Source organism: Pseudomonas sp. TE12234, assembly GCF_054061835.1.
Genome location: NZ_JBSSEP010000009.1, coordinates 56,121 through 113,791 on the forward strand (window position 1 = coordinate 56,121; position 57,671 = coordinate 113,791).

Sequence of the window (57,671 nt, forward strand, 5' to 3'; positions counted from 1 at the left end):
GACGTCACACCCTGTGGGAGCGGGCTCGCCCGCGATGGACGTTAACGATTACGCGGGCTGTCTGGATAAACGTGGCGCCCTTGCGTCCATCGCGAGCAGGCCCGCTCCTACAGGGGCCAGTGTTTCAGTCAGGTAGTTGTACGAAGGCTTATTTTTAAGGATTCACCATGATCCCCAATGACGACCAACAACAAATCCGCGACATGGCCCGGCAATTCGCTGACGAACGGCTGAAGCCATTCGCCGCCGAATGGGACCGCGAGCACCGTTTCCCCAAGGAAGCCATCGGTGAGATGGCCGAACTGGGCTTCTTCGGCATGCTGGTGCCGGAACAGTGGGGCGGTTGCGATACCGGTTATCTGGCCTATGCCATGGCCCTGGAAGAAATCGCCGCCGGCGACGGGGCGTGCTCGACCATCATGAGCGTGCACAACTCGGTGGGCTGCGTGCCGATCCTCAACTACGGCAACGACGAGCAGAAAGAACGTTTCCTCAAGCCCCTCGCCAGCGGTGCGATGCTGGGCGCGTTCGCGTTGACCGAACCCCAGGCCGGCTCCGACGCCAGCGGCTTGAAAACCCGTGCACGCCTTGAAGGCGATCACTATGTGCTCAACGGCTGCAAACAATTCATCACCTCCGGGCAGAACGCCGGGGTGGTGATTGTGTTTGCCGTGACTGATCCGAGTGCCGGCAAACGCGGGATCACCGCGCTGATCGTGCCGACCGATTCGCCGGGCTACAAAGTCGCGCGGGTCGAAGACAAACTTGGCCAGCACGCCTCCGACACCTGCCAGATCCTCTTCGAAGACGTGAAAGTCCCGGTGGCCAACCGCCTGGGCGAAGAGGGCGAAGGCTACAAAATCGCCCTGGCCAACCTTGAAGGTGGCCGCGTCGGCATCGCTTCGCAATCGGTGGGCATGGCCCGCGCGGCATTCGAAGCGGCCCGTGACTACGCCCGCGAACGCGAGAGCTTCGGCAAGCCGATCATCGAGCATCAGGCAGTAGCCTTCCGCCTGGCCGACATGGCGACCCAAATTGCCGTCGCCCGGCAAATGGTGCATTACGCGGCCGCCCTGCGTGACAGCGGCAAACCGGCACTGGTCGAAGCGTCGATGGCCAAGCTGTTCGCCTCGGAAATGGCCGAGAAGGTCTGCTCTTCGGCATTGCAAACGCTCGGCGGTTACGGTTACCTGAACGACTTTCCGCTGGAGCGGATCTACCGCGACGTGCGGGTCTGCCAGATCTACGAAGGCACCAGCGATATTCAGCGCATGGTTATTTCGCGCAATCTTTGAGAAGGAGTCCATCTGTGAGCTACGAAACGATTTTGCTGGAAACCCACGGCCGTGTGGCCCTGATTACCTTGAACCGCCCGCAAGCGCTGAACGCGTTGAATTCGCAAATCATCGGCGAACTGAACCACGCCCTCGATGGCCTGGAAGCCGATTCGAACATCGGCTGCATCGTGCTGACCGGCTCGAAAAAAGCCTTTGCCGCCGGTGCCGACATCAAGGAAATGGCCGAGCTGACCTACCCGCAGATCTACCTCGATGACCTGTTCAGCGACAGCGATCGGGTGGCCAACCGCCGCAAGCCGATCATCGCGGCAGTTAACGGTTTTGCCCTGGGTGGCGGGTGTGAACTGGCGCTGATGTGCGATTTCATCCTGGCCGGCGACAACGCAAAGTTCGGGCAGCCGGAAATCAACCTCGGCGTGCTGCCAGGCATGGGCGGCACCCAGCGCCTGACCCGCGCCGTGGGCAAGGCCAAGGCCATGGAAATGTGCCTGAGCGGGCGTTTGATCGACGCCGTGGAAGCGGAGCGTTGCGGGATCGTGGCGCGGATCGTGCCAAGCGATGAGCTGCTGGACGAAGCCTTGAAAGTCGCAGCGTTGATCGCCAAAAAGTCGCTGCCGATCGCCATGATGGTCAAGGAAAGCGTGAACCGTGCCTTTGAAGTAAGCCTGTCGGAAGGCGTGCGCTTTGAACGTCGGGTGTTCCATGCGGCCTTTGCGACCCAGGATCAGAAGGAAGGCATGGCGGCGTTCATTGCCAAGCGTGAGGCTGAGTTCCAGGGCAAGTAATGCGGCGTTTTTGCTGACGCCATCGCGGGCAAGCCCGCTCCCACAGTAGGTTTTGGGTGTGCCGCGGATTTTCTGCGCACCGAAACACCTGTGGGAGCGGGCTTGCCCGCGATGTTTCTAAGGCTTGCGCAGCCCAGCTATTCTTGTCGACCAACGTGAACAAAATCAGCGGAGGTTGTCATGCGTATCGGATTTATCGGGCTGGGCTCCATGGGCAAGGGCATGGCGGCCAATCTGCTCAAGGCCGGTCATCAACTGCTGGTGTGGAACCGCAGTCAGGAGGCGGTCGAGAGTCTGGTCAAGCAGGGCGCTATCGCAACCAGCCATCCGACCGAGGCATTTGCTGCCGACGTCGTGATCAGCATGCTCGCTGACGACACCGTAACCCGCACCGTCCTCATCGAAAGCGGCGCCCTGGCGTCGAGCAAGCCGGGTTTGATTCACTTGAGCATGGCCACATTGTCCGTGGCGTTCGTTCGGGAAATGGCCGAGTTACACGCCAGCGCAGGTGTCGAACTGATTGCCGCGCCGGTGTTTGGTCGTAACGATCTGGCCGAATCCGGCATGCTCAACATCGTCGTCGCCGGCCCGCCAGCGGCCATTGCCAAGGTCCAGCCATTGCTGGACGTGCTGGGGCAGAAAACCTGGCCGATGGGCGAAGATCCGGTCAGCGCCAGCGTGCTCAAAATCGCCACCAACATGATGTTGATCAGTGCCATTGAAGCCACGGGCGAAGCGATGGCGTTGAGTCAGAGCTATGGGGTGGCCAACAATGATTTTGTCGATTTCATTACCGGCACCTTGTTTTCAGCGCCGGCCTACAAGGTCTACGGGCCGAAGATCGTACGACGTGAAACCGAGGGCGCAGGGTTCACCTTGCGCCTGGGTTTGAAGGATGTGGGATTGGCGTTGAAGGCGGGCGAGCCGAATCACGTGCCGTTGCCGTTTGCCAGCGTGTTACGCGACAACCTGCTGGATGCGGTGGCGCTGGGGCAGGGCGAGAACGATCTGGCGGCGCTGGGGGTGAGGGCGATCAAGCGCTCGGGGCAGGAATAAACCCGATGCGCCATTCTCGCTGACGCCTTCGCTGGCAAGCCAGCTCCTACCGGGATTGGCGTCCCCCTGCAGGAGCTGGCTTGCCAGCGAAGCTTTTCAGAGCATCAGACCAAATAATTCTTCAGTTCACGGGCAATCACCATCCGCTGAATCTCGCTCGATCCTTCATAGATTTGCGTGATGCGCGCATCCCGGTAGTACTTCTCCACCGGATAGTCTTCCAGGTACCCGTAGCCGCCATGAATCTGAATCGCCGAGGAGCAGACCTTCTCGGCCATTTCCGAGGCGAACAGTTTGGCTTGCGAAGCCTCCGACAGACAGGGTTTGCCGGCTGTACGCAGGCGCGCCGCGTGCAGGATCAGCAATCGTGCGGCATTCAATTGCATGTGCATGTCGGCCAGCAGGTTGGCGATGCTCTGGTGCTCGATGATCGGCTTGTCGAACTGCACGCGTTCGCGGGCGTAGGCGAGCGCCGCTTCAAAGGCCGCACGGGCAATGCCCAGGGCCTGGGCGGCGATGCCGATGCGTCCGCCTTCAAGGTTGGACAGGGCGATGGCCAGGCCTTTGCCGCGTTCACCCAGCAGGTTGGCCTCGGGAATGCTGCAGTTGTTCAGGGTCACGGCGCAGGTGTCGGAAGCACGGATGCCCATCTTGTGTTCCGTGCGATCGACGATGAAGCCCGCGGTGTCGGTGGGCACCAGAAACGCCGAGATACCGCGTTTGCCCAGGTCCGGGTCGGTCACGGCAAACACGATCGCCAGCTTTGCCCGTTTGCCGTTGCTGACGAACTGCTTGGCACCGTTGATCACCCATTGGCCGTCGCGCAGTTCGGCGCGGGTGCGCAGATTGTGCGCTTCGGAGCCGGCCTGGGGTTCGGTCAGGCAGAAACAGCCGATGGTCTGGCCGCTGGCCAGATCCGCGAGCCAGGTCTGCTTTTGTTCTTCAGTGCCGTAGTTCAGCACCGGCCCGCAGCCCACCGAGTTGTGGATACTCATGAAGGCGCCGGTCGCGCCGTCGCCGGCCGAGATTTCTTCTACGGCCAGGGCGTAGGCCACGTAGTCGACATAGGTGCCGCCCCATTCCTCGGGCACCACCATGCCCAGCAAGCCCAGTTCCCCCATCTTCGCCACCAGGCCATCATCGATCCAGCCGGCTTTTTCCCAGGCCTGGGCGTGGGGGGCGATTTCGCCACGGGCGAAGTCCCGGGCCATGTCGCGGATCATCACTTGCTCTTCGCTCAATTCGATATCGTGCATGACTCAGCTCCCGCTCTCATCGAAACCCTGGAAGAAACTCGCGACATGCCCGGCGTCCAGCGCCTGCAAGGTGGGCGGGTTCCAGCGTGGTTGTTTGTCTTTGTCGATCAGCAAGGCGCGCACGCCTTCGATCAGGTCGCCGCGCTCGAACCACTGGCGGTCCAGGTGCAGCTCAAGGGCGAAGCAGTGTTCCAGGCTCAGGTGCCGACCGCGCCGCAGCATTTCCAGGGTCACGCCCATGGCCAGCGGAGAGCGGGTTTCCAGAAGGTCCGCGGTGGTCGTGGCCCACTCATGGCTGTCGGCGACCGTTACGGCGCGCAGTTGCTCCACAATACTCGGCACATCGGGCAGGGCGAAGAAGTGATCGATGGCCGGACGCAGCGCCGCCAGCGGCGCGTCCGGTAGTTGTTGCACCGCGAGTTTCGCCAACAGGCCCTGAAGGTCCTTGAGTGGGGTGTCGTGCCATTCCAGATGATCGAGTTTTTCGTCGAGCGTGCCGAGTTTGCTGCTGTCCAGATACCAGTCGGCGAGGCCGCAATAGAGTGCGTCGGCCGCACGGATCTGCACGCCGCTGACGCCCAGGTAAATCCCCAGTTCGCCGGGAATGCGCGGCAGGAAGTAACTGCCGCCGACGTCCGGGAAGTAGCCGATGCCGACTTCCGGCATGGCCAGACGGCTCTTCTCGGTGATCACGCGCAAATCGGCACCCTGGACCAGGCCCATGCCGCCGCCAAGGACGAAACCGTCCATCAGCGCCAGCACCGGTTTGCGGTAATGGTGGATCGCGAGGTCCAGGGCGTATTCCTCGACGAAGAAGTCCTGGTGCAGGGTGTCGCCGCTTTTGAAACTGTCGTACAGCGAACGAATGTCGCCACCGGCACAGAAGGCCTTTTCACCGGCACCGCGCAGGACGACGGCGTGCACCTGCGGATCCTCTGCCCAGGTGTCGAGCTGGCGTTGCAGGGTGCGGACCATGTCCAGGGTGAGGGCGTTGAGGCCGGCGGGGCGGTTGAGGGTCAGGTGACCGATGTGGTTGCGTACTTCGGCCAGCACTTCGTTTTGCCTGGCATCCATGGACGGAGTCCCCGGAGAAGAAACCTGAGCAGTCATCACTAACTCCCTGCTTTTATTGTTCTTTATTGAGAAGCTCGCGCGCGAGCGATGCAGGATCGTAACAGTGCAAATTTGTGATGTACAACCGGGATATGTGCAGGTGCTTCCTGCATTTTTGCATGGCACCCCCCTGCACCCGTGGTCGGGATTGATGTCTTCAGGCGCTGCGGCTCAACACTTCACCAATACTGCGACGTTTGGCGTGTAACTCACTGGCATGGATCAATTGTTCAAGGTCTTCGGGCGTGACGTCGAAGAAGGCCTCCATGTCGGCCAGGGCCAGTTTCAGGTCTTCGGCGGTGATCGCCTGGTTATCGGTGGGCGGGTGGTCGGCAGGCACTACTGCAACCGGTTCATTGGCGCGCTTGGGATAGCGGATGCGCGTCAGGTTGTTGTAGGCCAGGGCGCTGAGCAACATGATCGAGGCACCGAGCATCACCGGGCCGAGCGCTTTCCAGTCCATGGCAATGGTCGCCGGGTCTGCCAGCACCAGGGTCAAGGCCAGGGCACCGGCCGGCGGATGCAGGCAGCGCAGCCAGCACATCAGCACCAGGGCCATGCCGGCTGCCAGACAGGCGCTGGTCAGGGTGCGACCGAGTACGTGCGCCACCAACAGTGCGACCACCGCGGCGCTGAGGTAGCCACCGAGAATCGACCAGGGTTGCGCCAGCGCACCGGAAGACACCGCGAACAGCAGCACCGCCGAAGCCCCCAATGGCCCGATCAGGTGTTGCGCCACCTCGATGCCGAATACCTGGCCGCACAGCCAGACACTGAGCAGGGTGCCCAGGGCCATGCCAATGGCGGCACGGCTCCACTCTGTCGGGCGGGTGTTGATGGCGGCGGGTAACCAGCGAGCGAGCATGACGAAACCGTTCCGTTGACAAAACCGAGGAAAAAAAAGGGCTTAGCTGGGATACCCAGAAAGCCCTTGAAGTTGTTCCAACTATTGGGGGAGGAACGGGCACAGTGTGCCGATCATTGCAGATGCTGACAAATTCATATTAATGAAGCTTCAGTTCATTAATTCTGATGTATCGGCACCCGGCGGCCACTCATGAAACACAACATGCCACCCAAGGCTGCCAACGTGCTCAAGGCATAGAACATGGTGGGCGCCGGGGTATGCATCAGCAGGAAGCCGCAGATCACCGGGCTTAGTGCACCCCCTAGCGCCGCGAGGTTCTGCGCACCGTAGTAACTGCCACGCAGCTCCTGCGGGGCGAGGGTATCGACGAAAAGAAACTCCGCCGGGTAAATGATGATTTCGCCCAGGGTGAAGATAAACATCGCCACGCACCAGCTCACCAGGCTGTCGGCCAGGCTGAATCCGATCAGGCCGAGGATGAACAGCGCGGTACCGCCAACAATCCAGTGGCGCAGGTGTTCGCGCTTGAGGAAGCGGCCGATCTGATATTGCAGCAGGATCACGCTAATGGCGTTGCAGGCGAGCAGGGCGGCCATGACTTTGAGCGTGTTCTGGTCGTCACTGGTGACCAGCAGGTACTGCGACAGATAAAAGGTGAAGCGACCGTGCACCACGGTGCTGAGCAGACAGCCGGCGGTGAACATGATCAGGGTGCGGTCGTTTTTCAGGGTGATCAGGGTGTTGAGGAAGCTTTGCGTCTGTCCGGTTACAAGTGGCAGCGCCGGGTCCCTGGCAATGCCGGTCAGCAAAAAAATGCTGAAAAAAGCGATGGCGCCAGCGATCAGGAATGGAGCAATCGGATAGACCCCGGCGATCACTACACCGAGCATCGGGCCGATGGCATAGCCAATGTTGGTCAGGGTGTAGCTCAGGGAAAACGCCTTGGCCCGTTGGCCCACGGGCAGGTTTTCGCTCAGGATCGCTTTTGAACCGATCAGGAACAGCGCCGAAGCGATTTCGGTGACCACCAGGATGACGGTGGTCAGGTAAAGGTTTTCGGCAAGGGTCAGGAGCACCAGGCCGATCGCGCTCGAAAGCATGGTCAGAATCAGCAGGCGACGTTTTTCCAGACGGTCGATGATGTAACCGCCGTAGAGCGCGAGCAGGGTTGCGATGAATACCGCGATGCCGAGCAGCAAGCCAACGTCCTGTTGGTTGAGGCCCAGTTTGTTGCTCAGGAACAGCGTGAGCATGGGGCTGGTGATCGCGCGGCTGACAACGATGGTCAACGAGCAGATCAACAACCGGCGGATAACCAGCGAGTAGTTGGCCACGGGGTGAATGTCCTTATTCGAAAGCAGGTACGCGAGGAGTCCTGTTTAACACGGCCCCCGGGAGTCGTTGAAGAACATGCTTGATCTTCAACGACTCCCGGTGAATGGCCATCGGACTTGCTCCGTGCCTTCGGCCTCTTCTACAAGGGGCGATGCAGCAGCACGAAGTCGTTCTTGTCGAAACGCCCGCTGAGTACGGGCGGCAAAGCGCCATAGGAGGTGCCTTGCAGGGCATGGTAGTCGTTGGCATCCATCATCAACCACAAAGGCCCCTGAAGCGTGTCCAGCTCTTGAATCGACTCGGTGAACACCGGTTGCAAGTCCTGCTCGATATTGACCATGAACTTGATGGCCTTGGCGTCCTTGCCCATGCGATGCAGCACCAGCGGTGCCGGGTCTTTTTGCATCTGTTCAAGCGAGGCACGGCTGAAGGTCCGGGTGTCGTACATCTGCCGTTCGAGCGGTTCAAACACCAGGATGTACACCGACCACAACGCCAGTACCGAACAAACGGCCAGGGTTTGCGGGCGCCAGCGCGGTTTGCCAAGGACCGCCAGTGCAATCACTTGTAACGCCCCCAGGATCATCAACACCGTAGCAAGGTTGGGCAGTTGTTGATCAAGTTTTCGTTGGGCAACCAGCAGTCCGCCGATGAACAACGCCGGCATGAGCAGCCACAGGCCCTGCATCAAGCCGCGTAGCCAGCTGAACACCCGACCCTGAGCCACGGCAAAGGGGTAGGCGGCGATGATCGCCACAAAGGGCAATATCGGCAGCAGGTAGCGGGCTTTCTTTGCCTGGGGAATCGACAGCCCGAGCATCACGATCAACCCGGCTGCCGCGCAATACTGGAGCAATCGCAGAGCCGGCCCGGTGTCGCGCGGTTTGTTCAGGGCCAGTGCCAGCAATGCCAGCAGCGCCAGAGGATAGGCCAGCGCATAGTTGCCCATCGAACTGGTGAAGTAGTAGAGCGAGCCGCTGACGCCTTCTCTGCCGTCCATGCGTCCCATGAACTGCATGCGGATCACGTCCTGCATGAAAACCGGCCCGCCACTGGCTTTGGCCATCCACAGCAACGCGCCGACACACAGGGCCAGCAGCACTGCGGCCGTCAGGCCGAAGCCGAAAAACCGCTGCCATTGGCGATTGAGCAGAAAGTAGCTGCACAGAATGCCGGTGGGAATCACCAGCCCGATCGGCCCACGCAGGCCGAAACCCAGCAGCAACAAGGCGAAGATCAGTAGCCATCGACGGGGTGCCGAGAAGTGATCGGCGGCGTAGCCCAGATAGAACACCGCAAATGCCACCGCAGCGAGCATCAAGTCCTGGGAAACCGCGCGTACTTCGGTGATGAAGGTGTTGGTCAGCAACATCAGGGCGATGCTCAGCAACGCCCATCGGCTGGAAACAGGTGCAACCAGACGGTACATCAGCGTGACGATGACCGCCCCGGCGATGGCGCTTGGCAGCCAGGCACTGAGGCTGTTGACCTGGCCAAACGGCAGGGCCGTCAACCAGATGAACAGGGTTGAAAGCCCCAGGTAGTCAGCGTAGGGCTGACCATAGGTGGTCGGGAAAAACGACGGCCCGTGTCGCAGCATCTCCTGGGCGAACAGCATGAAGCGCGAATCGAAACCGATTGGCGCTTGCTGGTACACCCCGGCGATGCACAACAGCAGGGCCAACAGTCCCACGACGCAGGACTGTTGGCGGATGGACAGCGCCATTACGCCGAGGCGTCGACTGGGGCGGCTGGCCATTGCTGATGCGGGATCGGCAATTTGCGCGATTCGCCGCGGCCCATCGGGAAATACAGGAAGCCGCCACGGGCCAGACGTTCGGCGTCGTACAGGTTGCGTCCGTCGAAGATCACCGGGGCGACGAGGCGTTGGCGGATCAGGTTGAAATCCGGCGCCTTGAATTGCTGCCACTCGGTGCAGATGATCAGCGCGTCGGCGCCCGTCAATACCGATTCCGGCGTGCCCATCAACATCAGCTTCGGTTCATCGGGATACAGGTTCTGGGTTTCCTGCATGGCTTCGGGGTCGAATGCGCGCACTTCGGCGCCCGCCGCCCAAAGCGATTCAAGCAGCACGCGACTTGGTGCATCGCGCATGTCGTCGGTGTTTGGCTTGAACGCCAGACCCCAGAGGGCGAAGGTCTTGCCCTTCAGATCGCCCTTGTAGAACGCGTTAATGCGATCGAACAGCTTGTGTTTCTGACGCTCGTTGATGGCTTCAACCGCTTGCAGCAGATCGCTGGAGCAGTGGGCCTCTTCGGCGCTGTGAATCAGGGCGCGCATGTCTTTGGGGAAGCACGATCCGCCGTAGCCGCAGCCAGGGTAGATGAAGTGGTAGCCAATACGGGAGTCGGCGCCGATGCCCAGACGAACCGATTCGATATCGGCCCCCAGGTGTTCGGCCAGCTCGGCGATCTGGTTGATGAAGCTGATTTTGGTCGCCAGCATGCAGTTGGCGGCGTATTTGGTCAGCTCGGCGCTACGCAGGTCCATGAACATGACGCGGTCATGGTTGCGGTTGAAAGGGGCATACAGGTCGCGCATCACATCACGCACCTCATCGCGCTCGCAGCCGATGATGATACGGTCCGGACGCCGGCAATCGGATACAGCCGAGCCTTCCTTCAAGAACTCCGGGTTGGACACGATATCGAACTGCAGCGAACGCCCGTCCTTGGCCAGGTATTGGTCGATGTGCGCGCGCAGGGTATCGCCCGTACCGACCGGTACGGTGGATTTTTCCACCAGGATCACCGGCTGTTCACGGTGGCGAGCTACCGCTTCGCCCACGGACAGGACGTAACGCAGGTCGGCCGAGCCATCCTCACGGGACGGCGTGCCGACCGCGATGAACAACACCTGACCGTGTTGCACCGCCAGCTTTTCATCGCTGGTGAATTGCAACCGTTTGCCGTCCAGGCCTTCGCGCACCAGGCTGGCAAGCCCAGGTTCGAAAATGCTCACATGGCCCTGTTGCAGCAATTTGACTTTTTTCTCGTCAATATCCATGCAGACCACGTCGTGGCCAACTTCCGCCAGGACTGCGGCTTGCACCAAGCCAACATAACCGCTACCAAATACACTTATTTTCATGGGGCACTCCTAAGTTCGGGCGCACTTGCAGGTCGAGAATTAATGGTGATGACGCCCAGGATGACCAGGGCGACGCCAAGGCTTTTTGAAAGGCTGAAATCTTCGTGAAACAGCGGCAGGCTGGCGGCCAACAGGTACACCAGTGCGTAGCTGATGCTCAGCAGCGAGTAGGCCCGGCCCAGGGGCAGGTCACGCAGGGCCAGGAGCCAACTGAGCATTGAAAGGGCATAGGCAAGGATAGCCGCCAGCACTACGGCCACAGCCGCCAGGTCGATCGGGGCGCTGAGCCATTGTTCCGGAGACGGCAGGTGACTCATGCTCCAGCGCATGCCCAACTGTGCGGCGCTGACCAGCATTACGCTGCCCAGGGCGAAGGTGATTCCGCGTCGCTGGTTCATGCGTGTTGCCCCAACAGTGCCACGCCACCGATCACCAGCACTACACCCAGCCAGTGACGGCGGTCGATGGTTTCGTGGAAAAGGAAGCGCGCGACCAGGGTGATCAGCACGAAATTGAGGCTCAACATCGGGTAGGCGATGCCCACTTCGAGGCGCTGCAACACCAGCAACCAGACCAGCAAGCCCAAACCGAGTGAGACGAGCGCCAGCCACAACCACGGCGAACGCAGTTTCTGCGCCCAACTCGAGGGTTGTCCGCGCCAGCTTTCCACGGCGTACTTCTGGGCAATCTGGCCCAGGCAGGTCAGCAGACAAGCGACCAGTAATAGAATCAGGCTCATGGCGCGGCCTGAGGAATAATCAAAATGACCAGATTGCCTTGCTCATAACGCTTGCCTTCCTTGGGCAATTGTTCGAGTTCGTGCAGTTCGTCGTCACCTTTGACCCGCATCACCACGCCGACCGGGCCCTGCTGACGGGCCTCGAGCATCCATTGCTGGATCTGATCGGAATCGACGCGCTGCTTCATCGAATCAGGGTAGGCAAGGCCATACTTCAATTCGCCGACCGTGTTGTAGAACGATACGTCCGGGCGCTTCAGGCGCCAGGACAGGGCCGAAGCCGCCCCCAGATCATTGCTCAGCAACCTGGCGCTCTGGCCCAGTTCCTGCGCGTGATCGAGGATGAATTGATCAGGCGTCTTGTTGGCGACCACCGAGTTGGGTAAGCCGGCCGGTAGCAGGCCGATCAGCAGCAGGCTGCCAAAGGCCGGGGCTCCCCAGCATTGCAACGGCCTGAAGGCTTGCAGCAGGTTGGCCATGATCCAGCCGATCAGCGCGATAAACACCAGTACCAGGTTGTGCAGTTCATGGTCGTACAGCGGTTTTTTCAGCTGCAAATAGACCAGGGCGAGCAGGGTGATCAGGCCCAGAGACAGGTTGAGGATCCCGTTGATACCGAGGATCCGGCCTTGCTCCAGTTTCAGGCGATCGGCCAGGGTATGACCCAACAGCAAGGCCAATGGCAGCAGGCAGGGCAGGATGTAAGCTGGCAGCTTGCCTTTACTCAGGCTGAAAAAGATCAGCGGCATCCACAGCCACAGCAACAGGAACGCAATGTGAGTCTGACGCCGGGCCTGCCACGCCTCTTTCAGCGCAGGTGGCAGCAACGCCACCCACGGCAGGCTGAACCCGACCAGCAACGGCAAGTAGTACCACCATGGCGCATCATGCTGGGCATCTTCCCCGGCGAAACGGCGGATGTGCTCGTGCCAGAAGAAGAATCGCCAGTAGTCGGGCTCCTGCGCATGCACCGCCAGGACCCACGGCAGGCTGACGGCCACGGCCACGACAATCGCCACCGGACCGTAGACCAGCAACTCGCGCCAGCGCTTTTGCCAGATCATCCAGGGCAGGGCGATCAGCACCGGCAGCAGCCAGGCGAGAAACCCCTTGGTCATGAAGCCCATGCCACACGCCAGCCCCAGCACCGCCCAGGCCGTCAAACGTTGGCCGCGGCCCGTGCTATCAACTGCGAACCACAAGGCAACCAGGCTCAGGTTGACCCAGAAAGTGAATTGCGGGTCGAGATTGGCGTATCCGGCCTGGGCGGCGATTACCGTGAGGCTCATATACAGCAGCGCACAGGCGAAGCTCTTGCGCGGTTCGTTCCACATCCGCCGTGCGATCAGATAGCACAGCAATACGCTCAGGGCTGTGCTCAGCGCCGAAGCGAAGCGCACACCGAACAGGTTTTGACCGAACAGCGCCTGACCGATGGCGATCATCCAGTAGCCGGCGACCGGTTTTTCGAAATAGCGCACGTCCATGAAATGCGGCGACACCCAGTTGCCGTTCAGCAGCATGTTCTGGCTGATCTGGGCGTAGCGGGTTTCATCGGGAATCCACAGGCCATGGGTTCCCAGAGGCAGCAGGTATGCCAGCGCCATAAGCGCCAGCAACAGCGGCAATGCCCAGCGTTTACTCATGCCCCTTGCACTCCCAGCCAGCCTTCGCGACCTTCGAGTGTGCCGCGTACCACGCGGCCGATCGGTAAACTGCTGGGGGCATCGGGCAGTAAATCGCCCAAGGGTTGAAAGTGGATGCCTCGCTGCCGCGCGTCGCTCAGCAGGTGGCGGAAATCATTGGCCATCAGAATCCCTTCTACTTCGGCATGGATCGTGTAGACGTTGATTTTTTCCGGCGTGAACCGGTCAAGGATAAAACTGTTGAAGTCGTTGGCGGCAATATTCGGGCCAACCACTTCGTCGAAAGTCGGCAGATCAACAGGGATCTGCGGTGTGCCGAGGCGTCCATCGGCCAGTCTCGGCTGGAACAGGCTTTGACCACGGCAATCGCTGTTGTAGCGAAAGCCAAAGCGCTGCTTGGCTTCGATCACGCGCTCGTCCGCGCGCCAACCGGCGGCGGCCGAACACTCGATCTTTGCCCCGAGAATGTCGCTGAGGGTGTCCACGCCACGACGGATCTGCTCGATCAGTTGCGCGTCGTTCCAGCGCCCGGCATTGGCTTGCCAGCCATGGTGATCCCAGGCGTGCAGGCCGACCTCATGGCCGGCGTCACGGGCCTGACGCATCAGGTGCCCGAGATCGCGGCCAATCGGTTTGCCCGGCCATGCAGTGCCGGCCAGCAGGATGTCCCAGCCATACAGGCCGGCCGCGTTTGAGCGGAGCATTTTCCAGAGGAATTGTGGACGGATGAGGCGCCACAAGTGGCGCCCCATGTTGTCCGGGCCAACGCTGAAGAAAAACGTCGCCTTGACTTGTGCTTCGTCCAGCATTTCCAGCAACCGGGGCACCCCCTCACGGGTGCCTCGGTAAGTGTCGACATCGATGCGTAGGCCTGCCTGCATCAGCGCTTGTCCGCGATTTCGAGCATGGCTTCGCGCAGGAAGAAGTCCAGGGTGTTGCCGATGGTTTCACGCATTTCCACAGTCGGCTCCCAGTTCAACAGGCGCTTGGCGTTGGCGATGCTTGGCTTGCGGTGTTCCACGTCCTGGTAACCGGCACCGTAGAACGCCTTGCTTTCCACGTCGCGGAAACCGGCGAAAGGCGGGAAGTTGTCGCGCAGCGGGTGAGCTTCGAACTGACGCAGCAGCTCTTCGCCCAACTGACGGATGCTGGCTTCGTTGTCCGGGTTGCCGATGTTGATGATCTGACCGTTGCAGACATCGTTGTCGTTGTCGATGATCCGCGCCAGCGCTTCGACGCCGTCGGCGATGTCGGTGAAGCAACGTTTCTGCTCGCCGCCGTCGAACAGGCGGATCGGCGTACCTTCCACCAGGTTGAGGATCAACTGGGTGATGGCGCGGGAGCTGCCGATACGTGCCGAATCCAGACGGTCCAGGCGCGGGCCCATCCAGTTGAATGGACGGAACAGGGTGAAGTTCAGGCCTTTGGCGCCGTAAGCCCAGATCACGCGATCCAGCAGTTGCTTGGACACGGAGTAGATCCAGCGCTGCTTGTTGATCGGACCAACGATCAGGTTCGAGGCATCTTCGTCGAAGTTCTTGTCCTGGCACATGCCATAGACTTCCGAAGTCGACGGGAAGATCACGCGCTTGTTGTACTTGACGCAGTAGCGAACCAGCTTCAGGTTTTCCTCGAAATCCAGTTCGAATACGCGCAGCGGGTTGCGGGTGTATTCGATCGGGGTGGCAATGGCCACCAGCGGCAGGACCACGTCGCACTTCTTGATGTGGTATTCGATCCACTCGGAGTGAATGCTGATGTCGCCTTCGACGAAGTGGAAGTTCGGGTGGCTGCGCAGGCGGTCGATGGCGTCGGAACCGATGTCCAGGCCATACACCTCGTAGCGATCATCACGCAACAGACGCTCGGACAGGTGGTTGCCGATGAAGCCGTTGACGCCGAGGATCAGCACGCGAGTGCGACGTGGCGCGCGACCGGATTCGGCACCGCGCAGCACGGAACCGTCCACCAGGCCCAGCTCGTTGGCCAGTTGCGGGCCGCTCAGGTACAGGCCGTTGTCGTTGCGCTGGCCAGCGGTGATGATCAGCGAATCTTCGCCACAGGCAATGCGCAGCGGGTCGACACTGATCACTCGGCCTGGAGCCTGGCCTTCATTGCCCTTGGCCACTTCGGCACTCCAGACAATCAGCTTGTGCTCGCCCACCGCGCAGAACGCGCCCGGATACGGCTGGGTCACGGCACGAACGAGGTTGAACAGTTCTTCTGCCGGCTTCTGCCAGACCAGCTTACCGTCGGCTGGAGTGCGGCGACCGAAAACGCTCGCCTTGGATTCATCCTGCGGGGTTTCAGTGACTTTGCCTTGCAGCAGCAGCGGCAGGGTGTCACGCAACAGGTCGGTGGCGGCCTGACGCAATTTGCCGTGCAGGCTCAGTGCGGTGTCGCTGCGCTCGATTGCCACCGGGCGCTGGGCGAGGATCGCGCCGGCATCGGCACGCTTGACCATGCGATGCAGGGTTACGCCGGTTTCGGTCTCGCCATTGACCAGCACCCAGTTGGCTGGCGCACGGCCACGGTAGCTTGGCAACAACGAGCCATGCAGGTTGAACGCACCCTTGCGGGCGGTGGCCAGCAATGGCTCGCTCAGCAGGTTGCGGTAGTAGAACGAGAACAGGTAGTCGGGGTCCAGCTTGCTGATGCGCTCGATCCACAGCGGGTGGTTGGCATCTTCCGGTGCGTGAACGGTGATGCCCTTGCTCGCGCACAGCTGCGCAACGGAGCCGTAGAAGGCATTTTCCTTGGGATCATCGGCGTGAGTGAACACGGCCGCGATTTCAATACCGCTGGCGAGCAGGGCTTCGATACCGGCACAACCGATATCGTGGTAGGCGAAGACAACAGCTTTTGCGCTCATGGGTGAACCCGATCTGAAGAAGTGGAAGTGAGGCCATCGATGGTGGCAACGGAAACAGGAGAGGCAGGCTGACTACGCAGCACCTTTTCGATAAAGAAACGCGGACGAGCACGGACATCACTGTACATGCGGCCCAGGTATTCGCCCAACAGGCCCATGCCAATGAATTGGCCGCCGGTGAATACGAACAACACGGCGAACAGGACAAAGGTGCCACCGCCGGCCCAGCCGGCACCAAATGCCAGACGCAAAAACACCAGAGCGACGGCAAAGAGTACGCCGAGGGCCGCCATGCCGAAGCCGATGATGCTCAGCAGGCGCAGTGGCGTGGTGGTCATGCAGGTCACCAGATCGAACATCAGGTTGATCAGGCGCATGGGGCTGTATTTGGAATCGCCGTGTTCGCGCTCGGCGTGGTTCACCAGGATTTCCGTGGTGTGACGGGCGAAGCTGTTGGCCAGGATCGGGATAAAGGTGCTGCGCTCGCGGCAGGCCAGCATGGCGTCGACGATGGTGCGCCGGTAGGCACGCAGCATGCAGCCGTAGTCGCTCATGGCCACGCCGGTGGAGCGTTGTACGGCGAGGTTGATCAGTTTCGACGGCCAACGGCGCAAGGCCGAGTCCTGACGGTTGTTACGCACGGTGGCGACGACGTCGTAGCCCAGTTCGGCCTGGGCCACCAGGCGCGGGATTTCTTCAGGCGGGTTTTGCAAGTCGGCGTCAAGGGTGATCACCACGTCGCCCTTGCACTGCTCGAAACCGGCCATGATGGCCGCGTGCTGGCCATAGTTGCGGTTGAGAATGACCGCCACTACCGGGCTGTCAGGGCGGGAGGCGGCCTGCTCCAGAATGTGCGCGGAGTCATCGCGACTGCCGTCATCGACCAGGACGATCTCGTAGGGGTGGTGCAATTGCGCGCACGCCGCTTCGGTGCGGCGCAGCAATTCCGGCAGGCTGTCTTCTTCGTTATAGACCGGAATCACGATCGATACGAAGTTGATTGGGTAAGGTCTCACAGGCGTGTGTCCAGGCAGTTTTCAATGGCGCCGACAACGCGCTCGACGTCATCGGTGGTCATGTCGGGGAACAGCGGAATCGAACACAGTCGGGCCGAGTTCCATTCGGTATTGGGCAGGTACAGGTCAGGATAACGCTGGCGATACCAAGTATGCAGGTGTGTCGCGATGAAGTGAATCCCGGTGCCGATATTCTGTTCCTGCAGGGCTTTCATGAACGCTTCACGGTCCAGCCCGCAACGCTCGGCATCGATACGCAGGATGAACAGGTGCCAGGCGTGTTGCTGCGCATGGCCGGGAATGGCCAGCGGTTGCACCGGCAGGCCTTCCAGGCGTTGCAGGTAGGTGTCGGCCAGCAGCGTGCGTTTGGCGTTGATCTCGTCCAGCCGCTCCAGTTGTACCAGGGCGATGGCCGCATTGATGTCGGCCAGGTTGTACTTGAATCCCGGCTCCATGACTTGTGCCTGGGGTTTGCGGCCATGGGTCAGGCGATCGTAAGCATCGACACCCAAGCCATGGAACTTGAGCATGCGTACCCGCGTCGCCAGGGCTTCATCGTCGGTCACGAACATCGCGCCTTCGGCGCAGGTCATGTTCTTGATGGCGTGGAACGAAAAAATCGCGGTACCCGTGGAACCGACGTGGCGACCTTTATACCGGGTACCTGCTGCGTGGGCGGCGTCTTCGATCACGGTAATGCCGTGCTTGTCGGCCAGTGCATACAACGGATCGAGATCGAACGCAGCGCCAGCGTAGTGCACCGGGATGATGGCTTTGGTGCGCGGGGTGATTGCCGCCTCGATGCTCGCCACGTCACTCATCAGCGTGTCGCGGTCAACGTCGACGAAAACGGGTGTCGCACCCAGCAGGCTGATCATGTTGGCGGTGGACACCCAGGTCTGCGAGGGTGTGATGACTTCATCGCCCGGTCCGATTCCCAGCGCGAGTAAAGTGATATGCATGCCACCTGTCGCCGAGGACAGTGCCACGGCATGACGGCAACCGACATAATTGGCGAAGTGCTCTTCCAGTGCCTGGTTTTTCGGCCCGGTGGTTATCCAGCCTGAGCGCAGTACTTGTTCTACCGCGGCAATTTCCTCATCGCCGATACTCGGGCGGGAGAAGGGAAGAAAAGCCTGACTCATGAGCACCTCTTGGCTGAAAAAAGTGAATAGCCTTTGAGGCTAGAAAATGGATCCAGTCGCATTCTAGACGCTAAAAAACACACTGCATCAACTACTTACTTGAGATTGGTGAGAAATACCATCAGTTGACTTTTCCTGCAACGGTCGGCAGGTTGAAAATGCCGAGGGTCGCCAGATCCGCCAGAGGTTATGCCCGATTTTGTGAAAGGAACATGAAAAAACGGTCGGCGAATCATTTATCCGGTATCTATTAAGCGACTGTTCAGATTTTTACCGGTGACTACTGCTTTTGCAAAAAAATCTTACACAAGTTTCGCATTTTATATGGTCTGTTTCCATCCTTAGTTGTTTCGTTGAATTGTTTTCATTCAAGGCCGTTTCGTTTGATTGACTTACCCGTTGTTGACCCGAATGCTCCCAGGACCAATCCGCTGACGCTGTATCTGGCGCGACTGGCGCCGTCCAGCCAATTGACCATGCGATATATCCTGCAGGACGCCGCCGATCGTCTGGGCTTTGAAGATGTGAACATCGAAGAAATCCCCTGGTATCAGTTGCAACCCGAGGATGTGATTGCACTGGTCGCCACCTTGCGCACGGACGGTTATGCGCCCAATACATCGTCGCTGTATGTCAATGCGGTGCGTGGGGTAATGAACGAGGCCTGGCGCATGAGCCTGATCAGCCAGGAGCACCTGTTGAAGATGCGCTCGGTCAAGGGTATTGCCGGCACGCGCCTGTCCCAGGGGCGCAATCTGCGGCGCACGCTGATTCAGGAACTGATGGAAGTGTGCGCCGCCGATCCGCGACCGCAAGGCCTGCGGGACGCGGCGATCATCGGGATTCTGTATGGCTCCGGGATGCGTAAATCGGAGTCGGTGAACCTGGATTTGAATCAGGTCGACTTCACGGAACGCAGCCTTCGGGTCACCGCCAAGGGCAATAAGCAGTTGATCAAATACGCCCCGGCCTGGGCGTTCGCCAAGCTCGACGCCTGGCTGGAACTGCGCCGTTCACAGCTCAAGGACGGTGAGTCGGACGACACCTTCCTGTTCAATCGCATACGTCGCGGCAGCCACATCACCCGTGAGCGCATCACCAAGCATGCGATTTACTACATCGCCCGCCAGCGGGGCGCCCAAGTGGGGGTGAAGATCATGCCCCATGATTTCCGGCGTTCGTTCATTACCCGGGTGATCGAGGAGCATGATTTGTCGATCGCCCAGAAACTCGCCCATCACAGCAACATCCAGACTACGGCCAATTACGATGTGCGCGATGACAATGAACGGCGCCGGGCGGTTGATCGCTTCGACCTTTGAGGGGGAGGGTTCAGGGTTCGCTCAGTACATGGGCGTGACCGATGGTCGAGACCTGAACGGTACTTCCCGTCGGTGGCGCGTAGAGGCCTGAGCTGCGCACCAGCAGTGATCGACCTGGCTGCTCGTCAGTGTTCAATGGCTGCAACTCGACGGTCAGTGTGCAGGTATTGCCGCTGAAATCCCGTTCGGTTACCACTGCTTGGCAACCGCTACCCTCTGCACTGTTGGGGACGATGCTGGTCAACTGCAACTGCTCTGGCCGCAGCATGATCTGCGCCGAACTGTTATTGCGGTGGTTGTTGACCGGGATCCGGCCCAGATCGCAATGGGCCCAGCCGGCCTCGATGCGCGCAGGCATGACCACGGCGTCGCCGAGAAACAGCGCCGTCTCCTCATCCTCGGGATAGCGGTAAAGGTCCAGGGGATGCCCGGACTGCACCAGCCGTCCATTACGCATGACGGCCAATTGATCGGCGAAGGACAGCGCCTCGCTCTGGTCGTGGGTGACCAGAATGGTGGTCACGCCGGCGTCCGCCAGCAATCGCGCGACCAGTTTGCGCATGGCGGCGCGCAAGCCGGTATCGAGCGCCGAAAACGGTTCATCCAGCAGCATCAGCCGCGGTTGCTGGGCGAGGGCACGCGCCAGCGCGACACGTTGCTGCTGACCACCGGACAGCTCATGGGGCCAGCGTTCGGCCATGCGCGCGTCAAGGGCAACGCTGTCCATCAATTCAGCGATGCGTTCTTGCCGTTCCTGGCCCTTGCTGGCCAGCCCGAAGCCGATATTGGCGGCCACGGTCATGTGCGGAAACAAGGCGCCGTCCTGGGGGACATAGCCAATCAAACGTTGGTGCGCCGGCACCTCATGGGTGCTGTCGACCAGGGTCTGGCCGTTGAGCGAAAGGCGACCGGTATCGGGAAATTCGAAACCGGCGATCATCCGCAGCAAGGTGGTTTTGCCCGACCCTGACGGACCGACAATCACCGTGCGGCTGCCCGTCGGCACCGACAGGCTGACGTTATCCAGGGCCCGATGGGAACCGTAGGATTTAGAGATCGAATGCAGTTCTAGAGCGTTCATCGGCCAGCCGTTTTCTTGGATTGGTGATAAAGGAGCCCGGTCAGCGGAAGCGACAGGACAATCATCAGCAGTGCGTAGGGCGCTGCGGCGGCGTAATCAATTTCACTGGTCATGGCCCAGAACCCGGTCGCCAGCGTACGCGTGCCGTTGGGGGCAAGCAGCAGGGTGGCGGTCAGCTCATTGGTGATCGCCAGGAACACCAGCGCGGCACCCGCTGCAGCGCCCGGTGCGGCCAGGCGCAAGGTGATCAGCCACAATGCCCGGGCGGGTGAGCGACCCAGGCTGCGCGCGATGTTTTCCAGTTCAACCGGCGCCTGGGCGATACCGGCACGCAGGCTCACCAGGGCGCGGGGCAGGAACATCAGCAGGTACGCCAGCAACACGGTGATCGTGGTCTGGTAAATCGGCCGGGCAAACTGGATGGTCGCCGTCACCAATGCCAGCGCCACGACGATCCCCGGCAACGAACTGGTGATGTAGTTGCAACCTTCCAGCAGCCGTTGCAAGCGGCCCGGTGAGCGAATCGACAGCCAGGCAATCGGAATCGCGGCGCAGGTTGTCAGCACGGCACCCGCCACACCCAACAGCAGCGTCTGCTCCAGGGCCGGGAGTAGCTCGGGCAAATCCCAGACCTCGGCACCGCCGGCGATCAGCCATTTGCCCAGGGTGATCAACGGTACGCCCAATGCCAGGACGCAGGTGATGACCTGCAAAGCCAGCGCAAGGGCCTTCAACGAGCTGCCCAGTTGCACCACCCGTTGCTCCCGTGCGCTGCCTGAACCGACGCGGGCGTAACGCGCGTTGCCACGGGCCGCCGATTCTGCGGTCAGCATCGCCAGGCAACACAGGGCCAGTATGCCGGCCAGCAGGTTGGCGGCCGGTCCGTTGAAGGTGGACTTGAACTGATCGAAGATCGCTGTGGTGAAGGTGTCGAAGCGGATCATTGCATACAGGCCGTACTCGGCCAGCAGGTGCAAGCCAACCAGCAAGGCACCGCCGCAGATGGCCAGGCGCAACTGCGGCAACACCACGCGGAAAAACACCGCCCAGGGCTTGAGTCCAAGGGATTCGCCGACGTCTTCAATGGCCGGGTCGAGTCGACGCAGCGTTGCGGCGACCGGCAGGTAAAGGAACGGGAAGTAGGCGATGACCGACACCAGAACCCCGGCGAACAACCCGTGAATCGGCGGGACCAGGCTGACCCAGGCATAACTGTGAACGAACGCCGGCACCGCCAGCGGCGCGGTGGCCAGCAACGACCACCAGCGTCGCCCCGGCAAATCCGTGCGTTCCGTCAGCCAGGCCAGCGCCACACCCAGTGCGATGCACAAGGGAATGGTGATGACGACCAGCAGCACGGTATTGACCAGCAATTCGCCGACTCGCGGCCGGAACACCAGCGGCACGAGGGTGGACCAGCCAGTCTCCAGGTAAACGCCGATGACGAACGCGATGGGGAGCAGCGCCAGCAACGAAACCAGCACCGACAGACCGATGACCCACGCGCCACCACGGCTCGCGAACCGGCCGCGTGATCGACGACGCAGGTGGGTGGGCATCGCCTCGGCGATGCCCACCGGCAGGGTTTCAGGCAACAATTAAAGCAGTCCGGCCTGAGTCATGAGCTCCACGGCTTTCTTGCTGTCGAGTTTGGAAGCATCGACAGTCGGCGCGTCAAGCTGCTGCAAAGGCACCAGTTTGGGGTTGGATTGAGCATTCTTGCCCACGGCGTATTCAAAGGAATTGCCGTTCTTGAGCGTGGCCTGGCCTTCCTTGCCCGTCACGTATTTGAGGAATGCCTGGGCTTGTTCCTTGTGTTGGCTGGAGGCGAGGACGCCGCCACCCGAGATGCTGACAAAGGCACCCGGATCCTTGTGTTTGAAGTAGTGCAGGGCCGTGTTCTTGCTGTTTTCGCCCGTCTTGGACTGATCGACCAGGCTGTAATAGTGGTAGATCACACCACTGTCGATCTGCCCGGCATTGACCGCCTTGAGCACAGAGCTGTTGCCCCGGTAGGCGGTGAAGTTGGTTTTCATTGCCTTGAGCCACTCGAGGGTAGCGGCTTCGCCTTTCTGCTCCAGGATGGCGGCGACGATGGCCTGGAAGTCGGCACCGCCCGGCGACGCTGCCCAGCGACCTTTCCAGGCTGGCGCGGCGAGGTCCATGATCGATTTCGGCAGTTCCGTTTCCGACAGTTTGCTCGGGTTATAGACGAACACGGTGGAGCGGGCTGCGATTCCAACCCATTTACCGTGGGCGGGACGGTAGGCGGAGTCGACTTGTTCCAGGGTGGTTTTGTCGACGGGCGCGAACAGACCCGCGTTATCGACCAGGACCATGGCTGGAGAGTTTTCTGTCAGGAACACGTCAGCGGGTGACGCGGCGCCTTCCTGCACGATCTGATTGCCCATCTCGGTGTCGTCACCATTGCGCAAGGTCACGGGAATACCGGTTTCCTGGGTAAAGCCTTCGACCCAGGCCTTGGTCAGGCCTTCGTGTTGCGCGTTGTAAACCACAATGCCGACGCTGTCGGCCGCATACACATGGCCGGCACTCACCAGGGCGGTGGCCAGCAGGGCTTTTTTCAGGAATGAAGGCAAACGGGAAATCATGCGGTGGCAGCTCCGGCTTTTTGGAATTGAACACGTGGAGTCGACGAGGATAGGTTGTCGCGAATCATAGTTCAATAGGAATCATTTGCATGTTTGGCGGGCGAATGTAGTGCGGAGAATGAGAAAAAAACGTCAAAAAAACCGTTAATTCCTGTCATTTGGCGTTGAGGAGAAGGCCGGTGAAGGCTCAGGCACAGGCTTTTTCGAAGATGCCTTGCGTGGTGCTGCCGTTGACCCGAAAGCCATGCACCCCATATGCAAAAAACCGAGAACCCCATTTGAAGTTCTCGGTTTTTTATATCAATCGCCGTCAGGGCTGACTTTGCGGGAAGATCAGGATTTCCAGTTCGCCGCGTTGAAAACGCTGGCCGTCGACGGGGAGTGCCTCGACTTCCTGGATTTCATCGACACTCTTGACCCGCATGACGACGCCGACCGAGCCCTTTTTGCGCGCCTCGGTCATCCATTGTCCAACGTTATCCATGGTGACCTTGCGCGAAGCCATGGCCGGGTCGCTGAGGCCGTATTTCAACTCGCCGATCACATTGTAGAGATCGACTTGAGGACGTTTCACCAGCCAGGACAGGGCGGAAGCGGCGCCCAGATCATTACTGAGCAATGAAGTGGTCTGCTTCAGGCTGTCCAGATGCTCGGCGATAAACCGGTCGGGCATTTTGCTGTCGACAATCTGGCTCGGCATGGCGGCCGGCAACAGCGCGACCAGCAGCCAGATGCCGAGTGCCGGCATCGCCCAAAGCTCCAGGGGGCGCAGGATCTGCAAGGCGTTGGCGATAATCCAGCCGACCAACACGATGTAAACCATGGACAGGCTGAACATCTCGGTATTCGAGTAGATCTCCCTGGTCGCCTGCAGGTAGAGCAAAGCCAGCAATGCGCTGGTGGCAATGACGACGTTCAGCCATCCGTTGATGCGAAGCGTCCGGCGTTGTGCCAGGGCCAGCAACTCAGTCACGGCATGTCCCATCAGCAACGCCAGCGGCAACAGGCACGGCATGATGTAGGTCGGCAGTTTGCCGCTGCTCATGCTGAACACGGCCAATGGCAACAACAGCCAGAGCAGGAGAAAAACGAAGGCAGGTTGGCGCTTGTTCTTCCAGGCCTGGATGAATGTCGTTGGCAACAGCGCCGCCCACGGCAGACTCGAGACTACCAGCATCGGCAGGTAGAACCACCACGGGCGGGCGTGCTGTGCGTTATCGGCAGCGAAACGGCGCACGTGCTCGTTCCAGAAGAAAAAGTTCCAGAAATCCGGTTCTCTATGGTGGATGGCAAGCACCCACGGCAGGCAGACGATGACCGCCACCAGTACCGCCAGTGAACCGTAACCCAACAATTCCTTGATGCGACGCTGCCAAAGCATATAAGGCAGCGCGATCAGTGCTGGCAACAGCCAGGCGAGGAACCCTTTGGTCATGAAACCCATGCCGCAGGCGAAGCCCAATAATACCCAGGCCCCCAGCCGACCACGGCTGGTACGGCTGTCGAGGGCAAACCACAGCATGACCAGGCTCAAGTTGACCCAGAACGTGAACTGCGGGTCCAGGTTGGCGTACCCGGCCTGGCCGGCGATCAGGCCGAAGCTCATGTAGAACAGCGCGCACGCAAAACTTTTGCGCGGATCGTTCCAGAGGCGGCGGCTGATCAGGTAGACCAGCAAGACACTCAGGCCGGTACTCACCGCCGAGGCGATCCGTACCCCGAACAGGTTTTCGCCAAACACCGCCTGGCCGATGGCAATCATCCAGTAACCGGCAATCGGTTTTTCGAAGTAACGGATACCCATGAAATGCGGTGAGACCCAATTACCGCTCAGCAGCATTTCCTGACTGATCTGGGCGTAGCGGGTTTCGTCGGGAATCCACATGCCATGGGTCATCAATGGCAACAGGTAAAACGCCACGAACGCGACGACCAGGGCAAGCATGATCCAGCGCTCGCTGTAACGCATTGGCTGGGAGGCGTTGTGGGGCAGGCCGTCTACGGATCGGGGTAAAGAAGGGTGGTGCGTCATTGCTCGTCCTTGGTGCTCAGAAGTTGCCGGGAATTATGGGTGTTTTTAGATGTTTGGCTGACGGCGCAGAATTTTTTCTGTGTCATTTGATTTCAGCATGGGTTCAATAAATGGTTGGGGACTATTGATTGTATTCGCAACTTCCGTACAAGCCTGATCGTTGTTCAGCTTTTTTGATCAGATAACGAGTGCCAGTCTTGTGCCTTGATGATGCCCACGACCTGAAGCTGCCCGTCGTTCGCAATATGAACAAACAATGAACTGCCATATTCAGCGGTGGCGGCATGTTTAAAACCGGTTTGGGCCTCAAAATCGGCGATGCAGCCGCTGTGCGTCACCAGGATCAGATTGTGTCCGGCCCGCTTGTGCGCCACGACATCGTTGCGCAGGGTTTTACCGCAAGTGGCGAGCCAATCCTGGGCCTGCGCATCTTTGTCAAACATGTAATGTGCAGTTTGCATCGTGCGGGTCAGCGGGCTGGACAGGACATCGGCCTGCGTCATCCCCAGGCCCTGCAAGCCTTGCCCCACTGCCTTGGCCGCCTCACTGCCCAGGCGGGTAATACCGTCAGGCGGCCCCAGGCAAGGGTTGGTCGAGCGGTCGCAGCGTTCGGCGTGTCGCACCAGGACCACGACCTCGCCAGCCGCCCATTGTTGCAACAGTTGCGCCCTGGCTTGCGTCCCGGCGTCCACCAGGTTGACTGGAGATCGTTGCCACCAGGCAAAACCGCTCATCAGCGCAGTGACCAGCAGCACACCGCCGAACGCCAGCAGCGATTTGAACAGGCGCGTTGCCTTGACGGGGGGCTTCGACCCTTTGTGCGAAATGCTGTTGACCAAGTTTTTTCCACCTGTCGGGGCGCATTTGAATGGGCTGTTGATAAACAGGATTCGAACGGCGCTGAATGATTGCCTCGTAACCAAGAGGGCGTTTTAGTCGCGATGAAAACTAAATCCGTGCAAGTGTCAGGGGGGTGAAATGAATGTGAAAAAAATGCAATGAAGCCCCAATCGGCTAATTAGTGGGTTATTGGTAACGCTTGTCTCTTACTGGAGCGGCGTTGCAGTTGAACTAACAGCCAAAAAAACAGCTCAACGGCGACCCGGTCACCGCTGAGTCCCGGGCAGAGACCGGGTGAGATCAGGTTGACGGGCAACTCGAGCGGGTGCCCGTGGCGCCCTGGCTGATCAGTGCGGCGAGGCGTTTGACGTTGGTCTGTTGTGCCGCCACCAATTCGTCTATGGATGGCCCGGATGGCGTCTGCAAGGTACTGCGACAGGTCATCAGGATCTCATCGCCGGCGCGCAGACGCCATTTCACATCGATCAACCCGTACTGACCGGGGATTGAATCAAAACGCTGCACCACCAACCGCACCGAGACTTTGCGTTGAGGATTGCTGTTGACCATCTGATCGAGCAGGGCACTGCGCAACTCATCCACCAGACTCGCTCCCCACCACTGGGTTTCGAGGATCGCCATGCCCGTATTGCCCTGGCGCACGACAATCTGTGGACGATCGACCTGAGGTGGAACGATCAGGCTTTCTATCTGGATATCCGTAGTGGTTCTGGTATTGCTGCTCGGTTGAGCCGGGGTCAGGGTGTGAAACTGAATCGGATCGCTGCGACAGGCAACGAGCAATGCCAGCGTAGCGATCAACGCAAATTTCAGCGGAAAAACCATGGGGGATGCTCCTGTGGTCATTTGCTCGGTGGTCCTTGCAGATCGATGGGCGCTGCGTTGTCGGGGCGACCGCGAATCAGCGATTCCGGGTGCCGGCCCAGATAGTCCGTCAGATCACGCAAGGAGCGTGAGGTGCGTCCGAGTTCATTCAGGGTCTGGTCCAGTTTTTCTCGTTGGGGCGAATCATCGGCCAGGGTGGAATGGGCAGATTGAAGTGTCGAGTTGGCCGTTTGCAGGGTCTTGCTGACGTCCGAAAGCGTGTTATGCACCCCAGGCAGGGTCTTGGCATTGAACTGCCCCAGGCTTTTGCGCAGTTCAACCAGGTTGCTGTCGAGATTGCTGGCAATGCGCTCGATCGGCAGCTGGTTGATCTTGGTGAGCATGGCTTCGAGTTTTTCCTGCAGTTGTTCGAGACTGCCAGGAATCGTTGGAATCATGACCGGTCGCGCGTTGGCATCGAAGGTGACTTTTTCCGCTTTCGGGTAGAAGTCCAGCGCGATGTACAACTGGCCGGTCAGCAGATTGCCGGTGCGAGCCTGGGCGCGCAGGCCGTTCTCGACGAAGGAACCTATCAGCCGCACACCGCCGGCTTCATCGTTGGGGTCATGTTTCATCTCTTTGAGCATTTTCTGGTGAGCCTGACCCAGGCGTTGCGGGTAGATCACGATCCCGACATTGATCGGAAAGCTGCGTTTTTGCGCGTCGAAATCAAGATTGACTCCGACCACCTTGCCAATCTCCACGCCCTGGAATTCGACCGGAGCATCAACCTTTAGCCCGCGCAACGCCTGATCGAAACGCAGGGCCAGGTACTGTGGCTTGCCATTGGGTGGGGCGAGGGCGGTTTGCTGGTCCTCGAACAGTTCGTAGGTGTATTCCTCCGCGGCCGGCTTGTCGTCGGGACTGAATTCAGGCGCACGGAAGGCAATGCCGCCGACCAGCAAGGCGGACAAGGATTCGGTCTTGACCGCAAAGCCGTTGGCACCGACGCTCACATCGACGCCACTGGCATTCCAGAAGCGGGTGTTCTCCGTGACGTACTGATCATTGGGGGCGTGGACGAACAGGTCGATGTTCACACCCTTGCCATCAGGGTCCAGGGCAAAGGCGACGACCTGGCCGACCGGGATCTTGCGGTAGTACACCGGAGAGCCGATATCCAGCGACCCCAGGTCCTGGGTATGCAGGGTGAAGCGCTTGCCCGGCTCGCCATAGGTAATGGGGGGCGGGTTTTCCAGACCCTTGAAGTTTTTCGCCCGGGCATTGGCCTGGCCGATATCGGCACCGATGTAATCGCCAGACAACAGGGTATCGATACCCGACACGCCGCCAGCCCCGATTCTTGGGCGCACCACCCAGAATTTGGAGTCTGCGCGGGTAAAGCTTTCCGCCTGCTTGGCCAGTTTGACGGTTGCATTGACGCTCTTCTGGTCATTGCTCAGTTCCACGTCCGTGACTTGACCGATCACCACGTTGCGGTATTTGACCTCGGTCTTGTTCGCGGTCAGGCCGTCACCGGTCTTGAAGGTGACGGTGATGGTCGGCCCCTCCTGCAGGATGCTGTGCACCACCAGGGAAATGCCCACCAACACCGCGACAATCGGCACGATCCAGACCAGCGATACGCTGAAACGGCGGGTCTTGATGGGTGCCGGTCCGGGAACCTGTGCCCCTTCAGTGGCTAGCTGCTTCATCCATGACCTCCTCGTTGTGTGGGGCATGCGGTTTCTCATCCCAGATCAGGCGCGGATCGAAACTCATCGCCGAGAGCATGGTGAACACCACCACCAGGCCAAAGAACAAAATGCCGGCCCGGGGCTCGATGTCGGCCAGGGCCTGAAACTTCACCAGTGAGGCCACCAGGGCCACCACTATCACGTCGAGCATGGACCAGTAACCGATGACCTCGACGAAGCGGTACAGCTGTGAGCGCTCCTTGCGCGCCCAGTGGCTGTCGCGTTGCACCGTCACCAGCAATAACGTAATGGCCACGAACTTGATGCCGGGCACCGCGATACTGGCGATAAAGATGATCAGGGCGATGTCCCAGGAACCGGATTCCCAGAACTCCAGCACCCCGCTCATGATCGTGCTGTCAGCGCCATGGCCGACCATCTTGGTGTTCATCACCGGCAACAGGTTGGCCGGGATGTAAAACACCAGGGATGTGAACAGGTAGGCCCAGGTGCGTGTCAACGAATTGGTCTTGCGCCGGTGCAGCGGGGCCCCGCAGCGTTGGCATTCATGGGGATTGTGGGTCATGTCGCAAGCCAGGCCGCAGCTGTGACACAGGCACAGGCCCAGTTCGCTGGCGACCGGAGGCGTTGTCATAGGATGTCCCACAGTTCGCGAATATCGCGCCCGGCGATGCGGATCATCATCAGGCTGAGGATGGCCAGGGCAATCAGACCGATGCCCGGCAACACATCGAGAAAACCCGCGAGTTTGATCACCGCGACCATCGCGCCCAACAGGCAGACTTCCAGCATGCTCCAGGGGCGCAGGGTTTCCAGCCAGCGCATGCAGAACTTGAAAGCCGGTGAGCGTCTGGAGGCGAGGGCGTAACCGAGGACCCAGATCAGCAGCAACAATTGGAAGATCGGCGCGATGATCATGGCGATGGCTGCCACCATGGCGATGAACGTGATAGGCCCCAGACTGAGCGCCATGACCGAATCCCAGAGCGTCGCACTGTTTTTCAGGCCCTTGAGGCTGATGCTCATCACCGGGTAGAAGTTGGCGAAAATCCACAGCATCAACGCGGTAAGGGTCAAGGCCAGGCGTTGCTGGAGTGTCAAGCCGTTATAGCGCTGCAGCACACCGCCGCAGCGGGTGCACAGGGTTTTCTGGTATTTGGCGAGCGTGACTTTCTCGTACACACAGTCGCAGTGCTCGCAGATGATCAGGTGGTCAGTCGTCGCCATTGGCCAAGCTCGACAGGAGGCAGGAAGTTCAGAGCACACCCTCAATATAGAAGTGCCTCGCGATTGAGCAAATCGAAAGGCTGTTTGAGGACGGAAAAAGGTTGGCTGATCAGCCGGATACCTGTGGCGAGGGGGCAAACGCCCTCACCACAGGATTGGTTTAGCGCTTGAAGCCAATCTCAACCCAGCATTTCACGCGTGCGATACCACAGCATGCCGAGGGCCAGCAGTGGCGAACGCAGAACGCGGCCGCCGGGAAAGGTCATGTGCGGCACGGCGCTGAACACATCAAAACCATGGCTTTGGCCGGCGTGGATCGCTTCGCCCAGCAGTTTGGCGCACCAGTGGGTCACGTTCAGGCCATGACCGGAATAACCCTGGGCGTAGAACACATTGGGGTGCTGACTCAGGCGCCCGACCTGCGGGAAACGATTGGCCGTAATGCCGATCATGCCGCCCCACTGATAATCGATGCGCACGCTGGCCAGTTGCGGGAAGACCTTGAGCATCTGCGGGCGCATATAGGCTGTGATGTCCCGCGGATCGCGCCCGGAGTAATGGCAGGCACCGCCGAACAGCAGGCGCCGGTCGGCCGATAAGCGATAGTAATCCAGGCCGACTTTCTGGTCGCACAGGGCCAGGTTGTGCGGTATCAACTGCGCGGCGAGCTCTGCCGACAAGGGTTCGGTGGCGATGATGTAGCTGCCCGCCGGCAGTACTTTGCCGCTGAGTTTCGGCTCAAGTTCTTCCAGGTGTGCGTTGCAGGCCAGCACCAGGCTGCCGGCGCGCACCGTGCCACCGGCACAGCGCACCTGCACGGTGCTGCCATGGATCAACTCCAGCACCGGGCTCTGCTCTAAGATCCGTACGCCCAGGGACTCGGCGACTTTCGCCTCGCCCAATACCAGGTTCAGTGGGTGCAAATGCCCTGACCCCATGTCCACGAGACCGCCGGCATACACGCCGGAGTTCACCACCTGCTCACGGATCTGCCCCGGTTCGATCAGGCGGGTCTCATGGGCGTAACCCGTTTCCTTCAGCCCGGCGTATTCGGCTTTCAGGCCGGCGAACTGCGCCGGGGTGTTGGCCAGCTCGCAAAAACCCCAGCGCAGGTCGCAGTCGATACCGTGTTCGCGGATACGCTGGCCCACCAGTGCCACTGATTCGATACCCGCCTGCTCCAGATAACGCACGCCGTCGGCGCCGATGTGCCGGGCAAAACCGCTGACGTCATGGCCGATGCCGCGGATCAACTGGCCACCGTTGCGCCCGCTGGCGCCCCAGCCAATCCGCCGGGCTTCCAGCAGGATCACCGAGAGCCCGCGCTGGGCCAGTTCGATGGCGGTGTTGACCCCGGTGAAGCCGCCGCCAATCACACAGACATCCGCGACCAGGTCCCCGGCCAGCTCGGTCCGGGGCGCCATGCCCCTGGCCGAGGCGGCGTAGTAGGAGTGAGTGTGTTCCTGGGTGTACTGGTTCATTGGTTGGACTTCACTTTGCTCCAGGAACGGGTCATCAGACGCATGATCGACTGCGGCGGGGTGGTGGAAATGTACAGTTTGTCGAGCACTTCCTGGGATGGGTAAACCTCGGGATTGTTCACCAGTTCAGCCTCCATGAACTGCTTGGCGGGCGGGTTCGGGTTGGCGTAGCCGACCGAGGCGCTGACCTTGGCGATCACCTGAGGATCGAGCAGGTAATTGATGAAGGCATGGGCTTCTTTCGGATTGCTGGCGTCGGCCGGGATGGCCAGCAGGTCGAACCACAAGTTGGCGCCTTCCTTGGGAATGGCGTAGGCGATGTTCACGTTGTTCTTGGCTTCCTTGGCCCGGTTGGCGGCCTGGAACACATCGCCGGAGTAACCGAATGCGACGCAGATATCGCCGTTGGCCAGGTCCGACACGTACTTGGAGGAGTGGAAGTAGGTGACGTACGGACGGATGCTCAACAGCTTGGCTTCGGCTTTCTTGAAGTCCTCGGGGTTTTCGCTGCGCGGGTCCATGCCCATGTAGTTGAGCACCGCGGGGAACACTTCATCCGCCGAGTCCATGATGGACACGCCGCACTGGCTGAGCTTCTTGATGTTTTCCGGTTCGAACAGCACGGCCCAGGAGTCGATGTGGTCGATGCCCAGCACCTGCTTGACCTTGTCGACGTTGTAACCGATGCCGTTGGTGCCCCACAGGTACGGCACCGAGTGGGCGTTACCCGGATCGTTTTTCTCGAGCAGGGCCAGCAGTTTCGGGTCGAGGTTCTTGAAGTTCGGCAATTGCTCGCGATCCATCTTGAGGAACGCGCCGGCTTTCACCTGGCGAGCGAGGAAGTGGTTGGACGGCACCACCACGTCATACCCGGTGCGTCCGGCGAGCAGTTTTCCTTCCAGGGTTTCATTGGAGTCGAAAACGTCATAGATCACCTTGATCCCGGTTTTGGCCTGGAAGTCGGCGAGGGTGGTCTCACCGATGTAATCGGTCCAGTTGTAGACGCTGACCTGTGGCTGAGCCTGGGCAACGGCGCTGAACAAAACAGTCAGCGCGACCGGAACCACGGATTTCAATAGACGCATATCGACACCTCTTCGAATTATTGGATTTTTTCAGGTGATTCTTCGGCCCCTGTGGGAGCGGGCTTGCCCGCGATTGGGCCGGCATATTCAGCATCATCGTTGACTGACAGGCCGCCATCGCGGGCAAGCCCGCTCCCACAGGGATGTGTGATCTTCCTAGACGCTGAGCATCAGGAACTCACGCTCCCAGGAGCTGATGACCCGCTTGAAGTTCTCGTGCTCGGCGCGTTTGACCGCGACATAGCCACGCACGAACTTGCTGCCCAGGTAGCGGCTGACGGTCTCGCATTCTTCCATCTGCGACAGCGCTTCCTCGATGGTGATCGGCAGGCGCAGGTTGCGACGCTCATAGGCGCGACCCTGGACCCCGGCGCTCGGTTCGACGCCCTCGACCATGCCGAGGAAACCGCAGAGCAAACTGGCGGCGATGGCCAGGTAAGGGTTGGCGTCTGCACCCGGCAAGCGGTTTTCCACGCGCATCGCCTCCGGGCTGGAGGTCGGCACGCGCAGGCCGACGGTACGGTTTTCTTCGCCCCACTCAACGTTCACCGGTGCCGAGGTATCCGGCAGGAAGCGGCGGAACGAGTTGACGTTCGGCGCGAACATCGGCAGCACTTTCGGGATGTATTTCTGCAGGCCACCGATGTGGTGCAGGAACAGCTCGCTCATGTTGCCGTTTTCATCGGCGAAGATCGGCTTGCCGGTGGCGATTTCCACTACGCTCTGGTGAATGTGCATGGCGCTGCCGGGCTCATCGCCAATCGGCTTGGCCATGAAGGTCGCCGCCACGTTGTGCTTGAGCGCGGCTTCGCGCAGGGTGCGCTTGAACACCGTGATCTGGTCGGCCAGGTCCAGGGCGTCACCATGGCGGAAGTTGATTTCCATCTGCGCCGGGCCGTCTTCGTGGATCAGCGTGTCGAGATCCAGGCCTTGCAGCTCGCACCAGTCGTAGACGTCTTCGAACAACGGGTCAAACTCGTTGGCGGCATCGATGGAGAACGACTGGCGACCACTTTCGGCACGGCCCGAGCGGCCCATCGGTGCCTTGAGCGGCAAGTCCGGGTCTTCGCAGCGCTGGGTCAGGTAGAACTCCATTTCCGGCGCGACAATCGGCTTCCAGCCCTTGTCGGTGTAGAGCTGCAAGACTTTCTTCAGCACGTTGCGTGGCGACAGCTCGATCGGGTTGCCGAATTTGTCGAAGGTGTCGTGAATCACGATGGCGGTCGGCTCGATGGCCCAAGGCACCACGTACACCGCGTCGGACACCGGCTTGCAGACCATGTCGATGTCGGCCGGGTCGAGCAGGTCGTAGTAGATGTCGTCGTCGACAAAGTCCCCGGTTACCGTTTGCAACAACACACTTTCCGGCAGGCGCATGCCTCGCTCATGCAGGAACTTGTTGGTGGGTGCGATTTTGCCGCGTGCAATGCCGGTCAGGTCGCTGACGACGCACTCGACTTCGGTAATCTTGTGATCTTTCAGCCAAGTGAACAGCTGATCGAAAGGGACATTCATAAAGACCTCGTTATTGGTTTTATTAACGCCAGGAGAAGCCGATTTCATCTTTCGGACACTTCCCCTGTAGCGCGTTGACGACTATCTTGGGCGAGCCTTGCGCTTCCATCTATCCACTTTAAGCAGCACAAAGCGCACCAAAAGAGTGCGCCAGGTCATCCCATGACAGTGTGTAATCCGTTACAGGTTCAAGCGTTCAACACCGCCGACGTGGCCGAGCAAATCCGCGCCACACCGGGTTGGGTCCAGCATTACCAACAGATGTCGCCAGGGCATTTCGCCGGTCTGGTGCGCTATCTCGACCTGCAAGGCGTGGAGATTTACGAGGAGCACATGAACACCCGGGTCGAGCAGAATTTCAGTGCGCCGCAAGGGGCGCTGGCGTTCTGTTTCGATCGCAGCGACAACGCGCTGTATGTGCTCAATGGAGAAAGTCGCAACATCTGGATCACCCCGGAGAACTACCAGGAAATCGCCGTGGTGTTCGGGCCGGCGTTCGTGCAGCGTCATGCACTGGATGTGGCCAGGCTCGAAGGGCTGTTCATGGCCCCGCTCAATTCACAGCAGAATGCGCTGTTCAGTCGCTGGCTCAGCGGCACCCTGACCCGGTTGTCGCAGACTTTCGATCCGCCCAGTCGCGAGGCGTTGACCCAGCAGTTGCTCGATGATTGCCTGTTCATCCTCGATAACGCCTGCGTGTGCCTGGACCAGGGCGCGTTGCAGCGCCGGGCGGGGGAGCGGGCGATCATGAAGCGAGTCGCGGAATGGGCGGCGGATACGCCCGAAGAACACCTCAATCTGCTGGAGTTGTCCCAGGTCGCCGGTGTTTCACTGCGCCAGTTGCAGCATGCATTCAAGACATTCACCGGCATGGCGCCGACCCAATGGCTGCGCCTGCGTCGCCTTAACAGCGCCCGTCGGGAGTTACTGATCAGCACGCCGTCGCAAACCACCGTCGCCGAAGTGGCGATGCACTGGTCGTTCTGGCATCTGGGGCGGTTTTCCAGCAGCTATCGCGCGCTGTTCAAGGAGTTGCCGAGCGACACCCTCAAGCGTGTGAGTGCCGCACAGCCGACTGGCCGCGGGCGCCGTTAGAAGGTCGGCGGGGTGATCACCCAGATCACCACCGCATCGACATCGCCAGGGTTGCCGTAGCGGTGAGGCTCCTGGCTGGAGAAGCTGAAACTGTCGCCTTCGTTGAGCTGAAAGTAGCGCTCGCCGACCCACAACTCGAAACGCCCCGAGAGCAGGTAACCCGCTTCTTCACCGTCGTGGCTGTAGCTTTGTTGGCTGTAGGTGCCCGGAGGGAAACGCGAATGCAGCATTTCCAGGTGCTGACTGGGCTGTGGGGTCAGCAACTGGTCAATGATCCCGTCTTCGTAGTGCACGCTCAGACGACTGTTCTTGCGCACGACAATGCCGTCGTCCTCGGGAGCGGTGACCGCTTCGCTGGCGAAGAACCACTGGATGGTCACGCCCAGGCTGCGGGCGATATTGAACAATGCCGGAATCGACGGGTAGGCGAGGTTGCGCTCCAGCTGGCTGATGTAGCCGGCGGTCAGTTCGCTTTGTTGCGCCAGTTCCGCCAGGGTCATGCCCCGGCGCTTGCGCAGGCCGCGAATCCGCGTGCCGAGAAAATGCGGTTCGGCGCTGCCGGTGGCGGGTTGTGGCGTGGTGCTGTTGCTCATGGTCGATCCCGAGCCGGTGGCTACGCTCTGCCCCCTGTAGGAGCGAGCCTGCTCGCGATGTACGTCAAGACACCGCGTTTATCCAGAAAACGCGCTTCATCGTCAGCGTCCATCGCGAGCGGGCTCGCTCCTGCAAAGAGCAGTCATTGAGAGTCAAAGCCCCGGAGTATAAACAGCCTCAAAGCTCCCACGCGACTTTCAGGCCCTCATAAATCGCTTCTTCGGCCGTTCTCGGTGCCAGGCAGTCGCCGATGCGCCGGAATTCAACCAGGCCCTGCAGTTCGGCGCCCAGGGTATCCACCGGCTGATGGCCCTGGCACAGCACCAGGGTGTCGATGTTTTCCATCAGCATCGGTTCGCCGCTGGCGGTATGTTGCAGGTAGACAGTGTTGTCATCGCAGCCGTACAAGCGGGCGTAAGGGGTGATGGCAACCCCCAGTTTGTGCAGCTCGCCGGCCATTTGATCACGTACGTACAGCGGCAGGTTTTCCCCGCAATGGGTGCCATTGACCGCCAGTTGCACCTGATGCCCGGCACGGGTCAGACGCTCGGCAATGCCGGGGCCGATCCAGTCGCAACGCCAGTCGACCACCACCACCGACCGGCCGATCTGCACCTCATCACGCAATACCTGCCAGGCATCCACCACCTGCAATTCGCCACCCCGTTCGAAGTGCGGCCAGTAGGGCTCGGCCCCGGTGGCGATGATGACCATGTGCGGTTTTTCCCGTTCGACCAAGGCGCGGTCAACCCGGGTGTTGCGCACCACGCGCACGCCAGCCAGTTCCATTTCCCGTTGCAGATTGGTGCTGGCGCCGCCGAACTCGCTGCGCCGTGGCAGCAACTGCGCCAGCAACACCTGACCGCCCAATTGCGCGCTGGCTTCATACAGCGTCACCTCATGCCCGCGTTGGGCGGCGACCGCAGCGGCTTTCATTCCGGCCGGGCCTCCGCCGGCAATCATGATGCGTTTGCGTGTGCTCGCGGGTCGGCGCTCGCCGAAGATCAACTCACGACCGGTTTCCGGGTGCTGGATGCAGGAAATCGGCAAGCCCTTGTGGAAGTGGCCGATGCACGCCTGATTGCAGGCGATGCAGGCGCGCACGTCTTCAGCGCGGCCGGTATCGGTCTTGTTGGGCATTTGCGGGTCACAGATCAGGGCGCGGGTCATGCCGCACACGTCAGCCTGACCACGGGCCAGAATCAGCTCGGCTTCCTGGGGCTGATTGATGCGCCCGGTGACGAACAACGGGATGTCCAAACCCGCCTTGAAGGTGCCCGCTTCCCTGGCCAGGTAGGCGGCCTCGATCGCCATCGGCGGCACGATATGCACCGCACCACCGAGCGAGGCCGAAGTGCCGGCGACGATGTGCACGTAATCCAGTTGCGCTTGCAGCGATTGCACGGCGGCCAGGGATTCGTCTTCGGTCAGCCCTTCGGGGTCGCGCTCGTCCGCGGAAATGCGCAGGCCGACGATGAATTGCTCGTCGGTGCTGGCGCGAATGGCCGCAATCACTTCACGCAGGAAGCTCAGGCGTTGTTCCAGATCACCGTTGTAGCCATCGGTGCGGCGATTGACCCGTGGGTTGATGAATTGCGCCGGCAGGTAGCCGTGGCTGGCGACCACTTCCACGCCATCGATACCGGCCTGATGAAGGCGCCTTGCCGCGGCGGCGTAACCGGCGACGATCTCGTCGATCATCCCCTGATCGAGGGCACGCGGCATCACCCGGAACCGCTCGTTGGGCACCGCCGAGGCGGAGTAGGCCACGGCCAGCAAACCATCGCTGGATTCCATGATTTCCCGCCCCGGATGAAATACCTGGGACAACACCACGGTGCCGTGGGCATGGCAGGTTTGCGCGATTTTCCGGTAGCCGTCGATGCAGGCGTCATCGGTGGCCATCAGCACATGGGAGGTATAACGCGCGCTGTCATGCACGCCGGCCACCTGCAACACGATCAGCCCGACGCCGCCCTCGGCCCGCGCCCGGTGATAGGCGATCAACTGTTCGTTGACCAGGTTGTCGGTGGGCATCGAGGTGTCGTGCCCGCTGGACATGATGCGGTTTTTCAGGCGCTTGCCACGGATCTGCAAGGGTTCGAACAGGTGTGCGAAGGCTGGGGTCGGGCTCGGCATGGTGCGGGTACTCCGGGCAGGCTGACCTGTAGGAGCGGGCTTGCTTGCGATGGACTTGAGGACGACGCGTTCATCCAGACAACGCGCGTTAGCGTTAACGTCCATCGCGAGCAGGCTCGCTCCTACAGAGGCATGTGGTGCTGTTATTTTTGTCTATAGAAATTTACCTGTAGTAAAAAATCAACTAGTTTTTTTACTGACCATTGCAGTAGCTTGAAATGGCACCCGCATCTTGGGGCGAACCTCACAACAATAAAAAAGGGCCATACCGACTTGAGTTCGGTGGGCACCTGCTTGAGTAACCACCGATGAAATCATGGCGCCGCAGAACCTCAAGGGGGCGCTCTCGATGGACGTCGGCTTCTGGGTTGACCATGGTGAGGAGCTGGAAGAGCGTTTTAACGCCTGGGCCAGTAAATAACGGCCTGTGGCTGGACGTTCATGCACGTCCAGCCTTACTGTCTGCGCAGCCGACCCGCCTGGAGAACCACAACAATGAACGAAATCGCGACCCACCTGACTGCCGCACCTGCGCGCAGCGCTACCGAACAGCGCCTGCGTGAAGAGCTGGCCGCCTGTTACCGCTTGATTGCGCATTACCGCATGACCGATCTGATCTTTACCCACATCTCGGTGCGTATTCCCGGGCCGGAACATCATTTTCTGATCAATCCCTATGGGTTGATGTTTGAGGAAATCACGGCATCGAATCTGGTGAAAATCGACCTCAATGGCCACGCCGTGGAGGCGTCTCCATACCCGGTGAACCCGGCCGGTTTCGTGATTCACAGCGCGATTCATGGCGCCCGTGAAGATGCCCAATGCGTGCTGCATACCCACACCAAATCCGGCTGCGCGGTGGCCGCGTTGAAGTGCGGCTTGCTGCCGGTGAATCAGATTTCCATGGAGTTCTATGGTCGGGTGGCTTATCACGACTACGAAGGCGTGGCGCTGGATTTGGGTGAGCAAGAGCGGCTGGTGGCAGACATGGGGGACAAGCCGGTATTGATGCTGCGCAACCATGGCTTGCTGACGGTTGGCGAAACCGTAAGTCAGGCGTTTCTGCGCATGTATTACCTGGAAAAAGCCTGCGAAATCCAACTGGCCGCACAGGCGGCCGGCGAGTTGGTACTGCCACCGGTTGAAGTCTGTGAGCACACCGAGCGTCAGTTCAATGACCCTGGCCGAGCGCTGGATGAAGGTGAATTGAACGACCCGGATGCCATGCAATTGGCCTGGGCGGCGTTGTTGCGCCTGCTGGAGCGCGTGGCTCCGGGGTATCGGGATTGATCCGGATCTCCTTCTGTCGGGGATGACGCCATCGCGGGCAAGCCGCGCTCCCACAGGATTTGGTGGTAGTTCGCGGAATGTGTGAACACCCGAAAAACACTGTACAAGCGAGCCTGCTCGCGATGGCGGTATGTCAGGCAACGTAGAGGTTGAATGTGCTGACGCCTTCGCCGGCAAACCAGCCCCCACAAGAACACAGGCTTACACCAGACTGGAGACAAGACAGGCTCTTGCTGTACAGTCGTTCAGCTTGCAAGCGTAGCGCGAGCCCCCTTGATTGAATCCAGGAGCATGTCACCCATGAATCAGGAAGCCCGTTTTTCCCGCATGGAACCGGAGTTGCGCAAGGCCAATCTGATCGAGGCGACGCTGGTGTGCCTCAAGCGCCACGGTTTTCAGGGTGCCTCGATCCGCAAGATTTCCGCCGAGGCCGGGGTTTCGGTGGGGCTGATCAGCCATCACTACTCGGGCAAGGACGAACTGGTGGCCGAGGCCTACATGGCGATCACCGGACGGGTCATGACCCTGCTGCGCGATGCGATGGAACAGGCTGCACCCAATGCTCGCGAACGCTTGTCGGCGTTTTTTCGCGGCTCGTTTTCCGCCGAATTGCTCGACCCGCAACTCATTGACGCCTGGCTGGCGTTCTGGGGCGCGGTGAAAACCGCCGAGGCGATCAACCAGGCCCACGATCATTCCTATGGCGAGTACCGTGCCATTTTGCGCAAGGTGCTGATGGAGCTGGCGCAGGAAGAAGGCTGGGAAAATTTCGATGGCGATCTTGCTGCGATCAGCCTCAGTGCCTTGCTCGACGGTCTGTGGCTGGAGTCCGGACTCAATCCCGGCACCTTCACCCCGGAGCAGGGCATCCAGATTTGCGAGGCCTGGGTCGATGGTTTGCAGGCCGGTGGACGGCAGCGCTTTTGCGTACAGACGAGCAACTGTTGATCGGTCGTTCAGCAATGGCTACTCTCTGGCGCTGATGTACAAAAACACTCTAATAAGAAATGCGCCTTCGGGCACAGGCAGGACACCCCAGTCATGACGCCACGGGTACTGATCGTCGATGACGATCCGCTGATTCGCGAACTGTTGCACGCCTACCTGTCCCAGGAAGGCTACGAAGTTCATTGCGCCGCCACGGCGGAACTGGCCGAAACCTTTCTGGCCAGCCAGGCCGTAGACCTGGTCATGCTCGATATCCGCTTGCCCGGCAAGGACGGCCTGACCCTGACCCGTGAACTGCGGGTGCGTTCGGAAGTCGGGATCATCCTGATCACCGGGCGCAACGATGAAATCGACCGCATCGTCGGCCTGGAATGCGGTGCCGATGACTACGTGATTAAACCTCTCAATCCACGTGAGCTGGTGTCCCGGGCGAAAAACCTGATACGCCGGGTTCGTCATGCGCAGACGCCCCAGCCTGTTGCGGCTGTCGCCAAGCCCGTCAAACAGTTCGCCGACTGGTCGCTGGACACCGATCGCCGGCGTCTGATCGATCCTTCCGGCAGCGAAACCCTGCTGACCCACGGCGAGTACCAATTGCTCAGCGTGTTCCTGCGCAACAGCGGCCACACCCTGAGCCGCGACCAGTTGATGGATCAGATCCGCAACCGCGAATGGGTGCCCAACGACCGCTCCATCGACGTGCTGGTCGGTCGCTTGCGCCGCAAACTGCACGACGACCCGGCCGAGCCGCAGTTGATCATCACCATCCACGGCGCCGGTTACCTGTTCACTGCCAGCCTGGCGGCGTGACGGCCGTGGGGCGACTGCTCTGGTTGCTGTTGGCGCTGGTGGCGGGCAACGCCCTGGCCGCGGAAAAGGTCCGCTACTGCGATTATCCGGTCTACCCGCCGATTTCCTGGAGCGATGGCAAACAGGTCCGTGGCCTGGCGCCGAGTGTGGTGAAAAAGCTGTTCGGTGAGCTGGGCTATGAGGTCGAAACCGTGGTGCTGGGCAACTGGAAACGCTGCCTGCTCGATGCCGCCGAAGGCCGGGTCGACGTGGTGCTGGCCTACAGCACCGCGCAACGGCAACAAAGCATGCTGTTTTCCACGGTGCCAGTACTGCGCGAAGAGGTCGCGTTGTTCATCAATCGCCAACATCCGGTGCAGTTCGAACGCCTGGAAGACCTGGCCCATTACCGTGGCGGCTTGCTGTTCGGTGAAAGTTACGGCGTGGAATTTGATCGCATGGTTGCGCAAAACGACAACATAGAATGGGTGTCCGACAGCCGACAGAACTTCGGCAAGCTGATTCGCGGGCGCATCGATTTCATCACCCAGGAGCGCCGTACCGGCCAGCTCTATATCGAAAGTCTGGCGGGCGCCCAGGACATCGTCGCGTTGCCCAAGGCCCTGAGCGTCGACTACCTGCGGGTCGCGGTTTCCCGTCGCTCGCCGTTGGCCAGTCAGATGCCGCAGATCAATGCGCAACTGCAGCGCATGGTCGATGCCGGCGACATCGAGCGCCTGCTCGATGAAAGCGAAGTCACTTACCGCGACATGATCAACCTGCCGGTGAACGAACAATGATTCGCCCGCGTCCCGGTGGCCTGTTACGGCGTCTGTTGCTGTTCATTCTGTTGTTCAGCCTGTGCTTCACGGTGCTCGCCAGTACCGTGCAGCTGTACATCGAATATCGTCGGGAAATGCGCGACATCGACTCGCGCATGGAGCTGATCCGCGCCGGCTATCTGGCGAGCCTGGAGCGCAGCCTGTGGGATCTGAACCAGGAGCAGTTGAATGTGCAGTTGCGCGGCTTGGTGGACTTCTCCGACGTCGCGCGGGTGCACTTGAGCAGCCCCGACTTCGACCTGCTGCAAGGCAACCCGGATCCGCTCGGGCCGTTGCGCGTCGAACGTTTTGCCCTGGACTACCAACCGCCGTCCGGGCCTTTACGGCACTTGGGTGAACTGGAAGTCAGCACCGATCTGGGGGCGGTGTATCAGCGCCTGTATGCCACCGGGCTGACCAGCTTGTTGTGGATGGGGGCGTTCCTCTGCGGTCTTGCGATTGCGCTGTCCTGGTTGTTTTACCGTCTGGTTACCCGGCACCTGCAAGTCATGGCAGAGTTCGCCCGGCGTATTGCCGCTGGCGAATGGCATGAGCCGCTGCGCCTGCACAAGCGGCGCAGTGTCCACAAAGACGAAATCGACACCGTGGCCCACGCCCTCGACGACATGCGCCGGGCGATCCTCAGCGACATCGACCGCCGTGAAAGCGATCGGCTGGCCTTGCAAGACAACCGCGACGAGTTGCTGAAGATGGTCGAGCGACGCACTGCCAGCCTGATGCGCGCGAAAGACGAGGCAGAAGCCGCCAACCTGGCAAAGTCACGCTTCCTGGCGACCATGAGTCATGAGTTGCGCACGCCCCTCAACGGCATCCTCGGTATGGCCGAGTTGTTGCGCGGCGCCAGCCTCGATCCGCAGGACGGCAAACGTCTGGAAGCCTTGCACAAGGCTGGCGAAGGATTGCTGACCATCCTCAATGAAGTGCTGTTTTTCGCCAAACTGGAGGAGGGCGCCAGCCTGCCCGAACCGGTGGACTTCTCGATTCGTCAATTGATCGATGAAGTGCTGACGCTGCTGGAACCCAAGGCGCTGGATAACGACACCCTCCTGCAGTGTCGGGTCGATCAGCGAATCGCCGAGTATCACCACGGTGCCGAGCAATTCTTGCGGCAGGTGTTGAGCAACCTGTTGGCCAACGCGATCAAATTCACCGAGTGTGGTGAGGTCAGCGTCGAAGTGGCGTTGCTCGCGCAGTCTGGAGAGACTGGCGGCGATCGTCTGCGGGTGAGTGTCACCGACAACGGCATCGGCATTGCCCCGCCGATGCAGGCGCGGATTTTCGAGCGCTTCACCCAGGCCAGCGAAGAAGTGGCGCAGCGCTTCGGCGGCACCGGGTTGGGGCTGGCGATCTGTAAACACCTGGTCGAGCAAATGGGTGGCAGCATCGGCGTCACCAGTGAAGTGGGGCGGGGCAGTTGCTTCTGGTTCGAGTTGACGTTGCAACCCGCTGCAGGCGTCACCGCACCCATACCGATCACGGTGACAGGTCCGGCATTGAAGGTGCTGGTGGTTGAGGACGTGGCACTCAATCGCGAAGTGGTCCAGGGATTGCTGCAACGGGACGGCCACCAGGTGTGGCTGGCTGAGGAGGCTGAACAGGCATTGGCGCAATGCGCCGCGCAGCGGTTCGATCTGATGCTGCTGGATGTGCATCTGCCGGGCATGACTGGCGTCGAGTTGTGCAAACGGATCCGCAGTGCCGATGGGCCGAATCGTACCGCGCGCATTTTTGCCCTCACAGCCAGCGTGCAACCGGCGCTGGTTCGCGGGTATCTGGATGCCGGTATGGATGGCGTGCTGGCCAAGCCGCTGAATCTGGACACGCTGCGCAAGGTCATGAGCGGGCAGTTGATGACGCCCAAGCCGCTGCTGGAAGAGGGCGCCATCGACTGGCCGCTGCTGCAAACCCACCGTAACTTGCTCGGCGAGCAGAAAGTGCAGGGGTTGCTGGCGGTGCTGCGCGACTCGATTCTGCAACACCACGAGGCGCTGCGCGAATCGATTGAAGCCGATGACTTCACTGAAATCGCACACCTGGCCCACCGTTTGGCGGGAAGCGCCGACTCCCTGGGTTTTCGTGCCTTGGCCAGCGTTCTGAGATCTCTGGAAGAGACGGCCCTGATCAACGATCAATTGGCTATCGGGCAGTTGGCGCCTGCGCTCAATGAGCACTGCAAGCACGCACTACAGGCGCTGGAACGCCTGTTGCAGAGCTGACGTACATTTTTGTTACGACTTTCTACAACTTCGATCCATACGTACAACGTGACCTTACATGGCTTTCCAATAATCGACGCAACCGCCGCAGCGCGGTCTTCGAAGCTTATTGGAGATAATAATAATGAATTGCCGTAAAGCTGATTCTTCCCCGCGCCACGACATCCTGTCATGCGCCGCGCCCCTCACCGATTGCTGAGGGTGCCGACATGAGTGAAAACATCGACCGTAAAGGCATCCAACTGACCCGTGCCCTCAAAAGCCGGCACATTTTCATGCTCTCCCTGGGGGGCGTGATTGGCACCGGGCTGTTCATGGGCTCTGGCGTCACCATTAATCAAGGCGGTCCGGTGGGGGCGATTCTGGCCTACCTGGTCGCCGGCTTCCTGATGTACCTGGTGATGGTCTGCCTGGGCGAGCTGTCCGTGCAGATGCCGGTGTCCGGTTCGTTCCAGACCCACGCCACCAAGTTCATCGGTCCGGCCACCGGCTTCATGATCGGCTGGGTGTACTGGATGAGCTGGGCCACCACCGTGGGCCTGGAGTTCACCGCCGCTGGCATGTTGATGACGCGCTGGTTTCCGGCGGTGCCGATCTGGTATTGGTCGGCGCTGTTCGTGGTGGTGCTGTTTGGCATTAACGCCATGGCGACCCGCGCCTTCGGTGAGGCCGAATACTGGTTCTCGGGGATCAAGGTCGCGGCAATTCTCGGCTTTATCGTGGTCGGTGTGCTGGTGATCTTCGGTGTGATGCCGTTGAGCAGCGGCGCACCTGCACCGATGATGAACAACCTGATCGGCGACTCGCTGTTCCCCAACGGCCTGTCCGCCGTGTTCGCGGTGATGATGACTGTGGTCTACGCCTTCCAGGGCTGCGAGATCATGGGCGTGGCCGCTGGCGAAACCGACCAGCCGGAAAAGAGCATCCCGCGCGCCGTGCGCAACGTGGTGTTCCGCGTGCTGATTTTCTACGTGCTGGCGATTATCGTGCTCTCGGCCATCGTGCCGTGGCAGCAGGCGGGCCTGATGGAAAGTCCGTTTGTGCAGGTGTTCGACATGGTCGGCATCCCCTATGCCGCTGACCTGATGAACTTCGTGATTCTCACGGCGATTCTGTCGGTGGGTAACTCCGGCCTGTATGCCTCGACCCGCATCCTCTGGGCGATGTCGAAAACCGGCATGGCGCCGAAAAGTCTATCGCCGCTGAGCAAGCGTGGCGTGCCGTTGCGCGCGTTGAGCATCACCCTGTGCTTTGCGCTGGTGTCGCTGCTGACCAGTTTCATCGCGGCCGACACCTTGTTCATGGTGCTGATGGCGGTGAGCGGCATGTCCGGCACCGTGACCTGGATTGTCATAGCCCTGGCGCAATACAAGTTCCGCAAGGCCTACCTGCGTGACGGCGGCAAACTCAGCGACCTGAAATACCGCGCCCCGTGGTTCCCGGTACTGCCGCTGATGTGCATCACCTTGTGCTGCTCGCTGTTTGTGTTCCTGGCCCTGGATGAAACCCAGCGTCCATCCCTGTACTGGGGCTTCGGCTTTATCGCCCTGTGCTATGGCGCGTATTTCCTGTTCCATCGCAACCGCGAGGCAGTGCTGGCACCGAGTTTGCCAAGCGTTTAATTCATTCACTCAAGCACAACCCCCTGTAGGAGCGAGCTTGCTCGCGATAGCGGTGTGGCAGTCAACGCGATGTTGAATGTCCTGCCGTCATCGCGAGCAGGCTCGCTCCTACAGTTGTTTTGCATCATGCGATTTGGTTGGGAGGCCAAAGGCAGTTGTTCGAAGTTGTAACAACGGTTTCGCTCACTCCCTATCGACAGGCATAAAACCTATTAAAAACAATGTGTTAACGAGTTTTATGACTTGTTACAGCCCATTTCTTCGCCGATTGCCGGCTTACTGAACAGTCGTTTAGTATGGCTCCAAGTCGCAACACCTCACGACAAACAAAACAATTCGAGGACCCGCATGACTACTCACTATTCTCTGCTCAGTCAGGTCGAAGCAGGCGTTGCCTGGATCACCCTCAATCGCACGGCTCAGCGCAATGCGCTGGACATCCCGACGCTGAAAAACCTTCACGCCTTGCTCGACTCGTACAACGCTGACCCAGCGGTGCGCGTGGTGGTATTGACCGGTAGCGGTCGTAGCTTCTGCGCCGGTGCCGACCTCGATGAATGGGCTGAAGCCGAAGCCCGTGGCGCGCTGGAAACCTACGGCTGGACCGAAACCGCCCATGCCCTGATGACCCGCTTGTACAGCCTGGAAAAGCCGACCATCGCCGCCATCAACGGCACCGCCGTCGGTGCGGGGATGGACCTGACCCTGTGCTGCGACCTGCGCATCGCCGGGCAGTCGGCACGCTTCAAGGCCGGCTACACCAGCATGGCCTACTCGCCGGACGCCGGCGCCAGTTGGCACCTGCCACGCCTGATCGGTGCCGAGCAGGCCAAGCGCCTGTTGTTCCTCGACGAACTGTGGGGCGCCGACCGTGCCCTCGCGGCGGGCCTGGTCAGCGAAGTGTGCGCCGACGATCAATTGCAGGCCGTGGCCGGCGAACTCGCCACACGCCTGGCTGCGGGGCCGACCTTTGCCTTTGCCCAGACCAAAAAACTCATGCGCGAAGGTGCCGACCGCAGCCTGCCCGAGCAACTGCAAGCGGAACTGGCCGCTGGCCTGCTCTGCGGACGCAGCGAAGACGGCAGCGAAGCGCTGCGCGCCGCCATGGAAAAACGCCCGGCACGCTTTATCGGTCGCTAAGCCCGCCTCACTAACCACTCTTTGCAAACGAACACAGGTAGCACCCATGAATTTCCAACTGACCCAAGAACAAGAAATGTTGGTGGTCTCGGTACGCAGCTTCGTCGAGAAGGAACTGCTGCCCTATGAAACCGAAGTCGATCGCGCCGACGAAGTCTCCCCGGAGCTCGCCGCGCAGATTCGCGGCAAGGCCATTGCCGCGGGTTTCTACGCCTTCAACATGCCCGAAGAGGTCGGTGGTGGCGGTCTGGACTACCTGTCCCAGGCGCTGATCGAGCGTGAACTGTCGAAGGTCTCCTGGGCGCTGCACGTGTTCGTCGCGCGGCCATCCAAGATCCTCATGGCCTGCACCGGCGATCAGATCAACGATTACCTGTTGCCGTGCATCCAGGGCGAGAAGATCGACTGCTTCGCCCTGACCGAGCCGGGCGCCGGGTCCGATGCCAACGCGATCAAGACCCGCGCCGTGCGCGACGGTGACGACTTCGTCCTCAATGGCAGCAAGCACTTCATCAGCCACGCCGGCCACGCCGATTTCGCCATCGTCTTCGCCGTCACCGACACCTACGAGCACAACGGCAAGAAACGCAACGCCGTGACCTCGTTCCTGGTCGACCGCAACACGCCAGGCATGACCATCCGCCGTGGTCCCAAGTGCGTGAGCAACCGTGGTTATCACACCTTCGAAATGTTCTTTGACGACTGCCGCGTACCGGCCTCCAAGGTGCTCGGTGAAGTCGGCAAGGGCTGGGACGTGGCCAACGCCTGGCTGACTGCCGGACGGGTAATGGTGGCGGCCAACTGCGTCGGCCAGGCGCAACGGGCACTCGACGTCTCGCTGCAATGGGCGGCTGACCGCAAGCAGTTCGGTCAGCCCATCGGCACCTACCAAGGCGTTTCGTTCAAGTTGGCGGACATGGCCACGCAAATTCGCGCGGCCGAACTGCTGACCCTGCACACCGCGTGGAAAATGGACCAGGGCACCATGACCGATGGCGAGGCCGGCATGGCCAAGCTGTTTGCCAGCGAAGTACTGGGGCGTACCGCCGATGAAGCGGTGCAGATTTTCGGCGGCATGGGCCTGATGGACGAAGGTCCGGTGGAGCGCATCTGGCGCAACGCGCGGATCGAACGGATCTGGGAAGGCACCTCGGAAATCCAGCGCCACATCATTTCCCGCGAGCTGCTGCGGCCGCTGCTGCGCTGATCGGTCCGGAGAATACTTATGTCCCAGACTATTCGTGACAACCTCAAACGCATGCTCGCGCCGCGCCACGTGGCGTTCGTTGGTGGCCGCAGCATGGCCCGCGCCCTCAAGCGTTGCGCCGAGGGTGGTTACCCAGGGCAGATGTGGCTGATCAATCCGCAGCACGAGAGCCTCGAAGGCGTGCCGTGTGTGCGCAGCGTGGCCGACCTGCCGTGCGGCCCGGACGCGGTGTTCATTGCGACCAACCGTGACCTGACCCTGACCTGCGTGGCCGAACTGGCCGCCATCGGTACCGGCGGCGCGATCTGCTACGCCTCGGGGTTCGCCGAAACCGGCGCTGAAGGCCTGGCCCTACAAGAGCAACTGCTCGAAGTCGCTGGCGATATGGCCTTGCTCGGCCCCAACTGCTACGGCCTGCTCGATTACCTGCACAGCTGCGCGCTGTGGCCGGTGGCCCATGGCGGTAAAGCGGTGGAGAAGGGCGTGGCGGTGCTGACCCAGAGCGGCAACTTTGCCTACAACCTGTCCATGAGCGACCGTTCGCTGCCCGTGGCCTACATGGCCTCGGTGGGCAATCAGGCGCAATTGGGGGTGGCCGAGTTGATGGATGTGCTGCTCGATGAGCCACGGGTTACCGCCATCGGTCTGCACCTGGAAGGTTTGAAGAACGTACCGGGTTTCGCCTGCGCTGCGCACAAGGCGCTGGAAAAGGGCGTGCCGATCATTGCCTTGAAAACCGGCGTGTCGCAGATCGGTGCCGAGCTGGCCCTGAGTCACACCAGTTCGCTGTCCGGCTCCGATGCGCTGTACGACGCGCTGTTCGCACGTCTCGGCGTGATCCGCGTCAGCGGCCCGGTGAGCTTTGTCGAAACCCTGAAAGCCGCCGCCTGCGGCAACCTGCCGGCGGGCAATAGCCTGATCGCGCTGGCCTGTTCCGGGGGCGACGCCGGGCTGATCGCCGACTACGCCGAGCGCAATGAACTGGCGCTACCCAAGCTCGACGCGGGTCAAACCGGCGAGCTGGCGCAAGTACTGCCCAGCTACGCCAACCTGGTCAACCCGCTGGATTTCACCACGGCGATCTGGGGCGATGGCGAGGCACTGAACCGCATGCTCGACAGCGCCCTGCGCACTGAAGCCGATGCCGCGATGCTGGTGCTCGACTACCCGTCCGAGTTCACCGGCGAACGCAAGGAATGTGACCTGCTGCTGGACCTCTACTGCAAGGCGCTGGTGCGCCACGGCAAAACCGGATTCGTCACCTCGGCGTTCCCCGAGTTGCTGCCGGCCCACGCTCGCGAGCGTCTGCATGAGCAGGGCGTCGCGGCATTGCAGGGTGTTGAAGACGGCCTGGCGGCTTGGGGACGCATTGCCAATTACCAGCGCAACCGTGAGGCCCTGTTGGCCCTGGGTGAATCGGCGCTGGTGCCGCTGTGCCCGCAAGCCCTGCAAGGCGAAGGCCGTTTACTCAACGAATGGGACGCCAAGCAGGCCTTGCGCGAATTCGGTCTGCCTACCCCCAACGGCGTACTGAGCGCCCCGGACCGGGCACTGCAAGATGCCAAAGCCCTGGGTTATCCGCTGGTGCTCAAAGCCGTCAGCGCCCAATTGCCGCACAAAACCGAGGCCGGCGCCGTGGCGCTGAACCTCAAGGACGACGTGGCCCTGAGCGCGGCACTGGAAAAAATGCGCGCGAGCATTGCCGTGTACGCACCGGGCGTGGCATTCGATCGGTTGCTGCTGGAGCCAATGGCCAAGCCGCCACTGGCCGAACTGATTGTCGGCATCAAGCGTGAAAACGACTTCGGCCTGGCGCTGGTGATTGGCGCTGGCGGCATTCTGGTGGAACTGCTCAAGGACAGTCGCAGCCTGTTGCTACCGACCACTGACGGAGCCATTCGCCAAGCGTTGCTGAGCCTGCGCAGCGCGGCATTGCTGCAAGGCTTCCGTGGTCGCGAAGCGGCGGATCTCGACGCGCTGGTCGCGGCGATCCGTGCCGTGGCCGACTACGCCTGCGAAAACGCCGCGCAATTGCTCGAACTCGATGTGAACCCATTGTTGGTCGGTGCCCAGGGCACGACTGCCGTCGACGCGTTGATTCGCCTCGGCCATGAATGAGGAACTGAACATGCAAAGCAAAACCTTGACCGGTGGCCAGGCGCTGGTGCGTCTGCTGGCCAATTATGGCGTCGACACTGTGTTCGGCATTCCCGGCGTCCATACCCTGGAGCTGTATCGCGGCTTGCCTGGCAGCGGCATTCGTCATGTGCTGACCCGGCATGAACAGGGCGCCAGTTTCATGGCCGACGGCTACGCCCGGGTCAGCGGTAAACCCGGCGTCTGCTTCATCATCACCGGTCCTGGCGTGACCAACGCCGCCACTGGTATCGGCCAGGCCTACGCTGACTCGATTCCGATGCTGGTGATTTCCAGCGTCAACCACAGCGCCAGCCTCGGCAAGGGCTGGGGCAGCCTGCACGAGTGCCAGGACCAGCGCGCCATGACCGCGCCCATCACCGCGTTCTCGGCGGTGGCGCTGACCGCCGAAGACCTTCCGGAGCTGATTGCCCGCGCCTACGCGGTGTTCGACAGCGAGCGTCCGCGCCCGGTGCACATCTCGGTGCCGCTGGACGTGCTGTCGGCACCGGTGGCTCGCGACTGGAGCAATGACGTGGTGCGTCGCCCCGGTCGCGGTACGCCAGCCGCTTCCGCACTGGACGAGGCGGTCGCCAGGCTGCACGGCGCCAAACGGCCAATGATCATCGCCGGTGGTGGCGCGCTGAATGCCGCACAAGAACTGGCCGAACTGAGCACCCGACTGGCCGCGCCGCTGTTCACCAGCGTCGCCGGTAAAGGCTTGCTGCCACCGGACGCACCGTTGAATGCCGGCTCGTCGCTGTGCGTGGAACCAGGCTGGAACCTGATCGCCGAAGCCGACGTGGTACTGGCGGTCGGTACGGAAATGGCCGACACCGATTTCTGGCGCGAACGCCTGCCACTCAACGCCGAACTGCTGCGGGTCGACATCGATCCGCGCAAGTTCAACGACTTCTACCCATGCGCCGTGGCGTTGCAGGGTGATGCACAACAGACCCTGGCCGCCGTACTGGAACGCCTGTCGCCGGATGTCCGCGACGCCGGTGCCGCGATTGCCAAAGTCGCGGCATTGCGTGAAGCCATCCAGGCCGGCCATGGCCCGTTGCAGTCGATCCATCAGGCGATTCTGCAGCGCATTGCCGCCGAACTGCCGGCCAACGCCTTCATCAGCACCGACATGACCCAGCTGGCATACACCGGCAACTACGCCTTCGCCAGCGCGGCCACCCGCAGCTGGTTGCACCCGACCGGCTACGGCACCCTGGGCTACGGCTTGCCAGCCGGTATCGGCGCCAAGTTCGGTGCACCGCAACGGCCGGGCCTGGTGCTGGTGGGGGATGGCGGTTTCCTCTACACCGCGCAGGAACTGGCGACGGCAGTCGAGGAGCTGGACAGCCCACTGGTGGTGTTGCTGTGGAACAACGACGCCCTGGGGCAGATTCGCGACGACATGATCGGCCTGGATATCGAACCCATCGGCGTGCTACCGCGCAACCCGGATTTCGCTGCGCTGGGCCGTGCCTTCGGTTGCACTGTGACGCAGCCGCAGAACCTTGCGGAACTGCAAACCGACCTGCGCCATGGCTTCAATCGCAACGGCGTCACCCTGATCGAACTCAAGCATGCCTGCGTTCGCTGATGTTCAACCTTTACTGGAGGGAATAGGGCCATGCGCTTTTCCGATCTGACTCAACGCATCGCCGGTGACGGCGCCGCCGCCTGGGATATTCACTACCGTGCGCTGGCCATGCTGGAGCAAGGCAAGGACATCTTGTTGCTGTCGGTTGGCGACCCCGATTTCGACACGCCGCAACCCATCGTCCAGGGCGCCATCGACAGCCTGTTGTCCGGCAACACCCACTACGCGGAGGTGCGCGGCAAGCGTGCCCTGCGTGAAGCCATCGCCAAACGCCACGGGCAACGTAGCGGGCAGTCGGTGTCGGCGGATGAGGTCACGGTGCTGGCCGGGGCGCAGTGCGCACTGTTCAGCGTCGCTCAGTGCGTGCTCAACCCTGGCGATGAAGTGATCGTCGCCGAGCCGATGTATGTCACCTACGAAGCCGTGTTCGGTGCTTGCGGGGCCAAGGTCGTGCCGGTGCCGGTGCGCTCGGAAAACGGCTTTCGCGTACTGCCCGAAGACGTCGCCGCCCGCATCACGCCAAGGACCCGCGCCCTGGCGCTGAACAGCCCGCACAACCCGTCCGGCGCGAGCCTGCCGCGCAGCACCTGGGTAGCCTTGGCGGAACTGTGCATCGCCCACGATCTGTGGCTAATTTCCGATGAGGTCTACAGCGAGCTGCTGTTTGACGGCGAACATATCAGCCCGGCGAGTCTGCCGGGCATGGCCGAGCGCACCGCGACCCTCAACAGCCTGTCGAAATCCCATGCCATGACCGGTTGGCGCGTGGGTTGGGTGGTGGCGCCGCTGTCTTTGTCCGCGCACCTGGAAAACCTGGCGCTGTGCATGCTCTACGGCTCGCCGGAGTTTATCCAGGACGCCGCCGTGGTGGCACTGGAGAGCCAGTTACCGGAACTGGAAGCCATGCGCGAAGCCTATCGGCAGCGCCGTGATCTGGTGTGCGAAAGCCTGGCCGATTGCCCCGGCGTGCGTGCGCTGAAGCCCGATGGCGGCATGTTCGTGATGGTCGATATCCGCGAAACCGGCCTCAGTGCCCAGGCATTCGCCGACCGTCTGCTCGATCGCCACGGCGTATCGGTGCTGGCCGGCGAAGCCTTCGGCCCGAGCGCCGCCGGACACATTCGCCTCGGGCTGGTGGTGGGGGCGGCGCCGTTGCGCGATGCCTGCCAGCGCATCGCCCGTTGCGCCCAGGAACTGATGGAGGCTCAGGTTCATGCTTGATCACAAGGCACTGTTTATTGATGGACGCTGGCAAATCCCGTCGGGGCAGGGCATCGCCGAGGTGATCAACCCGGCCACCGAAGAAGTCGCCGGCCGCGTGCCCTTGGGTGATGAGCGCGATGTCGACAACGCTGTCGCCGCTGCCCGTCGTGCCTTCGGGCCATGGTCGCGGACGCCGTCCAGTGTGCGTGCCGGTTACATCCGGGCGCTGGCCGAACAATTGCGCACCCGCGCCGATGAAATGGCCGCCGTGATCACCACTGAACTGGGGATGCCGGTGCAGTGGAGCCGTTCGGTGCAGGTGGACGGGCCGATCATCGGCCTGGAGCAGTACATCGAACTCGCCAGCTTGATGGACGAGGTGCGTGAAGTCGGCAACTCGCTGGTGATCCGCGAAGCGGTTGGCGTCTGTGCGTTCATCAACCCATGGAATTACCCCCTGCACCAGTTGATCGGCAAGCTCGCGCCGGCCTTGGCCGCCGGTTGCACGGTGGTGGTCAAGCCGAGCCAGGAAACGCCGCTGCACGCGTTTCTGCTGGCGCAGATGATTGAGGATATCGGCCTGCCTGCCGGGGTGTTCAACCTGGTCAGCGGGCCGGGCTCCAAGGTCGGCGAAGCCCTGTCCAGGCACCCGGACGTCGACATGGTGTCGTTCACCGGTTCTACCGGCGCGGGTGTGCGCGTTGCCCAGGCAGCGGCGCCATCGGTGAAGCGGGTGTGCCTGGAGCTGGGTGGCAAGTCACCGTTGCTGATCGCCGAGGATGCGGATCTCGCGGCAGCGGTGCGTTATGGCGTACAGGACGTGATGATCAACTCCGGGCAGACCTGCACTGCGCTGACACGCATGTTGCTGCCGGCCAGCCGTTATGCCGAAGCGCTCGAACTGGCCATGGCCGAGACCCTGAGCCTGCGCATGGGCGATCCGCTCGATCCGCAGAGTTTCCTCGGCCCGATGTGTTCGGCGGGGCAGCGTCGCACCGTTGAGGAGTACATCCGCCTCGGTCAGTCCGAAGGCGCGCGGTTGCTCTGCGGTGGTGATTCGGCGCCGGACTTCGAGCGCGGTTATTACGTTCGCCCGACGCTGTTTGCCGATGTCGATAACCGTATGCGCATTGCCCAGGAAGAAATCTTTGGCCCGGTGCTGTGCCTGATTCCCTATGCGGATGAGGCACAGGCGATCCAGATCGCCAATGACTCGCCGTTCGGCCTGTCCAGCGGCGTCTGGGCCGGCAGCCGCGAGCGCGCCTTGCAACTGGGGCGGCAACTGCGGGCGGGCCAATGCTTCCTCAATGGCGCGGCCTTCAACTATCAGGCGCCGTTCGGCGGCTACAAGCAATCCGGCAACGGACGGGAGTGGGGGGAAGAGGGGCTTAACGAATTCGTCGAAGTGAAGGCGATCCAGGTGTGACGGTAAAGGATTCAAAGGGTGTTTGCACCGGGCCATGGCCCGGTGTTTCGCGTGGTTTTGAACGGGTATTTCCTTAGCTTTCAATCAGAGGCAATGCAATGAGCGATAACAAAAACAAGATTACTCAAGCGAACCATGAATTCAGCTTTGCGCGTCGCGACTTTCTCAAGTACAGCGCGACTGCCGCGGCGGTTGCCGGCGCGTACTCCATGGGCCTGCCATTCGGTGCCATGGCGGCAGAGGCGACGCCCAAGCCAGGTGGCGTGCTGCGCCTGGGTCTGGCCGGTGCCAGCACCACCGACTCGAAAGACCCTGGCTCCTGGGTCGATACCTTCACCTTCGTCGGGTTCTCGGCGATCTATAACACCCTGACCGAAATTGCCGTCGACGGCTCGGCGATCCCCGAGCTGGCTGAAAGCTGGACCTCGACCCCGGACGCCCGAGTCTGGACCTTCAAATTGCGCCAGGGCGTGACCTTCCACAACGGCAAGACCCTGACCGCCGACGATGTGGTCGCCTCGATCCAGCATCACCTCGGGGAAAAATCCAGCTCGGCGGCCAAGACCGTATTGGGCGATGTGGCCAAGGTCAGTGCCAACGGCAGCGACAGCGTGGTGTTCGAGCTGCATTCGGGCAACGCCGATTTCACCTACGTGGTCGCCGATTACCATCTGGTGATCATGCCGAGCAAGGACGGCGTGCCGGACTGGCAGGCCGGTGTCGGCACTGGCGGTTATCGGCTGAAGAGCTTCGAACCGGGTGTGCGCATGACCCTGGAACGCAGCCCGGATTACTGGAAAGCGGGGCGGGCGCACTTCGCCAGCGCCGAACTGATCGCCATTGGCGACGGCGCCGCGCGAATCAACGCGTTGGTCACCGGGCAAGTGGACGTGATCAACAAAGTCGACCTGAAAACCGTGGCCCTGCTCAAGCGCAATCCGAACCTGGTCATCGAAGAAACCAAGGGCGCGCAGCACTACACCTTCCCGATGCTCACCGACAGTCCGCTGTTCCAGAACAATGACGTGCGCATGGCGATGAAGCACGCAATCAACCGTGAAACCCTGCTGGCCTCGGTGCTGTACGGCTATGGCCTGGTGGGCAACGATCACCCGATCCAGCCCGGCAGCCGCTTCATCAACACGACACTGGAACAACGCAGCTACGATCCGGACAAATCGCGTTTCTACCTGAAAAAGGCCGGCATGGATTCGCTCAAGGTGCGCCTGCAAGCCTCGGACGCGGCGTACACCGGCGCCGTCGATGCCTCGGTGCTGTTCAAGGAGCAAGCCCGCGCAGCCGGGATCGACATAGACGTGGTACGCGAGCCGGCCGATGGCTTCTTCACCAACGTGTGGATGAAGCAACCTTTCACCACGTCGTTCTGGTACAGCAGCCTGACCGCCGACCGCATGTTCAGCATCGGTTACGCCAAGGGCGCGGCATGGAACGAAACCCATTGGGACAACCCGCGCTTCAATCAACTGCTCAACGCTGCCCGTGGCGAGATGAACGACCCGCTGCGCCGCGAGATGTACAACGAAATGCAGTCGCTGTGCCGGGATGATGGCGGGGCAATCGTGCCGCTGTTCGCCAGTTCCGTGGCGGCGCGCTCCAACAGGGTCGCGCACGGCGGGCAGACCGCGCCTTACGGCGAGCTGGATGGGCTGCGGGTAATCGAGCGCTGGTGGCAGGCGTAAGCGTTCGGCAAAGATGAAGAACCCCTGTAGGAGCGAGCCCTGCTCGCGAGAAAGGTCAAGGCAACGCGGATACTCAGACTGTCCGCGTCATCGTTGACGTCCATCGCGAGCAGGCTCGCTCCTACAGTTGGAAATGGTGGTCTTCGTAAGGAACTGCGCGGTGAATAGTATTTTCAGGTTGCTACTTCAGCGTTTGGCATTGGGGCTGTTATCGCTGTTTGCGGTATCAGTGATCATTTTTCTCGCGGTCGGCATGCTCCCGGGTGATATCGCCCAGGCCATGCTCGGCCAATCCGCCACCCCGGAAACCGTGGCGGCGTTCCGTGCGCAACTGGGGCTGGACATGCCGCCCCTGACCCGCTTCGGGCACTGGATCTGGAGCCTGTTGCAAGGCGACCTCGGTGTCTCCCTGGCCAACCAGCGACCCATCGCTGAGTTGGTGGGCGCGCGACTGGGCAACACCTTCAGTCTGGCGTTGCTGGCGGCCATGGTGTCGGTGCCGTTGGCGTTGCTGTTGGGGATGCTCGCGGCGTTGTACCGCAACAGCTGGTTCGACCGTTTGCTCAACACCTCGGCACTGAGTGCGGTGTCGTTTCCCGAGTTTTTCGTCGCCTACATCCTGATCCTGGTGTTCGCGGTGAAGCTCAACTGGTTCCCGAGCATTTCCAATCTCGCGCCGGATGCGTCCCTCGGCACGATTCTGGAGCGCTCGGTGCTGCCCGTGGCGACCCTGAGCCTGGTGGTGATCGCGCAAATGATGCGCATGACCCGCGCCTCGCTGATCAACCTGCTGGCCAGCCCCTACATCGAAATGGCCCGGCTCAAGGGTATCAGCCAGTCGCGGATCATCTTTCGCCATGCCTTGCCCAATGCCCTGGCACCGATCGTCAACGTGGTAGCGCTGAACCTGGCGTACCTGGTGGTGGGCGTGGTGGTGGTCGAAGTGGTGTTTGTCTATCCCGGCCTCGGCCAGTTGCTGGTGGACTCGGTGGCCAAGCGCGATATCCCGGTGGTGCAGGCCTGCAGCCTGATCTTCGCGGCGACCTACATCCTGCTCAATACCAGCGCCGATGTGCTGTCGATTGCCAGCAACCCACGCCTGATGCATCCAAAGGGGTAGACCATGAGCTTGCTTAAACAAATGCTCCGGGCGCCGCTGAGCGCCAAGTTCGGATTGCTGGTGATCGTTGTGTACATCCTGGTGGCGCTGTTCGCCCCGGTACTGGCGCCCTTCGGCGAAACCCAGGTGGTAGGCGAGGGCTTCGCGCCGTGGGGCGGGCCGTTTCTGTTGGGCACCGATAACCTGGGGCGCGACATGTTCAGCCGCCTGGTCTACGGCGCGCGCAATACCCTGGGCATTGCCTTCCTCACCACGGTGCTGGCGTTCCTGCTCGGTGGCTTGAGCGGCCTGGTCGCGGCGATCAAGGGCGGTGCGATCGATCAGGGGCTGTCGCGGGTGGTGGACATCCTGATGGCGATTCCGCAGCTGATTTTTGCCTTGCTGATTCTCAGTGTGGTCGGCACCACGGCGACCTCGTTGGTGCTGGTGATCGCGCTGCTGGATGCGACCCGGGTGTTTCGCCTGTCCCGGGCGGTGGCAATGAACGTCGTGGTCCAGGACTTCGTCGAAGCGGCGCGCCTGCGGGGGGAAGGCCTGTGGTGGCTGGTGACCCGCGAAGTGTTGCCGAACGCGGCGGCACCGTTGATTGCCGAGTTCGGCCTGCGGTTCTGCTTTGTGTTTTTGTT

General features: G+C 61.1%; 47 protein-coding genes and 1 pseudogene (1 of these 48 only partly in view). 21 read left to right on the forward strand and 27 right to left on the reverse strand.

Translation table 11 applies throughout. The features are described 5' to 3' along the window. Positions 1 to 167: 167 nt before the first annotated feature. From ACVWYU_RS15655 to ACVWYU_RS15665, 3 genes are all read left to right on the forward strand, one after another. The gene (locus ACVWYU_RS15655; protein WP_457373071.1) at positions 168 to 1,295 is read left to right on the forward strand and encodes an acyl-CoA dehydrogenase; all 1,128 of its coding nucleotides are present in this window, start codon (positions 168 to 170) and stop codon (positions 1,293 to 1,295) included. A 14-nt stretch (positions 1,296 to 1,309) separates the two neighbouring features. Then, positions 1,310 to 2,083, forward strand: coding sequence for an enoyl-CoA hydratase (locus ACVWYU_RS15660; RefSeq protein ID WP_090322138.1), 774 nt, complete (start codon positions 1,310 to 1,312; stop codon positions 2,081 to 2,083). Between the two features lie 180 nt (positions 2,084 to 2,263). Further along, positions 2,264 to 3,139 carry an NAD(P)-dependent oxidoreductase gene (locus tag ACVWYU_RS15665; protein ID WP_457373072.1) on the forward strand — a complete coding sequence of 292 codons (876 nt, stop codon included), beginning with the start codon at positions 2,264 to 2,266 and terminating at the stop codon, positions 3,137 to 3,139. A gap of 104 nt (positions 3,140 to 3,243) precedes the next feature. On the opposite strand, the gene ACVWYU_RS15670 is transcribed toward ACVWYU_RS15665, so the two are convergent. From ACVWYU_RS15670 to arnB, 13 genes are all read right to left on the reverse strand, one after another. Beyond that, on the reverse strand, positions 3,244 to 4,395 hold the full coding sequence (locus ACVWYU_RS15670; RefSeq protein ID WP_090322131.1) for an acyl-CoA dehydrogenase family protein: 1,152 nt from the start codon (positions 4,393 to 4,395) through the stop codon (positions 3,244 to 3,246). 3 nt (positions 4,396 to 4,398) lie between these two features. Further along, entirely contained in the window at positions 4,399 to 5,505 is a 1,107-nt protein-coding gene (locus ACVWYU_RS15675; protein WP_457373073.1) for an enoyl-CoA hydratase/isomerase family protein, read from the reverse strand. A gap of 160 nt (positions 5,506 to 5,665) precedes the next feature. Next, complete coding sequence (locus tag ACVWYU_RS15680) at positions 5,666 to 6,373, reverse strand: HPP family protein (RefSeq protein ID WP_248914991.1); 708 nt, start codon at positions 6,371 to 6,373, stop codon at positions 5,666 to 5,668. 158 nt (positions 6,374 to 6,531) lie between these two features. Then, positions 6,532 to 7,710 (reverse strand): MFS transporter, encoded by a 1,179-nt coding sequence (locus ACVWYU_RS15685; protein WP_457373074.1) that lies wholly within the window; start codon positions 7,708 to 7,710, stop codon positions 6,532 to 6,534. Positions 7,711 to 7,850: 140 nt separating this feature from the next. After that, positions 7,851 to 9,470, reverse strand: coding sequence for an ArnT family glycosyltransferase (locus ACVWYU_RS15690; RefSeq protein WP_457373075.1), 1,620 nt, complete (start codon positions 9,468 to 9,470; stop codon positions 7,851 to 7,853). Further along, on the reverse strand, positions 9,437 to 10,822 hold the full coding sequence (locus ACVWYU_RS15695; protein ID WP_090322099.1) for a UDP-glucose dehydrogenase family protein: 1,386 nt from the start codon (positions 10,820 to 10,822) through the stop codon (positions 9,437 to 9,439). Before ACVWYU_RS15695 ends, ACVWYU_RS15690 begins: the two co-directional genes overlap by 34 nt. Next, entirely contained in the window at positions 10,819 to 11,220 is a 402-nt protein-coding gene (arnF, locus tag ACVWYU_RS15700; protein ID WP_247255671.1) for a 4-amino-4-deoxy-L-arabinose-phosphoundecaprenol flippase subunit ArnF, read from the reverse strand. The genes ACVWYU_RS15695 and arnF overlap by 4 nt, the downstream gene beginning before the upstream one ends. Then, entirely contained in the window at positions 11,217 to 11,561 is a 345-nt protein-coding gene (arnE, locus tag ACVWYU_RS15705; RefSeq protein ID WP_090322093.1) for a 4-amino-4-deoxy-L-arabinose-phosphoundecaprenol flippase subunit ArnE, read from the reverse strand. The genes arnF and arnE overlap by 4 nt, the downstream gene beginning before the upstream one ends. Next, entirely contained in the window at positions 11,558 to 13,207 is a 1,650-nt protein-coding gene (gene arnT, locus ACVWYU_RS15710) for a lipid IV(A) 4-amino-4-deoxy-L-arabinosyltransferase (protein ID WP_457373076.1), read from the reverse strand. The genes arnE and arnT (ACVWYU_RS15710) overlap by 4 nt, the downstream gene beginning before the upstream one ends. Next, complete coding sequence (arnD, locus tag ACVWYU_RS15715) at positions 13,204 to 14,088, reverse strand: 4-deoxy-4-formamido-L-arabinose-phosphoundecaprenol deformylase (protein ID WP_247255669.1); 885 nt, start codon at positions 14,086 to 14,088, stop codon at positions 13,204 to 13,206. The genes arnT (ACVWYU_RS15710) and arnD overlap by 4 nt, the downstream gene beginning before the upstream one ends. Continuing rightward, entirely contained in the window at positions 14,088 to 16,079 is a 1,992-nt protein-coding gene (gene arnA, locus ACVWYU_RS15720) for a bifunctional UDP-4-amino-4-deoxy-L-arabinose formyltransferase/UDP-glucuronic acid oxidase ArnA (RefSeq protein WP_090322083.1), read from the reverse strand. The genes arnD and arnA overlap by 1 nt, the downstream gene beginning before the upstream one ends. Then, positions 16,076 to 17,095, reverse strand: a complete 1,020-nt coding sequence (gene arnC, locus ACVWYU_RS15725; RefSeq protein WP_090322080.1) for an undecaprenyl-phosphate 4-deoxy-4-formamido-L-arabinose transferase — start codon at positions 17,093 to 17,095, stop codon at positions 16,076 to 16,078. The genes arnA and arnC overlap by 4 nt, the downstream gene beginning before the upstream one ends. After that, a complete protein-coding gene (gene arnB / locus ACVWYU_RS15730; RefSeq protein WP_457373077.1) occupies positions 17,092 to 18,240 on the reverse strand; it encodes a UDP-4-amino-4-deoxy-L-arabinose aminotransferase in 1,149 nt (382 codons plus the stop codon). Before arnB ends, arnC begins: the two co-directional genes overlap by 4 nt. Positions 18,241 to 18,623: 383 nt before the next feature. Between arnB and ACVWYU_RS15735 the strand changes: the two genes are divergently transcribed. Next, complete coding sequence (locus ACVWYU_RS15735) at positions 18,624 to 19,562, forward strand: site-specific integrase (protein WP_457373078.1); 939 nt, start codon at positions 18,624 to 18,626, stop codon at positions 19,560 to 19,562. 10 nt (positions 19,563 to 19,572) lie between these two features. Here the strand turns inward: ACVWYU_RS15735 and ACVWYU_RS15740 are convergent, their stop codons facing one another. The 12 genes from ACVWYU_RS15740 to ACVWYU_RS15795 form a co-directional block, all read right to left on the reverse strand. Further along, positions 19,573 to 20,643: an ABC transporter ATP-binding protein gene (locus tag ACVWYU_RS15740; protein ID WP_457373079.1), complete on the reverse strand. Its 1,071-nt coding sequence runs from the start codon at positions 20,641 to 20,643 to the stop codon at positions 19,573 to 19,575. Then, entirely contained in the window at positions 20,640 to 22,238 is a 1,599-nt protein-coding gene (locus tag ACVWYU_RS15745) for an ABC transporter permease (protein WP_428846568.1), read from the reverse strand. The genes ACVWYU_RS15740 and ACVWYU_RS15745 overlap by 4 nt, the downstream gene beginning before the upstream one ends. 3 nt (positions 22,239 to 22,241) lie before the next feature. Then, entirely contained in the window at positions 22,242 to 23,255 is a 1,014-nt protein-coding gene (locus ACVWYU_RS15750; protein WP_247255665.1) for an iron ABC transporter substrate-binding protein, read from the reverse strand. A gap of 310 nt (positions 23,256 to 23,565) precedes the next feature. Continuing rightward, positions 23,566 to 25,224, reverse strand: a complete 1,659-nt coding sequence (gene arnT, locus ACVWYU_RS15755) for a lipid IV(A) 4-amino-4-deoxy-L-arabinosyltransferase (protein WP_457373186.1) — start codon at positions 25,222 to 25,224, stop codon at positions 23,566 to 23,568. Between the two features lie 227 nt (positions 25,225 to 25,451). Then, the gene (gene pmrG, locus ACVWYU_RS15760; RefSeq protein WP_390955984.1) at positions 25,452 to 26,126 is read right to left on the reverse strand and encodes a lipopolysaccharide core heptose(II)-phosphate phosphatase PmrG; all 675 of its coding nucleotides are present in this window, start codon (positions 26,124 to 26,126) and stop codon (positions 25,452 to 25,454) included. A 301-nt stretch (positions 26,127 to 26,427) separates the two neighbouring features. Then, a complete protein-coding gene (locus tag ACVWYU_RS15765; RefSeq protein WP_390955985.1) occupies positions 26,428 to 26,973 on the reverse strand; it encodes a PqiC family protein in 546 nt (181 codons plus the stop codon). Between the two features lie 17 nt (positions 26,974 to 26,990). Then, positions 26,991 to 28,667, reverse strand: a complete 1,677-nt coding sequence (locus ACVWYU_RS15770) for a PqiB family protein (protein ID WP_457373080.1) — start codon at positions 28,665 to 28,667, stop codon at positions 26,991 to 26,993. Beyond that, the gene (locus ACVWYU_RS15775) at positions 28,648 to 29,304 is read right to left on the reverse strand and encodes a paraquat-inducible protein A (RefSeq protein WP_457373081.1); all 657 of its coding nucleotides are present in this window, start codon (positions 29,302 to 29,304) and stop codon (positions 28,648 to 28,650) included. Before ACVWYU_RS15775 ends, ACVWYU_RS15770 begins: the two co-directional genes overlap by 20 nt. Further along, positions 29,301 to 29,897, reverse strand: coding sequence for a paraquat-inducible protein A (locus ACVWYU_RS15780; RefSeq protein ID WP_090322054.1), 597 nt, complete (start codon positions 29,895 to 29,897; stop codon positions 29,301 to 29,303). The genes ACVWYU_RS15775 and ACVWYU_RS15780 overlap by 4 nt, the downstream gene beginning before the upstream one ends. Positions 29,898 to 30,076: 179 nt before the next feature. Next, complete coding sequence (locus tag ACVWYU_RS15785; protein ID WP_457373082.1) at positions 30,077 to 31,378, reverse strand: NAD(P)/FAD-dependent oxidoreductase; 1,302 nt, start codon at positions 31,376 to 31,378, stop codon at positions 30,077 to 30,079. Continuing rightward, complete coding sequence (locus ACVWYU_RS15790; RefSeq protein WP_247255659.1) at positions 31,375 to 32,463, reverse strand: polyamine ABC transporter substrate-binding protein; 1,089 nt, start codon at positions 32,461 to 32,463, stop codon at positions 31,375 to 31,377. The genes ACVWYU_RS15785 and ACVWYU_RS15790 overlap by 4 nt, the downstream gene beginning before the upstream one ends. A gap of 156 nt (positions 32,464 to 32,619) precedes the next feature. Continuing rightward, the gene (locus ACVWYU_RS15795) at positions 32,620 to 33,978 is read right to left on the reverse strand and encodes a glutamine synthetase family protein (RefSeq protein ID WP_090322043.1); all 1,359 of its coding nucleotides are present in this window, start codon (positions 33,976 to 33,978) and stop codon (positions 32,620 to 32,622) included. Positions 33,979 to 34,140: 162 nt separating this feature from the next. On the opposite strand from ACVWYU_RS15795, the gene ACVWYU_RS15800 reads away from it, so the two are divergent. After that, positions 34,141 to 35,073, forward strand: a complete 933-nt coding sequence (locus tag ACVWYU_RS15800; RefSeq protein WP_248914982.1) for a helix-turn-helix domain-containing protein — start codon at positions 34,141 to 34,143, stop codon at positions 35,071 to 35,073. Here the strand turns inward: ACVWYU_RS15800 and ACVWYU_RS15805 are convergent. Then, positions 35,070 to 35,666 (reverse strand): helix-turn-helix domain-containing protein, encoded by a 597-nt coding sequence (locus ACVWYU_RS15805; RefSeq protein WP_047529274.1) that lies wholly within the window; start codon positions 35,664 to 35,666, stop codon positions 35,070 to 35,072. The genes ACVWYU_RS15800 and ACVWYU_RS15805 overlap by 4 nt on opposite strands. Before the next feature lie 178 nt (positions 35,667 to 35,844). Then, positions 35,845 to 37,806, reverse strand: a complete 1,962-nt coding sequence (locus ACVWYU_RS15810; protein ID WP_457373083.1) for an oxidoreductase — start codon at positions 37,804 to 37,806, stop codon at positions 35,845 to 35,847. Positions 37,807 to 38,125: 319 nt separating this feature from the next. Between ACVWYU_RS15810 and ACVWYU_RS15815 the strand changes: the two are divergent. The 16 genes and pseudogenes from ACVWYU_RS15815 to ACVWYU_RS15890 all read left to right on the forward strand — a co-directional run. Then, positions 38,126 to 38,227: pseudogene (locus tag ACVWYU_RS15815) on the forward strand (hypothetical protein); the annotation flags it as partial. A gap of 74 nt (positions 38,228 to 38,301) precedes the next feature. Further along, complete coding sequence (locus ACVWYU_RS15820) at positions 38,302 to 39,096, forward strand: class II aldolase/adducin family protein (RefSeq protein WP_457373084.1); 795 nt, start codon at positions 38,302 to 38,304, stop codon at positions 39,094 to 39,096. A gap of 300 nt (positions 39,097 to 39,396) precedes the next feature. Next, complete coding sequence (locus ACVWYU_RS15825) at positions 39,397 to 40,044, forward strand: TetR family transcriptional regulator C-terminal domain-containing protein (RefSeq protein WP_090322027.1); 648 nt, start codon at positions 39,397 to 39,399, stop codon at positions 40,042 to 40,044. A 93-nt stretch (positions 40,045 to 40,137) separates the two neighbouring features. Beyond that, positions 40,138 to 40,854, forward strand: a complete 717-nt coding sequence (locus ACVWYU_RS15830; RefSeq protein ID WP_047529264.1) for a response regulator — start codon at positions 40,138 to 40,140, stop codon at positions 40,852 to 40,854. A 5-nt stretch (positions 40,855 to 40,859) separates the two neighbouring features. Then, a complete protein-coding gene (locus ACVWYU_RS15835; protein WP_090327328.1) occupies positions 40,860 to 41,633 on the forward strand; it encodes a substrate-binding periplasmic protein in 774 nt (257 codons plus the stop codon). Next, positions 41,630 to 43,891, forward strand: coding sequence for an ATP-binding protein (locus tag ACVWYU_RS15840; RefSeq protein WP_457373085.1), 2,262 nt, complete (start codon positions 41,630 to 41,632; stop codon positions 43,889 to 43,891). The genes ACVWYU_RS15835 and ACVWYU_RS15840 overlap by 4 nt, the downstream gene beginning before the upstream one ends. A gap of 209 nt (positions 43,892 to 44,100) precedes the next feature. Beyond that, entirely contained in the window at positions 44,101 to 45,513 is a 1,413-nt protein-coding gene (locus ACVWYU_RS15845) for an amino acid permease (RefSeq protein ID WP_090322018.1), read from the forward strand. A 348-nt stretch (positions 45,514 to 45,861) separates the two neighbouring features. Continuing rightward, complete coding sequence (locus tag ACVWYU_RS15850; protein WP_457373086.1) at positions 45,862 to 46,653, forward strand: enoyl-CoA hydratase/isomerase family protein; 792 nt, start codon at positions 45,862 to 45,864, stop codon at positions 46,651 to 46,653. 46 nt (positions 46,654 to 46,699) lie between these two features. Continuing rightward, complete coding sequence (locus ACVWYU_RS15855) at positions 46,700 to 47,860, forward strand: acyl-CoA dehydrogenase family protein (protein ID WP_457373087.1); 1,161 nt, start codon at positions 46,700 to 46,702, stop codon at positions 47,858 to 47,860. Between the two features lie 18 nt (positions 47,861 to 47,878). Continuing rightward, positions 47,879 to 49,978, forward strand: coding sequence for an acetate--CoA ligase family protein (locus ACVWYU_RS15860; RefSeq protein ID WP_457373088.1), 2,100 nt, complete (start codon positions 47,879 to 47,881; stop codon positions 49,976 to 49,978). Positions 49,979 to 49,988: 10 nt separating this feature from the next. Further along, positions 49,989 to 51,596 (forward strand): 5-guanidino-2-oxopentanoate decarboxylase, encoded by a 1,608-nt coding sequence (locus ACVWYU_RS15865; RefSeq protein ID WP_457373089.1) that lies wholly within the window; start codon positions 49,989 to 49,991, stop codon positions 51,594 to 51,596. Positions 51,597 to 51,626: 30 nt separating this feature from the next. Then, a complete protein-coding gene (locus ACVWYU_RS15870) occupies positions 51,627 to 52,817 on the forward strand; it encodes a pyridoxal phosphate-dependent aminotransferase (protein WP_457373090.1) in 1,191 nt (396 codons plus the stop codon). Further along, positions 52,810 to 54,225 carry an aldehyde dehydrogenase family protein gene (locus tag ACVWYU_RS15875; protein WP_457373091.1) on the forward strand — a complete coding sequence of 472 codons (1,416 nt, stop codon included), beginning with the start codon at positions 52,810 to 52,812 and terminating at the stop codon, positions 54,223 to 54,225. The genes ACVWYU_RS15870 and ACVWYU_RS15875 overlap by 8 nt, the downstream gene beginning before the upstream one ends. 98 nt (positions 54,226 to 54,323) lie before the next feature. Further along, entirely contained in the window at positions 54,324 to 55,925 is a 1,602-nt protein-coding gene (locus ACVWYU_RS15880; protein WP_457373092.1) for an ABC transporter substrate-binding protein, read from the forward strand. Between the two features lie 160 nt (positions 55,926 to 56,085). After that, on the forward strand, positions 56,086 to 57,045 hold the full coding sequence (locus tag ACVWYU_RS15885) for an ABC transporter permease (RefSeq protein WP_247255646.1): 960 nt from the start codon (positions 56,086 to 56,088) through the stop codon (positions 57,043 to 57,045). Between the two features lie 3 nt (positions 57,046 to 57,048). After that, positions 57,049 to 57,671: the 5' portion of an ABC transporter permease gene (locus tag ACVWYU_RS15890; protein ID WP_457373093.1), read on the forward strand. It continues 205 nt past the right edge of the window; only the first 623 of its 828 coding nucleotides appear in the window; it begins with the start codon at positions 57,049 to 57,051; its stop codon lies beyond the right edge, outside the window.

What these genes read in the sequence shown, in the direction of transcription:
- ACVWYU_RS15655 (WP_457373071.1), top strand. Translation starts at nt 168, where the DNA reads ATGATCCCCAATGACGACCAACAACAAATCCGCGACATGGCCCGGCAA.
- ACVWYU_RS15665 (WP_457373072.1), top strand. Translation starts at nt 2,264, where the DNA reads ATGCGTATCGGATTTATCGGGCTGGGCTCCATGGGCAAGGGCATGGCG.
- ACVWYU_RS15670 (WP_090322131.1), bottom strand. Translation starts at nt 4,395, where the DNA reads ATGCACGATATCGAATTGAGCGAAGAGCAAGTGATGATCCGCGACATG.
- ACVWYU_RS15675 (WP_457373073.1), bottom strand. Translation starts at nt 5,505, where the DNA reads ATGACTGCTCAGGTTTCTTCTCCGGGGACTCCGTCCATGGATGCCAGG.
- ACVWYU_RS15680 (WP_248914991.1), bottom strand. Translation starts at nt 6,373, where the DNA reads ATGCTCGCTCGCTGGTTACCCGCCGCCATCAACACCCGCCCGACAGAG.
- ACVWYU_RS15690 (WP_457373075.1), bottom strand. Translation starts at nt 9,470, where the DNA reads ATGGCCAGCCGCCCCAGTCGACGCCTCGGCGTAATGGCGCTGTCCATC.
- ACVWYU_RS15695 (WP_090322099.1), bottom strand. Translation starts at nt 10,822, where the DNA reads ATGAAAATAAGTGTATTTGGTAGCGGTTATGTTGGCTTGGTGCAAGCC.
- arnF (WP_247255671.1), bottom strand. Translation starts at nt 11,220, where the DNA reads ATGAACCAGCGACGCGGAATCACCTTCGCCCTGGGCAGCGTAATGCTG.
- arnE (WP_090322093.1), bottom strand. Translation starts at nt 11,561, where the DNA reads ATGAGCCTGATTCTATTACTGGTCGCTTGTCTGCTGACCTGCCTGGGC.
- arnT (WP_457373076.1), bottom strand. Translation starts at nt 13,207, where the DNA reads ATGAGTAAACGCTGGGCATTGCCGCTGTTGCTGGCGCTTATGGCGCTG.
- arnD (WP_247255669.1), bottom strand. Translation starts at nt 14,088, where the DNA reads ATGCAGGCAGGCCTACGCATCGATGTCGACACTTACCGAGGCACCCGT.
- arnA (WP_090322083.1), bottom strand. Translation starts at nt 16,079, where the DNA reads ATGAGCGCAAAAGCTGTTGTCTTCGCCTACCACGATATCGGTTGTGCC.
- arnB (WP_457373077.1), bottom strand. Translation starts at nt 18,240, where the DNA reads ATGAGTCAGGCTTTTCTTCCCTTCTCCCGCCCGAGTATCGGCGATGAG.
- ACVWYU_RS15740 (WP_457373079.1), bottom strand. Translation starts at nt 20,643, where the DNA reads ATGAACGCTCTAGAACTGCATTCGATCTCTAAATCCTACGGTTCCCAT.
- ACVWYU_RS15750 (WP_247255665.1), bottom strand. Translation starts at nt 23,255, where the DNA reads ATGATTTCCCGTTTGCCTTCATTCCTGAAAAAAGCCCTGCTGGCCACC.
- arnT (WP_457373186.1), bottom strand. Translation starts at nt 25,224, where the DNA reads ATGCGTTACAGCGAGCGCTGGATCATGCTTGCCCTGGTCGTCGCGTTC.
- ACVWYU_RS15765 (WP_390955985.1), bottom strand. Translation starts at nt 26,973, where the DNA reads ATGGTTTTTCCGCTGAAATTTGCGTTGATCGCTACGCTGGCATTGCTC.
- ACVWYU_RS15770 (WP_457373080.1), bottom strand. Translation starts at nt 28,667, where the DNA reads ATGAAGCAGCTAGCCACTGAAGGGGCACAGGTTCCCGGACCGGCACCC.
- ACVWYU_RS15775 (WP_457373081.1), bottom strand. Translation starts at nt 29,304, where the DNA reads ATGACAACGCCTCCGGTCGCCAGCGAACTGGGCCTGTGCCTGTGTCAC.
- ACVWYU_RS15780 (WP_090322054.1), bottom strand. Translation starts at nt 29,897, where the DNA reads ATGGCGACGACTGACCACCTGATCATCTGCGAGCACTGCGACTGTGTG.
- ACVWYU_RS15785 (WP_457373082.1), bottom strand. Translation starts at nt 31,378, where the DNA reads ATGAACCAGTACACCCAGGAACACACTCACTCCTACTACGCCGCCTCG.
- ACVWYU_RS15790 (WP_247255659.1), bottom strand. Translation starts at nt 32,463, where the DNA reads ATGCGTCTATTGAAATCCGTGGTTCCGGTCGCGCTGACTGTTTTGTTC.
- ACVWYU_RS15795 (WP_090322043.1), bottom strand. Translation starts at nt 33,978, where the DNA reads ATGAATGTCCCTTTCGATCAGCTGTTCACTTGGCTGAAAGATCACAAG.
- ACVWYU_RS15800 (WP_248914982.1), top strand. Translation starts at nt 34,141, where the DNA reads ATGACAGTGTGTAATCCGTTACAGGTTCAAGCGTTCAACACCGCCGAC.
- ACVWYU_RS15805 (WP_047529274.1), bottom strand. Translation starts at nt 35,666, where the DNA reads ATGAGCAACAGCACCACGCCACAACCCGCCACCGGCAGCGCCGAACCG.
- ACVWYU_RS15810 (WP_457373083.1), bottom strand. Translation starts at nt 37,806, where the DNA reads ATGCCGAGCCCGACCCCAGCCTTCGCACACCTGTTCGAACCCTTGCAG.
- ACVWYU_RS15820 (WP_457373084.1), top strand. Translation starts at nt 38,302, where the DNA reads ATGAACGAAATCGCGACCCACCTGACTGCCGCACCTGCGCGCAGCGCT.
- ACVWYU_RS15825 (WP_090322027.1), top strand. Translation starts at nt 39,397, where the DNA reads ATGAATCAGGAAGCCCGTTTTTCCCGCATGGAACCGGAGTTGCGCAAG.
- ACVWYU_RS15830 (WP_047529264.1), top strand. Translation starts at nt 40,138, where the DNA reads ATGACGCCACGGGTACTGATCGTCGATGACGATCCGCTGATTCGCGAA.
- ACVWYU_RS15840 (WP_457373085.1), top strand. Translation starts at nt 41,630, where the DNA reads ATGATTCGCCCGCGTCCCGGTGGCCTGTTACGGCGTCTGTTGCTGTTC.
- ACVWYU_RS15845 (WP_090322018.1), top strand. Translation starts at nt 44,101, where the DNA reads ATGAGTGAAAACATCGACCGTAAAGGCATCCAACTGACCCGTGCCCTC.
- ACVWYU_RS15850 (WP_457373086.1), top strand. Translation starts at nt 45,862, where the DNA reads ATGACTACTCACTATTCTCTGCTCAGTCAGGTCGAAGCAGGCGTTGCC.
- ACVWYU_RS15855 (WP_457373087.1), top strand. Translation starts at nt 46,700, where the DNA reads ATGAATTTCCAACTGACCCAAGAACAAGAAATGTTGGTGGTCTCGGTA.
- ACVWYU_RS15860 (WP_457373088.1), top strand. Translation starts at nt 47,879, where the DNA reads ATGTCCCAGACTATTCGTGACAACCTCAAACGCATGCTCGCGCCGCGC.
- ACVWYU_RS15865 (WP_457373089.1), top strand. Translation starts at nt 49,989, where the DNA reads ATGCAAAGCAAAACCTTGACCGGTGGCCAGGCGCTGGTGCGTCTGCTG.
- ACVWYU_RS15870 (WP_457373090.1), top strand. Translation starts at nt 51,627, where the DNA reads ATGCGCTTTTCCGATCTGACTCAACGCATCGCCGGTGACGGCGCCGCC.
- ACVWYU_RS15875 (WP_457373091.1), top strand. Translation starts at nt 52,810, where the DNA reads ATGCTTGATCACAAGGCACTGTTTATTGATGGACGCTGGCAAATCCCG.
- ACVWYU_RS15880 (WP_457373092.1), top strand. Translation starts at nt 54,324, where the DNA reads ATGAGCGATAACAAAAACAAGATTACTCAAGCGAACCATGAATTCAGC.